At 43.7% G+C, this 57671-nt stretch carries 33 protein-coding genes and 4 pseudogenes (1 of these 37 cut by a window edge); 18 read left to right on the top strand and 19 right to left on the bottom strand.

Annotated features, from left to right (window positions below):
- On the top strand, positions 1-6745 hold the 3' portion of the coding sequence (locus ITG10_RS26275) for a type I secretion C-terminal target domain-containing protein (RefSeq protein WP_282575744.1). Its footprint begins 3497 nt before the window's first position; the window shows 6745 of its 10242 coding nt (coding positions 3498-10242); its start codon lies beyond the left edge, outside the window; its stop codon occupies positions 6743-6745.
- Between the two features lie 72 nt (positions 6746-6817).
- Here the strand turns inward: ITG10_RS26275 and ITG10_RS00725 are convergent, their stop codons facing one another.
- From ITG10_RS00725 to ITG10_RS00705, 5 genes are all read right to left on the bottom strand, one after another.
- Positions 6818-7582 carry a transporter substrate-binding domain-containing protein gene (locus ITG10_RS00725; protein ID WP_017632257.1) on the bottom strand — a complete coding sequence of 255 codons (765 nt, stop codon included), beginning with the start codon at positions 7580-7582 and terminating at the stop codon, positions 6818-6820.
- Between the two features lie 315 nt (positions 7583-7897).
- Positions 7898-9664 carry a sodium:solute symporter family protein gene (locus tag ITG10_RS00720; RefSeq protein WP_017632256.1) on the bottom strand — a complete coding sequence of 589 codons (1767 nt, stop codon included), beginning with the start codon at positions 9662-9664 and terminating at the stop codon, positions 7898-7900.
- Between the two features lie 1008 nt (positions 9665-10672).
- Positions 10673-11299, bottom strand: a complete 627-nt coding sequence (locus ITG10_RS00715; RefSeq protein ID WP_017069898.1) for a bifunctional 4-hydroxy-2-oxoglutarate aldolase/2-dehydro-3-deoxy-phosphogluconate aldolase — start codon at positions 11297-11299, stop codon at positions 10673-10675.
- A gap of 73 nt (positions 11300-11372) precedes the next feature.
- Positions 11373-12305: a sugar kinase gene (locus tag ITG10_RS00710; RefSeq protein WP_017632255.1), complete on the bottom strand. Its 933-nt coding sequence runs from the start codon at positions 12303-12305 to the stop codon at positions 11373-11375.
- A gap of 34 nt (positions 12306-12339) precedes the next feature.
- Entirely contained in the window at positions 12340-12675 is a 336-nt protein-coding gene (locus tag ITG10_RS00705; protein WP_009846518.1) for a cupin domain-containing protein, read from the bottom strand.
- A 333-nt stretch (positions 12676-13008) separates the two neighbouring features.
- On the opposite strand from ITG10_RS00705, the gene ITG10_RS00700 reads away from it, so the two are divergent.
- From ITG10_RS00700 to ITG10_RS00690, 3 genes are all read left to right on the top strand, one after another.
- Complete coding sequence (locus ITG10_RS00700) at positions 13009-15216, top strand: heparinase II/III family protein (protein WP_017632254.1); 2208 nt, start codon at positions 13009-13011, stop codon at positions 15214-15216.
- A gap of 2 nt (positions 15217-15218) precedes the next feature.
- A complete protein-coding gene (locus tag ITG10_RS00695) occupies positions 15219-17372 on the top strand; it encodes a heparinase II/III family protein (RefSeq protein ID WP_017632253.1) in 2154 nt (717 codons plus the stop codon).
- Positions 17373-17737: 365 nt separating this feature from the next.
- Positions 17738-18550, top strand: coding sequence for a fumarylacetoacetate hydrolase family protein (locus ITG10_RS00690; RefSeq protein WP_241430361.1), 813 nt, complete (start codon positions 17738-17740; stop codon positions 18548-18550).
- Between the two features lie 104 nt (positions 18551-18654).
- Here the strand turns inward: ITG10_RS00690 and phnE (ITG10_RS00685) are convergent, their stop codons facing one another.
- The 4 genes from phnE (ITG10_RS00685) to phnD all read right to left on the bottom strand — a co-directional run bounded on the left by phnE (ITG10_RS00685) (position 18655) and on the right by phnD (position 22211).
- The gene (phnE, locus tag ITG10_RS00685) at positions 18655-19485 is read right to left on the bottom strand and encodes a phosphonate ABC transporter, permease protein PhnE (RefSeq protein ID WP_017632251.1); all 831 of its coding nucleotides are present in this window, start codon (positions 19483-19485) and stop codon (positions 18655-18657) included.
- Between the two features lie 10 nt (positions 19486-19495).
- Positions 19496-20296 (bottom strand): phosphonate ABC transporter, permease protein PhnE, encoded by an 801-nt coding sequence (gene phnE, locus ITG10_RS00680; protein WP_017632250.1) that lies wholly within the window; start codon positions 20294-20296, stop codon positions 19496-19498.
- Positions 20293-21111, bottom strand: coding sequence for a phosphonate ABC transporter ATP-binding protein (gene phnC / locus ITG10_RS00675; RefSeq protein WP_017632249.1), 819 nt, complete (start codon positions 21109-21111; stop codon positions 20293-20295). The genes phnE (ITG10_RS00680) and phnC overlap by 4 nt, the downstream gene beginning before the upstream one ends.
- A gap of 143 nt (positions 21112-21254) precedes the next feature.
- Positions 21255-22211 (bottom strand): phosphate/phosphite/phosphonate ABC transporter substrate-binding protein, encoded by a 957-nt coding sequence (gene phnD / locus ITG10_RS00670; protein WP_248386628.1) that lies wholly within the window; start codon positions 22209-22211, stop codon positions 21255-21257.
- Between the two features lie 266 nt (positions 22212-22477).
- Between phnD and ITG10_RS00665 the strand changes: the two genes are divergently transcribed.
- Entirely contained in the window at positions 22478-23194 is a 717-nt protein-coding gene (locus ITG10_RS00665; protein ID WP_017632247.1) for a FadR/GntR family transcriptional regulator, read from the top strand.
- 262 nt (positions 23195-23456) lie between these two features.
- Here the strand turns inward: ITG10_RS00665 and ITG10_RS00660 are convergent, their stop codons facing one another.
- From ITG10_RS00660 to ITG10_RS00645, 4 genes are all read right to left on the bottom strand, one after another.
- The gene (locus ITG10_RS00660; RefSeq protein ID WP_017632246.1) at positions 23457-24956 is read right to left on the bottom strand and encodes a tripartite tricarboxylate transporter permease; all 1500 of its coding nucleotides are present in this window, start codon (positions 24954-24956) and stop codon (positions 23457-23459) included.
- Between the two features lie 8 nt (positions 24957-24964).
- Entirely contained in the window at positions 24965-25426 is a 462-nt protein-coding gene (locus tag ITG10_RS00655; protein WP_017632245.1) for a tripartite tricarboxylate transporter TctB family protein, read from the bottom strand.
- Positions 25427-25513: 87 nt separating this feature from the next.
- Positions 25514-26440, bottom strand: coding sequence for a tripartite tricarboxylate transporter substrate binding protein (locus ITG10_RS00650; RefSeq protein ID WP_017632244.1), 927 nt, complete (start codon positions 26438-26440; stop codon positions 25514-25516).
- Positions 26441-26465: 25 nt separating this feature from the next.
- Positions 26466-26936 (bottom strand): hypothetical protein, encoded by a 471-nt coding sequence (locus ITG10_RS00645; protein ID WP_017632243.1) that lies wholly within the window; start codon positions 26934-26936, stop codon positions 26466-26468.
- A 1084-nt stretch (positions 26937-28020) separates the two neighbouring features.
- Between ITG10_RS00645 and ITG10_RS00640 the strand changes: the two genes are divergently transcribed.
- From ITG10_RS00640 to ITG10_RS00615, 6 genes and pseudogenes are all read left to right on the top strand, one after another.
- Positions 28021-29799 carry a transporter gene (locus ITG10_RS00640; protein WP_017632242.1) on the top strand — a complete coding sequence of 593 codons (1779 nt, stop codon included), beginning with the start codon at positions 28021-28023 and terminating at the stop codon, positions 29797-29799.
- 218 nt (positions 29800-30017) lie between these two features.
- A complete protein-coding gene (locus ITG10_RS00635) occupies positions 30018-32096 on the top strand; it encodes a DUF4962 domain-containing protein (protein WP_017632241.1) in 2079 nt (692 codons plus the stop codon).
- A 661-nt stretch (positions 32097-32757) separates the two neighbouring features.
- Complete coding sequence (locus tag ITG10_RS00630) at positions 32758-33639, top strand: NAD(P)-dependent oxidoreductase (protein WP_004733521.1); 882 nt, start codon at positions 32758-32760, stop codon at positions 33637-33639.
- 1175 nt (positions 33640-34814) lie between these two features.
- The gene (locus ITG10_RS00625) at positions 34815-36686 is read left to right on the top strand and encodes a methyl-accepting chemotaxis protein (RefSeq protein WP_017632240.1); all 1872 of its coding nucleotides are present in this window, start codon (positions 34815-34817) and stop codon (positions 36684-36686) included.
- 222 nt (positions 36687-36908) lie between these two features.
- Positions 36909-38667, top strand: a pseudogene (locus ITG10_RS00620) (polysaccharide lyase family 7 protein).
- A 485-nt stretch (positions 38668-39152) separates the two neighbouring features.
- Positions 39153-40721: a polysaccharide lyase family 7 protein gene (locus ITG10_RS00615; RefSeq protein WP_017632237.1), complete on the top strand. Its 1569-nt coding sequence runs from the start codon at positions 39153-39155 to the stop codon at positions 40719-40721.
- 707 nt (positions 40722-41428) lie between these two features.
- Here the strand turns inward: ITG10_RS00615 and ITG10_RS00610 are convergent.
- Complete coding sequence (locus tag ITG10_RS00610; protein WP_248386627.1) at positions 41429-41746, bottom strand: hypothetical protein; 318 nt, start codon at positions 41744-41746, stop codon at positions 41429-41431.
- 12 nt (positions 41747-41758) lie between these two features.
- Here ITG10_RS00610 and ITG10_RS00605 point away from each other — a divergent pair.
- Positions 41759-42981: pseudogene (locus ITG10_RS00605) on the top strand (IS3 family transposase).
- A 61-nt stretch (positions 42982-43042) separates the two neighbouring features.
- Here ITG10_RS00605 and ITG10_RS00600 read toward each other — a convergent pair.
- Entirely contained in the window at positions 43043-43801 is a 759-nt protein-coding gene (locus ITG10_RS00600; protein WP_017632276.1) for an oligogalacturonate-specific porin KdgM family protein, read from the bottom strand.
- 474 nt (positions 43802-44275) lie between these two features.
- Here ITG10_RS00600 and ITG10_RS00595 point away from each other — a divergent pair, with 474 nt between their 5' ends.
- The 3 genes and pseudogenes from ITG10_RS00595 (at position 44276) to ltrA (ITG10_RS26425) (ending at position 49496) form a co-directional block, all read left to right on the top strand.
- Positions 44276-45313, top strand: coding sequence for a polysaccharide lyase family 7 protein (locus tag ITG10_RS00595; RefSeq protein ID WP_017632275.1), 1038 nt, complete (start codon positions 44276-44278; stop codon positions 45311-45313).
- Between the two features lie 841 nt (positions 45314-46154).
- Positions 46155-47407: pseudogene (gene ltrA, locus ITG10_RS26430) on the top strand (group II intron reverse transcriptase/maturase).
- 806 nt (positions 47408-48213) lie between these two features.
- A pseudogene (gene ltrA, locus ITG10_RS26425) lies at positions 48214-49496 on the top strand (group II intron reverse transcriptase/maturase).
- A 102-nt stretch (positions 49497-49598) separates the two neighbouring features.
- Here ltrA (ITG10_RS26425) and ITG10_RS00560 read toward each other — a convergent pair.
- From ITG10_RS00560 to ITG10_RS00545, 4 genes are all read right to left on the bottom strand, one after another.
- Positions 49599-50255 (bottom strand): nitroreductase family protein, encoded by a 657-nt coding sequence (locus ITG10_RS00560; RefSeq protein ID WP_017632467.1) that lies wholly within the window; start codon positions 50253-50255, stop codon positions 49599-49601.
- A 224-nt stretch (positions 50256-50479) separates the two neighbouring features.
- Complete coding sequence (locus tag ITG10_RS00555) at positions 50480-51847, bottom strand: MATE family efflux transporter (RefSeq protein ID WP_128644424.1); 1368 nt, start codon at positions 51845-51847, stop codon at positions 50480-50482.
- Positions 51848-51994: 147 nt separating this feature from the next.
- Positions 51995-52717, bottom strand: coding sequence for a FadR/GntR family transcriptional regulator (locus ITG10_RS00550; RefSeq protein WP_017632465.1), 723 nt, complete (start codon positions 52715-52717; stop codon positions 51995-51997).
- Positions 52718-52893: 176 nt separating this feature from the next.
- On the bottom strand, positions 52894-53670 hold the full coding sequence (locus ITG10_RS00545) for an SDR family oxidoreductase (protein WP_248386621.1): 777 nt from the start codon (positions 53668-53670) through the stop codon (positions 52894-52896).
- Positions 53671-54012: 342 nt separating this feature from the next.
- On the opposite strand from ITG10_RS00545, the gene ITG10_RS00540 reads away from it, so the two are divergent.
- From ITG10_RS00540 to ITG10_RS00530, 3 genes are all read left to right on the top strand, one after another.
- Positions 54013-54732, top strand: coding sequence for a FadR/GntR family transcriptional regulator (locus ITG10_RS00540; protein ID WP_017632463.1), 720 nt, complete (start codon positions 54013-54015; stop codon positions 54730-54732).
- Between the two features lie 247 nt (positions 54733-54979).
- Positions 54980-56842, top strand: a complete 1863-nt coding sequence (locus ITG10_RS00535) for a DUF294 nucleotidyltransferase-like domain-containing protein (RefSeq protein ID WP_017632462.1) — start codon at positions 54980-54982, stop codon at positions 56840-56842.
- The gene (locus tag ITG10_RS00530) at positions 56842-57558 is read left to right on the top strand and encodes a 3'-5' exonuclease (protein ID WP_008223443.1); all 717 of its coding nucleotides are present in this window, start codon (positions 56842-56844) and stop codon (positions 57556-57558) included. Before ITG10_RS00535 ends, ITG10_RS00530 begins: the two co-directional genes overlap by 1 nt.
- The last annotated feature ends 113 nt before the right edge of the window (positions 57559-57671 follow it).

Here is a 57671-nt window from a genome sequence, read left to right as displayed (position 1 = left end):
ACCAAGTACGGGTACACCTACTACAACGACATTTGATGTGATGCCCGCGCAAAGTGCTGATGGCGCCACCATAACCAAATTTACTTATGGTAGTCAGCCTGAAGAGTCTCTGGTGCAAACCAACACTAGTGAGCAAGAGTTTGTATTTACGGAAGGTTCGTTGTTTATCACGCTTGAAGGTGATGTGCGCTTTGAGCCAAATCGAAATCTGAATCATGCTGGTGGTGATATCGTTAAAACCATTACGGTGACATCGGAAGATAAAGACGGCGATATTGTCACTTCGACCGTGACACTGACGATTTCAGATGGTGCTCCACCGGTAATTGATACGGTACCAACGGTTGCATTGGAAGAAGCGAATCTCGTGGATGGCTCATCTCCGAGCTTACCTGTGAGCCAAACTGAAACCATTACTTTCACAGCGGGAAGTGATGATGTGAGTCATTTCCGTATTGATACCACTCAGTTCAACACGTCTGGTGATTTGAAATCGGATGGCCTAGTAGTTCAGCTTAAAGAAGATCCAGCCAACAGCGGAACCTATATTGGTTTCGTTGAAAGTGGAGGTGTTCAAACGGATATCTTTACCATCACGTTTAGCAGCGTGGTTTTAGGAGAATACACATTCACCTTGTTGGAAGAGTTAGATCATCTTCCAGTTCAGGGTAATAACGATCAAATCTTCACATTGCCAGTTATCGCTGTCGACAAAGACAACACTGACTCAGCGATGAAACCGCTAACGGTGACCATTACCGATGATGTTCCAAACATTACTCAAACAACTGGTGACAGTGACTTTAGCGTTGAGGAATTTGGTTTATATGAGTTATTCCCTTACGATATAGTTGAAGGAGCCTTTATTACGACTGAAGGGGCTGATCAAGTCGAAACTTACGAGTTGCGTAATATCTCAACACTGGAAGCAACGTTATCGTCTGGGAATGAAGGGGTTAAGATCATAGAGACCACCAACGCTGCCAATACGACCACTTACCAAGGCGTAACCGAGCTAAGTGGAACGCCAATTTTCACCTTAGTGCTGACTGGTGACGGTGCTTACACGTTTACTTTGCGTGGTCCTCTCAATCACGCTACTTCACCGAGTAATCTCGATAGATTAACAATACCGTTTGATGTTGTTGCTATTGATGGCGATGGCGATGAGTCTAAGCAATATCGATTGCCAATCGAGGTAATGGATCAATCGCCCACCTTCAGTTCGTATTCTTTGAGTGAAACCGTTGATGAAAATGACCTTTCTGTCGTTGGCTCTGAACAATCTGAAGATACCGTTATTAATGGGTTATTCGATGCCTCGTTGGAAGGTCCAGATGACATTGTGAAATATGAGCTTGTTAACGAAGACTCAATCATCGCAAGCTTAGTTTCTGACGGGGAAAGTTTAGAATGGTTACCAGTTTCACAAAGCGGTACAACCTTCACTTATCTTGCACAAACGGTCACCAGTAATCAACCTGTGTTTAAAATCATTTTTGATACCTTAAACAACGGTTATCAATTTGAGTTGTTTAAACCACTTAAGCACCCTGATGGCGCGGATGAAAACGCGATTGACCTTAACTTTTCTGTCGTGGCCGAAGATTTTGACCAAGATAAATCACACGAGATCGTTCTGAAAATCACGGTGACTGATGATGTTCAAATAATGAAAGATGGAGCTCTAAATATTGTCGAGCCAACTGTCGCTGATTTAGCCGCTGGCACGCCAATAATCACGACCGTTAATGTGCTTGATCAAGAAGGTGCCGACGGTACCACCATCACTCAAATCAATTATGACAACGGCACAGTATTTACGCTTGACCAAAATAACCCTGGTGAGCAGAAGTTTGTGGTTGCTGAAGGCTCACTTTACATCACCCTGCAAGGCGATGTGCGCTTTGAACCGAACCGCAATCTTAACCAGTCAAGCGGGGATATCGTTAAGACTATTACCCTAACGTCAGAAGATAAAGACGGTGATATTGTCACTTCGACAGTGACACTGACGATTTCAGATGGCGCGCCACCGGTAATTGATAGGGTACCAACGGTTGCATTGGAAGAAGCGAATCTCGTGGATGGCTCATCTCCGAGCTTACCAGTGAGCCAAACTGAAACGATTACTTTCACAGCGGGAAGTGATGATGTGAGTCATTTCCGTATTGATACCACTCAGTTCAACAAGTCTGGCGATCTCAAAGCGGACGGCTTAGTTGTTCAACTCAAAGAAGATCCTGCCAACAGCGGAAACTATATTGGTTTCGTTGAAAGTGGGGGTGTTCAAACGGATATCTTTACCACCACTTTTAATAGTGTGGTACTAGGCGAATACACATTCACTTTGTTAAAAGAGCTTGATCATCTGCCTGTACAAGGCAACAACGATCAAGTATTCACTCTGCCAGTTATTGTTGTCGACAAAGACAACACTGACTCAGCAATGAAGCCTCTTATGGTGACCATTACCGATGATGTTCCAATCATTACTCAAACACAAACAACTGGTTTCAGTAACTTTAGCGTTGGGGAATTTGGTTTATATAAGGTATTCCCATTTAATATAGCTGAAGGAGCCTTTATTACGACTGAAGGGGCAGATCAAGTCGAAACTTACGAGTTGCGTAATATCTCAACACTGGAAGCAACGTTATCGTCTGGGAATGAAGGGATTAAGATCATAGAGACCACCAACGCTTCCAATACGACCACCTACCAAGCCGTAACTGAGCTAAGTGGAACGCCAATTTTCACCTTAGTGCTGACTGGTGATGGTGCTTACACCTTTACCTTGCTTGGCCCTCTCAATCACGCTACGACACCGAGTAACCTCGATACATTAACAATACCATTTGATGTTGTTGCCGTTGACAGTGATGGCGATGATTCAAATCAGTATCAATTACTAATTGAAGTCATTGACGATATACCGGTAATGATAGCTCCGACTGGTGAAACGGTTGTCGATGAAGACGATCTGATTGGGATTGGTTCGGATCAATCCGAAGATACCATTATTAACGGGCTGTTTACCGTCGATGAAGGTCCAGATGGCATTGTGAAATATGAGCTTGTTAACGAAGATTCAATCATCGCAAGCTTAGTTTCTGACGGGGAAAGTTTAGAATGGTTACCTGTTTCACAAAGCGGTACAACCTTCATTTATGTAGCACAAACGGCCACCAGTAACCAGCCTGTGTTTAAAATCATTTTTGATACCTTAAACAACAGTTATCAATTTGAGTTGTTTAAACCACTTAAGCACCCTGATGGCTCGGATGAAAACGCGATTGACCTTAACTTTTCTGTCGTGGCCGAAGATTTCGATCAAGATAAATCAGACGAGATCGTTCTGAAAATCACGGTGACTGATGATGTTCAAATAATGCAAGATGGAGCTCTTAGCATCACAGAGCCAAGCTCGGGCACGACAACCAAAACGACGTTTGATGTGATGCCAGCGCAAAGTGCCGATGGCGCCACCATCACCAAATTTACTTATGGTAGTCAGCCTGAAAAATCTCTGGTGCAAACCAACACTGGTGAGCAAGAGTTCGTATTTACAGAAGGTTCGTTGTTTATCACGCTTGAAGGTGATGTGCGCTTTGAGCTAAATCGAAATCTGAATCATTCTGGTGGTGACATCGTTAAGACGATTACCGTGACATCAGAAGATAAAGACGGCGATATTGTCACTTCGACAGTGACACTGACGATTTCAGATGGCGTGCCACCGGTAATTGATACGGTACCAACGGTTACATTGGAAGAAGCGAATCTAATGGATGGCTCATCTCCGAGCTTACCTGTGAGCCAAACTGAAACCATTACTTTCACAGCGGGAAGTGATGATGTGAGTCGTTTCCGTATTGATACCACTCAGTTCAACAAGTCTGGCGATCTCAAAGCGGACGGCTTAGTTGTTCAACTCAAAGAAGATCCTGCCAACAGCGGAAACTATATTGGTTTCGTTGAAAGTGGGGGTGTTCAAACGGATATCTTTACCACCACTTTTAATAGTGTGGTACTAGGCGAATACACATTCACTTTGTTAAAAGAGCTTGATCATCTGCCTGTACAAGGCAACAACGATCAAGTATTCACTCTACCAGTTATTGTTGTCGACAAAGACAACACTGACTCAGCAATGAAGCCTCTTATGGTGACCATTACCGATGATGTTCCAATCATTACTCAAACACAAACAACTGGCTTCAGTAGCTTTAGCGTTGAGGAATTTGGTTTATATGATTTATTCGAATCCGATAGAGCTGAAGGAGTCTTTATTACAACTGAAGGGGCAGATCAAGTCGAAACTTACGAGTTGCGTAATATCTCAACACTGGAAGCAACGTTATCGTCTGGGAATGAAGGGATTAAGATCATAGAGACCACCAACGCTGCCAATACGACCACCTACCAAGCCGTAACTGAGCTAAATGGAACGCCAATTTTCACCTTAGTATTGACTGATGATGGTGCTTACACCTTTACCTTGCTTGGCCCTCTCAATCACGCTACGACACCGAGTAACCTCGATACATTAACAATACCATTTGATGTTGTGGCCGTTGACGGTGATGGCGATGAGTCTAAGCAATATCGATTGCCAATCGAGGTAATGGATCAATCGCCCATCAACAGATCCCATTCCCTGAGTGAAACCGTTGACGAAAATGACCTTTCTGTCGTTGGCTCTGAACGGTCTGAAGATACCGTTATTAATGGGCTATTCGATGTCTCGGAAGGTCCAGATGGCATTGTGAAATATGAGCTTGTTAACGAAGACTCAATCATCGCAAGCTTAGTTTCTGACGAGGAAAGTTTAGAATGGTTACCTGTTTCACAAAGCGGTACAACCTTTACTTATGTAGCACAAACGATCATCAGTAATCAGCCTGTGTTTAAAATCATTTTTGATACCTTAAACAACGGTTATCAATTTGAGTTGTTTAAACCACTTAAGCACCCTGATGGCGCGGATGAAAACGCGATTGACCTTAACTTTTCTGTCGTGGCCGAAGATTTCGATCAAGATAAATCACACGAGATCGTTCTGAAAATCACGGTGACTGATGATGTTCAAATAATGCAAGATGGAGCTTTAAATATTTTCGAGCCAACTGTCGCTGATTTAGCCGCTGGCACGCCAATAATCACGACCGTTAATGTGCTTGATCAAGAAGGTGCTGACGGTACCACCATCACTCAAATCAATTACGACAATGGTACAGTATTTACGCTTGACCAAAATGATCCTGGTGAGCAGAAGTTTGTGGTTGCTGAAGGCTCACTTTACGTCACCCTGCAAGGCTATGTGCGCTTTGAACCGAACCGCAATCTTAACCAGTCAAGCGGGGATATCGTTAAGACTATTACCCTGACGTCAGAAGATAAAGACGGTGATATTGTCACTTCGACAGTTACACTGACGATTTCAGATGGTGCTCCGAACGATACGCCTGTTGTTAATGGTGACAGTGTCACCACGCTCGTTGATGAGGATGCCGGTCAATTGTTGAGTGGTATTACTGTCAGTGACCCTGATTATGTCGATAGCTTTGCTAATGACTTGATGACAGTAACACTGACCGTTGATTACGGAACGCTTTCAGTATCACTACCTGCTGGTACTAGTGTGACCGTTAATGGTGACAATAGTGGTTCGGTGACGTTAGTAGGGACGCTGAGCGATCTGAATGCCTTGATTGACACACCGACCAGCCCGAATGGGGTTTACCTTGATGCAAGCTTGGCTCCAACCAACAATATCGGCCTAGAAGTCACTGCCAAAGACAGCGGCAACCCTTCAGGTATTGCGATAGAGACAGCACCTGTGGTTTACAACATCGCGGTGACGCCAGTAGCGAATGCACCAACCCTGTCTATCGATAGTGCGACTAACTACGTGAGAAACATTACTGCGAGTCAGTCAGTCAGTGCGAGTGGTATTCCTTTAGTTGGGATTATCGCGGCCTTAACGGACATTACAGAAGAGCTAACGCTGCATATTAGTGATGTGCCTGCTGGCGCTCAAATCACCAGTACTGCGGGTTCAGTGACGGATCTTGGCGGCGGTGTGTGGGTGGCAACGGCGGATGCAATCGACAGCTTGCAAGCGGTTGGGCTTTCTCAAACTCCAGGGAACTACACACTGAAAGTTGAGGCAGTTTCTGAAGAGACTGACAACAACGATACAGCGACCTCTGCATCGATTGACCTGAACTTGAACATTGTGTCGAATGCGGTTGATATCAACTTGGCTTCGGAAACCGATGATGTTCAGTTACTGGCTGGTGCTAATGCGACTGACTTAACGGGTGGTTCAGGTAATGACCGACTGGAAGGTGGTGCTGGTGACGATACGCTCATTGGCGGCGGCGGTTCAGATATTCTAACCGGTGGCGATGGTATGGATTCGTTCGTGTGGCTGAACATCGAAGATGGTGTTGAAGATACGATTACCGACTTTGATTTGTCTGAAGGGGACAGTATTGACTTGCGCGAAGTCTTGCCAGAGCTTAAGAATTCACCTCCAGACATGACTGCATTGCTACAACAGATAGATGCGAAAGTGGAAGGGGATGATATTGAGCTTACGATCAACCCTGATGGTATAGGAACCACAGAGCAAGTGATCGTGGTTGAAGACCTTGCGCCACAGCTAACTTTAAGTGGCACAATGCCGTCAGACATTCTGGATGCATTAGTACAGCAGAATGTGATCACCCACGGTTAACGCGAACCATGAAACCAAAACGAAATAGGCCAGCAATGCTGGCCTATTTTTTTTATCTAGAACGATAGAAGATTATTTCAGAGAGTTGTGGATCAGAAACTCTTCTTCAACGCCTTTCAATTTCATCTCATCCATAATGAAGTTCACTGTGTTCAAAAAGCGCTGCTCACCTTTAGGAATCAAGTAACCGAATTGGCTGTTAGTGAACGGCGTTTCACAGCGAGCTGCTTCAAGGCGCTCGTCCGTTACTTGATAGAACAGACCTTCCGGAGTTTCTGTCACCATCACATCAACTTTGCCTTCCGCAACGGCTTGCGGAACGTCTAGGTTGTTTTCGTAACGTGTGAAGCTTGCGTTCTGCAAGTTAGCATCTGCAAACATCTCGTTAGTGCCGCCAATATTCACGCCCACACGAACCGAAGACAGATTTACTTTCTCAATGCTGTCGTACTGCTCTGCTTTACCTTTCGCAACTAAGAAACATTTACCAAAGGTCATGTAACCCTGAGTTTGTTCTGCGTTTAACTGGCGTTGCATTTTGCGCGTAATACCACCCATCGCGATGTCGTATTTATCGCTGTCGAGGTCGGTCAGTAGATCTTTCCATGTGGTACGAACAATCTGTAATTCGACACCTAGCTGCTCTGCAATGTGCTGTGCGACATCGATGTCATAGCCAGAGTAGGTTTTACCGTCGAAGTAAGAGAAAGGCTTGTAGTCGCCTGTGGTTCCCACACGCAGGGTTCCTGATTTTTGAATGTCTTCTAGCTGGTCAGCTTGTGCGACACCAGAAAGTGCCAGAGCAATGGAAGCAAGTAATAGTGATGTTTTTTTCATTGTAATTATCTGTTGTGTTTGTCTAGTTGTTAAAAGTAACAGAAAGAAAAGCAGAAAGAGATCAAACCATTGGAAAGTTAAAAATAAAGTGGGGTTTCGATTAGTCAGGATAAAAAAAACTGCTTGAACGAGCCCTTTGACTGACGAAATTGAAGGGTTTGGGGAAGGGGATATCACTTATCAAAGTGTCACTTAGAGCAAGAGCGACAGTTAAGTAGAGATGCAAACAAAAAGCCCATGCTATCGAATAACATGGGCTTCATTATTGGTTTAACGTGTTAGATGCTTATTTAGCGTTTAGCGTTTAGCGTTTAGCTACTTAGCAACTGACTCGTTGTTCATCTTAGCTGGAGCCTTAGATGCGTTAACCAGTAGGATACCAACGGTGAGTACCATCGAACCACATAGTAGGAACAACAAGCGTCCTGTCGGTTCGTTTGGAATCAGAGCCATTGCTAGGATACCGAAACCTGCTGTGCTGATAAGCTTACCAAGCATTGAACGCTGTTTAGTATCTAGGTTTTGTTGCTCTTCACCTTCCGCTACTAGCGGCGTGTTCCAGTTAGTGAATAGTTGGTCAACTTCTTTCTCACGCTCTGGCGTTAGGCCTTTGTAGAAGCGAGAAGTCATGATGAAGTAACCACCAGTGAACACTACGTGAGCTGCTAAGCTTAGACCAACTTTCAAGTCGCTCCATTCACGGCCAGTAAGTGCTGTTTCTAGACCAAATAGGTTCTCGATGTCTTCTGCTTGAAGAGAGATACCGAAGATGTAAGAAACGAAACCACCAACCACTAGAGTAGACCAACCAGCCCAGTCAGGTGTCTTACGAATCCACATACCTAGTAGTACAGGGATAAGCATTGGGAAGCCAATCAACGCACCTACGTTCATCACGATATCGAACAAGCTTAAGTGACGTAGAGAGTTAATGAACAGACCAATCGCGATGATGATTACACCCATCATGATAGTCGTTAGCTTACTTACAATAACCAGCTCTTTCTGAGTCGCGTTTTGACGAAGAACTGGGCTGTAGAAGTTCATTACAAAGATACCAGCATTACGGTTCAAACCTGAATCCATAGAAGACATCGTTGCAGCGAACATTGCTGACATAAGAAGACCAACCATACCTGCTGGCATTACGTTCTGTACGAATGCTAGGTAAGCAGCATCACCGGCTTTGTCGCCCATTGATGTGTATTGCTCAGCAAACTCAGGCATGAATGCACTTACGTACCAAGGTGGTAGGAACCAAATTAGTGGACCAACAACCATAAGGATACATGCTAGGCCTGCCGCTTTACGTGCGTTTTCACTGTCTTTTGCACATAGGTAACGGTAAGCGTTGATGCTGTTGTTCATTACACCGAACTGCTTCACGAAGATGAATACAACCCAAAGGATGAAGATGCTCACGTAGTTTAGGTTGTTACCTAACATGAAGTCGCCGTCGAAGTTAGCAACGATGTTAGTTAAGCCGCCACCGTGGAAGTAAGCTGCTACCGCACAAGTGATTGTCACGGCCATGATTACAAGCATTTGCATAAAGTCAGAAGCAACAACCGCCCAAGAGCCGCCCGTTACTGCCATCAATACTAGAACCATACCCGTTACCACAATGGTTGCTTCCATTGGGATGTTGAATACCGCTGCTACAAAGATAGCTAGACCGTTTAGCCAGATACCTGCAGAGATAAGGCTGTCCGGCATACCTGCCCATGTGAAGAACTGTTCAGACGTTTTACCAAAGCGCTGACGAATAGCTTCGATCGCTGTTACCACACGAAGTTGGCGGAACTTTGGAGCGAAGTACATATAGTTCATGAAGTAGCCAAAAGCATTGGCTAAGAATAGGATTACAATAACGAAACCGTCATTGAACGCGCGTCCTGCGGCACCTGTAAACGTCCATGCTGAAAACTGTGTCATGAAGGCAGTTGCACCAACCATCCACCACAACATTTTGCCGCCCCCTCTGAAATAATCACTAGTTGACGTGGTGAACTTACGGAACATCCAACCAATAGCGATTAAAAAGAAGAAGTAGGCGAGAACAACAAAAGTATCAATAGTCATCTTTTCAGCCTTTTAAATATCATAATTAACTGGGCTTAGATTAACTCGCCTCAAGGTTTATTTGTACTACAATATGTCTTTAGTATGATCTAGGTCGCATTGATTTTTTACTGAATACTGAAAAATCTTTTAAGTTGTTGTTTTAATGGATATTAATTGTGCGTGGAATTTATTTTTGTTGTGAAATAAATTGAAGGTTAAATGTTCATATGTATTACAATATAAGAAAAATCGCTTACTTTCTCTTATCTATAAGATTTTAATTATAACCGTAACAAATATGCTACAAATTAGTGTATTGTGCGACTAGGTTCACGTTAATTTACAACGCTATACTTGAAGATTCCTAATTGGGAGTTCAAGAGTAGCCTATTGTTTTCACTTCGCTATTTTTTGTTTGTCTGCGGCTATGTAGCCTTTCTATGCTATTTACTACTTTTTCGAACTAGAGAGGCACATATTTGGAATTTTTGTCAGTGAGTGGGCGTTAAACTGTACAACGGGACACATTTTTCGGCTCACTTTGTCTATTGTTACCTTCTGTACATGCTATGCGAGATGTTTGGTGATGTATTGAAAAGGAACATTTTTGGATAAGGGGTGATAGACGTAGATACGCCAGTAACGCTCAGCCAGATGCGTGCTGACGTTGATTGAAAACTCACATCACTACGCTCTTGCTTGTCTTAGTCACGGACCTGTACGAAGCCATAGAGATAAAGGTGATAGAATGTGTGGGTAAACAGAAAGTCGATTGAGAGTGTCTTATACCAATCACAGTAAGTAAGTGATCAAAAATAGCGTAGGGAAAAGGCTTGAGAAAAAGGCAGAAATTTTCGATAAGTAGTTATTCTACAATCAAAAGTTCTAACGCAGTTATCGGGCGTTTTAGCAAGTTAGGGTGACCAGCTATTTACCACGATGGGTATTACTGCTAGTCGGTGCGATAAACGGCAGATAACAAAAAGCCCCACCGAAGTGAGGCTTCATCACTAAATCTAAAACAGATTAAGCGTTAACGTGATCAACAGCGTCACGAACAAGCTTACCTAGTTCGTCCCACTTACCTTCGTCGATAAGGTTAGTTGGAACCATCCAAGTACCGCCACACGCAAGAACAGAAGGGATCGATAGGTATTCATCTACATTCTTCAAGCTTACGCCGCCAGTAGGCATAAATTTAACAGGGTAAACCGCTGTCAGTGCTTTAAGCATACCAGTGCCGCCAGAAGGCTCAGCAGGGAAGAACTTCAGCGTGCGAAGGCCCATTTCCATTGCTTGCTCAACTAGGCTTGGGTTGTTTACACCCGGTACGATTGCAACACCTTTGTCGATACAGTATTGAACAGTACGAGGGTTAAAACCTGGGCTTACGATGAAATCAACACCAGCTTCGATAGATGCGTCAACTTGCTCGTTAGTCAGCACAGTACCTGAACCGATTAGCATGTCTGGGAACTCTTTACGCATGATGCGAATCGCTTCGATTGCACATTCTGTGCGTAGCGTGATTTCTGCACATGGCATGCCGTTTTCAACAAGAGCTTTACCTAAAGGGATAGCGTCTTCAGCACGGTTGATCGCGATTACAGGGATTACTTTTAGGTTTGCTAGTTGTTCATTTAATGTAGTCATGAATTCTTTCTCACGTTAAATGTGGGCTTGCTTTCAACTAAGCAAACCCTTGATTAATAGTTAAAGTGCGTAATTATAGAGACAGATCTGGCGTTGCTTCTAGAGGAATGATAGCACCTGGATGCTGAATCACAGTTCCTGCCACAATATGACCTGCCAATGCTGCATCACGTGCATTGCCACCGCTTAAACGCTTAGCTAAGAAGCCTGCGCTGAACGAGTCGCCAGCCGCTGTAGTATCAACAATGTTGTCTACTGGGTTTGGAGCAACGTACTGAGCGCTTTGGCTTTCAACCACTAGGCAGTCTTTCGCGCCGCGCTTAATGATGATCTCTTTCACACCAGACTCAGACGTACGTGCAATACACTGTTCAATGCTTTCGTCGCCGTACAGCTCTTGCTCGTCATCGAACGTCAGTAACGCTGTGTCGGTGTACTTAAGCATTTTCAAGTACCAAGAAATCGCTTCTTGTTGGCTTTCCCAAAGTTTAGGACGGTAATTATTGTCGAAGAATACTTGGCCGCCTTGAGCTTTGAATTTGTCTAAGAAGTTGAATAGCTGCGTGCGTCCGTTCTCTGTCAAGATAGCAAGCGTAATACCACTTAGGTAAACCGCGTCAAAAGAGAATAGCTTATCAAGTAGAGCAGGCGTGTCTTGTTGATCAAACATGAATTTCGCAGCAGCGTCACTACGCCAGTAGTGGAAGCTACGCTCACCAGTTTCATCGGTCTCGATGTAGTAAAGCCCTGGTTGTTTGTGATCAAGCTGAGCAATTAAGCTCGTGTCGATACCTTCTGCTTGCCACTTTTCCAACATGTCGGTACTGAATGGGTCAGTACCTAACGCTGTTACATAGCTTGTTTGGATATCTTGCTCTTTTGTTAAGCGTGACAGGTAAAGTGCTGTATTCAGTGTATCGCCACCAAAACTCTGCTTAAGCCCGTCTTGTTTCTTTTGTAGCTCAACCATGCACTCGCCAATGACCGCGATGTTTAATGATTTCATATGCTTACCTTAGCAACTGAGGTTGCGCTATTAATTATTTTAGGAAATCTTCACGCGCAGGGTTGAAGATATCAAGAAGGATGCTGTCTTGCTCTAGAGCAACGGCACCGTGCATCATGTGTTTACGAGCGAAGTAAGCATCGCCTTCTTTAAGTACTTTCTTTTCACCTTCAATCTCAGCTTCGAAGCTGCCACGAACCACGTAACCGATTTGATCGTGAATTTCGTGAGTATGAGGGTGACCAATCGCGCCCTTGTCAAAACATAGGTGTACAGCCATTAGATCGTCAGTGTAAGCAACGATTTTACGCTTAATACCGCCACCAAGTTCTTCCCAAGGGTTTTCATCTAAGATAAAGAAAGAGTTCATTGTGTATCTCCTAATCTGTTTAAATCTTTTAAGTGTTACTTAACTTACATTCATCATAAAGGAATGAGGCCAATTGTAATACAATATATCTAAATTTGTGTGATATTGATCAAGTGATACTTTATATAGCGTAAATAAATCAACAACTTAACAAATGACTGATATTTTCCATTAGTCAACCACATCAATGACTTACGGCTAATTATGTGACTCTACTCATCATTTGGCCACGAATAGGTATGATTAAAGCTCATATTGTATTACTTTATATGGAGTTTGAAAATTTAATCAAAGTTTAAGCAGATAAACTCTTTATTGAGGGTGACAAAGAATATGACGACTAAACCAGTATTGTTGACTGAAGCAGAAATCGAGCAGCTTCATCTTGAAGTAGGCCGTTCTAGCTTAATGGGCAAAACCATTGCAGCGAACGCGAAAGACCTAGAAGCATTCATGCGTCTACCTATTGATGTCCCAGGTCATGGTGAAGCTGGGGGTTACGAACACAACCGCCATAAGCAAAATTACACATATATGAACCTAGCTGGTCGCATGTTCTTGATCACTAAAGAGCAAAAATACGCTGACTTTGTTACAGAATTACTAGAAGAGTACGCTGACAAATATCTAACGTTTGATTACCACGTACAGAAAAACACAAACCCTACAGGTCGTTTGTTCCACCAAATCCTGAACGAACACTGTTGGTTAATGTTCTCAAGCTTAGCTTACTCTTGTGTTGCTTCAACCCTAACACAAGAACAACGTGACAATATTGAGTCTCGCATTTTTGAACCAATGTTAGAAATGTTTACGGTTAAATACGCACACGACTTCGACCGAATTCACAACCACGGCATTTGGGCAGTAGCTGCTGTCGGTATTTGTGGTCTTGCTTTAGGCAAGCGTGAGTACCTTGAAATGTCAGTGTACGGCATTGACCGTAACGACACTGGTGGCTTCCTAGCGCAAGTTTCTCAGCTGTTTGCACCTTCCGGCTACTACATGGAAGGTCCTTACTACCACCGTTACGCAATTCGCCCGACTTGTGTGTTCGCTGAAGTGATCCACAGACACATGCCTGAAGTTGATATCTACAACTACAAAGGCGGCGTGATTGGTAACACAGTACAAGCCATGCTTGCGACGGCTTACCCGAACGGTGAGTTCCCGGCTCTGAATGATGCTTCTCGTACTATGGGTATCACAGACATGGGTGTTCAGGTTGCGGTAAGTGTTTACAGCAAGCACTACTCTTCTGAAAACGGCGTAGACCAAAATATTCTGGGTATGGCTAAGATTCAAGACGCAGTATGGATGCATCCATGTGGTCTTGAGCTGTCTAAAGCTTACGAAGCCGCTTCTGCAGAGAAAGAAATTGGCATGCCTTTCTGGCCAAGTGTTGAATTGAGCGAAGGTCCTCAAGGTCATAACGGCGCGCAAGGATTTATCCGTATGCAGGACAAGAAAGGAGACGTTTCTCAACTTGTTATGAACTACGGCCAACACGGCATGGGTCACGGTAACTTTGATACGCTAGGTATTTCTTTCTTCAACCGCGGTCAAGAAGTGTTGCGTGAATACGGCTTCTGCCGTTGGGTCAACGTTGAGCCTAAATTTGGCGGCCGCTACCTAGATGAAAACAAATCTTACGCTCGTCAAACTATTGCTCACAACGCAGTAACGATTGATGAAAAATGCCAGAACAACTTTGATGTTGAACGTGCAGACGCAGTACACGGCTTACCACACTTCTTCAAAGTAGAAGACGAGCAAATCAACGGCATGAGTGCGTTTGCTAACGACCACTACCAAGGTTTTGACATGCAACGCAGCGTGTTCATGCTAAATCTTGAAGAGTTGGAATCTCCGCTACTATTGGATCTTTACCGCTTAGATTCTGATAAAGGTGGCGAAGGCGAACACCAATACGACTACTCACACCAATATGCCGGCCAGATTGTTCGTACTAACTTTGAATACCAAGCGAACAAAGAGTTGAACACGCTGGGTAGTGACTTCGGTTACCAACACCTATGGAACGTAGCAAGCGGTGATGTGAATGGCACGGCACTTGTGAGCTGGCTACAAAACAACACCTACTACACATGGTTAAGTGCAACGTCTAACGACAATGCTGAAGTTATCTTTACTCGCACTGGCGCGAACGACCCAAGCTTCAACCTACGTTCAGAGCCTGCTTTCATTCTACGTAGCAAGGGCGAAACAACACTGTTCGCTTCTGTTCTAGAAACGCACGGTTACTTCAACGAAGAGTTCGAGCAATCAGTCAATGCTCGCGGCGTTGTGAAAAACATTAAGGTTGTAGCGCATACAAATGTAGGTTCAGTCGTCGAAATCAGCACAGAGAAATCAAATGTGACAGTGATGATCAGCAACCAACTTGGTGCGACTGACAGCACTGAACATAAGGTAGAACTGAACGGCAAAGTATACAGCTGGACAGGCTTCTACTCAGTAGAGACAACTCTACAAGAAACAAATTCAGAAGAACTTAGCACTGCAGAGCAGGGGAAATAATAATGAGCTATCAACCACTTTTACTTAACTTTGATGAAGCAACAGAGCTTCGTAAAGAACTTGGCAAGGATAGCCTTTTAGGTAACGCATTAACTCGTGACATTAAACAAACTGACGCTTACATGGCTGAAGTTGGCATTGAAGTACCAGGTCACGGTGAAGGCGGCGGTTACGAGCACAACCGTCACAAGCAAAACTACATCCATATGGATCTAGCGGGTCGTTTGTTCCTTATCACTGAGGAAACAAAGTACCGTGATTACATCGTTGATATGCTAACTGCGTACGCGACGGTATACCCAACATTGGAAAGCAACGTAAGCCGTGACACTAACCCTCCGGGTAAGCTGTTCCACCAAACGTTGAACGAGAACATGTGGATGCTTTACGCTTCTTGTGCGTACAGCTGCATTTACCACACTATCTCTGAAGAGCAGAAGCGCCTTATCGAAGACGATCTTCTTAAGCAAATGATCGAAATGTTCGTTGTTACTTACGCACACGACTTCGATATCGTACACAACCACGGCCTATGGGCAGTGGCTGCAGTAGGTATCTGTGGTTACGCGATCAACGATCAAGAATCTGTAGATAAAGCACTTTACGGCCTGAAATTGGACAAAGTAAGCGGCGGTTTCCTAGCGCAACTTGACCAACTATTCTCGCCAGACGGCTACTACATGGAAGGTCCTTACTACCACCGTTTCTCTCTACGTCCAATCTACCTGTTCGCAGAAGCGATTGAACGTCGTCAGCCAGAAATTGGTATTTACGAATTTAACGATTCAGTAATCAAGACAACGTCTTACTCTGTATTCAAAACTGTATTCCCAGACGGTACATTGCCTGCTCTGAACGATTCATCGAAGACGATCTCTATCAACGATGAAGGCGTTATCATGGCTACGTCTGTGTGTTACCACCGTTACGAGCAGACTGAAACTCTGCTTGGTATGGCTGATCACCAGAAAAATGTTTGGGTTCATGCTTCTGGTAAAACACTGTCTGATGCGGTTGATGCAGCAGACGACATCAAAGCATTCAACTGGGGTAGCCTGTTTGTAACGGACGGCCCTGAAGGCGAAAAAGGCGGCGTAAGCATCCTTCGTCACCGTGACGAGAAAGACGACGACACAATGGCGTTGATCTGGTTTGGTCAACACGGCAGCGATCACCAGTACCACTCTGCGCTAGACCACGGTCACTACGATGGACTGCACCTAAGTGTATTCAACCGTGGCCACGAAGTGCTGCACGATTACGGCTTCGGTCGCTGGGTAAACGTTGAGCCTAAGTTTGGTGGTCGTTACATTCCAGAGAACAAGTCTTACTGTAAGCAGACGGTTGCTCACAACACAGTAACGGTTGATCAGAAAACGCAGAATAACTTCAACACAGCATTGGCTGAGTCTAAGTTTGGTCAGAAGCACTTCTTCGTAGCAGACGACCAGTCTTTGCAAGGCATGAGCGGCACAATTTCTGAGTACTATACAGGCGTAGACATGCAACGCAGCGTGATTCTTGCTGAACTTCCTGAGTTCGAGAAGCCGCTAGTGATTGATGTTTACCGCATCGAAGCTGACGCTGAGCACCAGTACGACTTACCAGTTCACCACTCTGGTCAAATCATTCGTACTGACTTCGATTACAACATGGAAACAACGCTTAAGCCGTTAGGTGAAGACAACGGTTACCAACATTTATGGAACGTTGCTTCAGGCAAAGTGAACGAAGAAGGTTCTCTAGTAAGCTGGCTACATGACAGCAGCTACTACAGCCTAGTAACCAGCGCTAATGCGGGCAGCGAAGTTATCTTTGCTCGCACTGGTGCTAACGATCCAGACTTCAACCTTAAGAGTGAGCCTGCGTTCATCTTACGTCAGTCTGGTCAAAACCATGTGTTTGCTTCTGTATTGGAAACACACGGTTACTTTAACGAGTCTATCGAAGCCTCTGTAGGCGCTCGTGGTCTGGTTAAATCAGTGTCTGTTGTTGGCCATAACAGTGTCGGGACTGTTGTGCGCATTCAAACGACATCTGGCAACACTTACCACTACGGTATTTCAAATCAAGCTGAAGATAAGCAGCAAGCAACTCACACGGTTGAGTTTGCTGGTGAGACATACTCGTGGGAAGGATCATTTGCTCAACTGTAAATGATCAACACACATACCTTTTAACGATGGTGTGTGCTGACATGGTGCTTTGCGGGAACGAAGCGCCATGTCATGTTCGGTTGTAAGGGTGTTCGCATCTAAGTAACTGAACGAAACTAAAGTCGATGACAAAGAATATCGGAAATAAGTCAAACCGAGTAACTCGTTGCGAGTTGCTCGGTTTTTTTATGTCTGCGATTTGAGATCCAATCTTTCACACGTACTGGAATTGACCGTGGGTAATTAGAGTTGCTCGAAGATAACAAGAGTGAGCCGAAGAGAACTAGAATAAGTCGAAGATAACCATAGTGGACTAGAGTTAGATTGGAGATTAATCGATAAGGGAATCAAGCATGAAGGGATTAATGGCGATATTGATGATTTCAAGCGCTGCTTATGTCAATGCAGAAACCGCAATTAAGGACAGCAGCGAGAAATTCGTGCGTTATCAATATCAAGACAAAATCAGTTATGGGAAGTTAGATAAAGACTCTGTGTTGCCAATCAGCGGGGATATTTTCGGTGACTATTCAGTCGCGAAAACCTCGATTCCTCTTGAGTCAGTCGAAGTATTATTGCCTACCAAGCCTGAAAAGGTGTTTGCGGTCGGCATGAACTTCGCCAGCCACCTAGCATCGCCTGCCGGTGCGCCACCCCCTATGTTTCTTAAGCTTCCTTCTTCTTTAACCCTCACAGGCGAAGTGATTCAAGTGCCACCGAAAGCGAACAACGTTCATTTTGAAGGAGAGTTGGTGGTTGTGATTGGTAAAGAGTTGAGCCGAGCCAGTGAACAAGAAGCGGAACAAGCGATCTTTGGTGTCACTGTGGGTAACGATATTACAGAAAGAAGCTGGCAAGGTACGGATTTACAATGGCTTCGAGCGAAAGCATCCGACGGCTTTGGCCCAGTTGGTAATACGATTGTTCGTGGTGTCGATTATAACAAGGTGCAACTGACCACACGCGTTAACGGCGAGGTTGTGCAGCAAGAAAATACCTCGTTCATGATTCACAAGCCTCGAAAAGTCGTCAGCTACTTGAGTCACTATTTTACTCTCAAGCCGGGCGACCTAATTTTTATGGGCACACCGGGCAGAACGTTTGCTTTATCCGATAAAGACCAAGTAAGTGTGACCATTGAAGGGGTAGGGACTGTCGTTAATGAAGTACGGTTCTAAGCGCGAATTTGTCTGTAAAGTCTTAACAAACGAAAAGCCTACTCACTGAGTAGGCTTTGATCTTATTGACTAGCTAACCAACTAGTTAACGTTGCTTTTATTATTTAGATTAGGGCTTTTCGTGCTTTGGCAGCCAACCATTCAGAGAAGATAACTGTCACGAGAATCGCGCAGAAGATCACAGTCACTTGAGGCCATGCCAACATCGCCATCGACTCTTGTAGTTTCAAACCGATACCGCCTGCGCCGACCAAGCCTAATACTGTAGATTCACGAATATTGATGTCCCAACGGAACAGACTCGTGCCGATGAAACTTGGCATCACTTGAGGAAGAATACCGTAGTTCAACACTTGCAGCGGAGATGCGCCCGTCGATTGAATCGCCGACATTTGTGTTGCGTTCACTTCTTCAATTGCTTCGTACATCAACTTAGCCACGAAACCGATCGAGCGTAGGGCAATTGCGACAATACCCGCCAACAAACCTGGGCCGATGATCGCCACTAATAGCAGAGCCCAAATTAACGAATTAATTGAACGACTTGCTGCGATGATAAACAGCGCAATAGGTCTGATAAACGTCATGCTTGGTGTCGTGTTACGTGCAGCTAAGAACGCAACCGGAAACGCCAGTACGATCCCTAACAATGTGCCAAGTGTCGCGATGTTAATCGTGTCCCACAACGGGCTCCAAAGTGACTCCAAGTAGCTCCATCTTGGTGGCCACATACGTGACGAGATGTCAGCAAGTTGGTTGGGTGAATCAGTCACAAAGTACCAAATCGTGTCTTTGTTCATGATTTGCCATGCAAAAACCGTTAGGGCAACAAAGCAAAGCCAACCAAGCCAGAGCATTAGGCTCTGTTTACTGTCGTAACGCTGCCATTGGGTACGATTCATAGAGCTTGTAGAGGTGTCATTTAGCGTACTCATTCGTCGTTCCTTACTGTACATGTTTGCGGATGATGGTTGATAGGTATTCACACATCATCACGATCACGATAATAATCAATAGAATAGCGGCTGTTGCGCTGTATTCGTAACGGTCCATAGCTGTATTCAATGTTGCGCCGATACCACCTGCGCCAACAATGCCAATCACAGCAGACTCACGAAAGTTGATGTCGAGTCGGTACATCGAAAGCCCGATAAAGCGTGGCATCACCTGTGCTTGAATTGCGTAGTTCACCTGTTGTAACCAGCTTGCGCCCGTTGCACGCATTGCGGTGAGTGGTGCTGGGTCAATGGCTTCAATCTCATCGGCAAACAGTTTTGCGAGAAAGCCGATGGTCGCGAAGGTGAGCGTGACAAAACCAGCAAACGTACCAAAGCCAAACAAAGCCACACACAGAATCGCTACGATGATCTCTTGTAAACTACGCGCGATAGAAATAAACGCACGACAGAATAGGTAAACGGGAGTTGGGGCTAGGTTTTTGGCCGCGCCTAACCCAAATGGGATTGAAAGAATGACACCTGCCACGGTTGATGTGAGCGTCATGGTTAAGCTCTCAATCAAACCTTGTGAGATGTTGTTCCAACGGCCACCAAAATCAGGGTTCATGAAAGCCAAAATGAACTGCCAGCCGCGTTCGCTGCCTTCGTAAATTCGAGTCCAGTTTATATGTACCGACTGGGTTGCAAGGTATAAGTACACCGCAACAATGATGATCAAACTCCAACGCAGCCATGGGTTGGAAATCAGTGGCGGCTTGGTCCATTGTTTTGGATATGACTGAATCATACTGTTGCCTCTGACAAGCGAGGATTCGTGATGTTCAGGTCATCTTCCTCTTCTTCTACCTGTTGACTCCAATCTTCTTCACCGTAGATCTGTGTCAATACATCTTCAGTGAGCAGAGTTGGTTTGTCATCAAATACAACACAGCCTGCATTTAGGCCGATAACGCGGTCAACAAACTGTTTTGCTAACTGAACGTCGTGAATATTGATGATGGCTGGGAGCTGTTGCTCTGAACAAATCTCGCTGATCAATCGCATGATCTGGCGAGCAGTACGTGGGTCGAGTGCGGCCGTTGGCTCATCAATCAACAGCAATTTCGGCTTTTGAGCGAGTGCGCGAGCTATACCTACACGTTGGCGCTGACCGCCCGACAGAGCATCGGCTCTTTTATTGGCGTGTTCCAATAATCCAACGCGGTCTAGTAGGCCATAAGCGGCTTGGATATCTGATTCTGGGAAACGACGAGTAAAGCTTTGCCAGAAATTCACGTACCCTAAACGACCTGAAAGTACGTTTTCCATAACCGTCAAACGTTCAATCAGTGCGTACTCTTGGAAGATCATCCCAATCTCACGGCGTGATTGCCTAAGTTGTCTCTTAGAAAGCGTTTCGAGGTTGGTATTGGAAAAGATAACTTCGCCGCTAGTGGGCTCAGTAAGTCGGTTAATACAACGAATAAGCGTTGATTTACCCGCACCAGATGGGCCAATTAATCCAACAACTTCGCCAGCATTTACTGATAAGCTGACGTTAGTTAGGGCTTTGTCAGAACTTGAATAGTGCTTGGTAAGCCCTTTAAGGGTAAGAGTCGACATAAAATTCCTATAAGGACGGTGTACTAAGAGTTCGCCAGAGGCAGACGAGGAGAGCAAACCGGAAAGAGTGGTGAATAACTGCAGGCACGTATTCCTGCAGTTAGTTTAATCAGTGTGTGATTGGCTTTTTAGTTCGTTTGAACTTAGCTACACGTGTAAGACACTTTGTTTGCTGTATCGATAGTACGAATTACTTCCCAGTGCTCTTGGTAAGTGATTGGAACAAATTTCGCTTCGCCGTTACGCTCGAATTCTTCTTGAAGCTTTGTGCCTTCCCAGTCGAAAGTGAAGAAGGCTTTTTGAATCTTCTCTTGCAACTCTGGCGTCAGGTTGTGTGCAGTACCGTAAGCTGTTGTTGGGAAGGTTTGAGATTTGTAGATGCTCTTGATTTGACCTTCTTTCACAACTTCGCGTGAAAGCATACGGTTCAATACTGAGTTAGCGACGGCTGCTGCGTCGTAATCTTTGTGCGCCACACCTAAAATAGAGTTATCGTGTGCGCCAGAGAATGCAGGTTTAAAATCTCGGTCAGGTTGAAGTTGGTATTCAGCATCCAGAATTGCAGAAGGTGCTTTGAAGCCAGAGTTAGACGTTTGTGATGTGAACGCTAGGTTTTTATCTTTTAAGTCTTCTACTTTCTCAATACCAGAACCAGGGTAAGTGATGATTTCCATTTCGTAACCGAAAGAACCATCTTCTGCAGCCATCATTGTGAATGGGGCAAAGCCTGCACAGTTAACCGCTAGTGGTGTCGAACCTGTGTTGAAACCTGCAATATGTAGACGACCTGAACGCATTGCTTCAATTTGAGCAGCGTTATTTTGAACAGGAAAGAAACGAACCGTCTTTTCTGTGGTTTTTTCAAGGTGGCTCAAAAACTCGCTCCACACATCAGCGTATACTGCAGGATCTTCAACTGGCGTATAAGCGAAAATTAGCGTGTTTGGGTCAACCCATTGTGATTGATCTTGAGGAACATCGGCGACTAAGTTACCAGAGCGATCTTCGTATCGTGTATCCATTGCTAATGCAGAACCAGAAAAAATCAGCGCAGCAGTAATAGCGCTCTTAAGCGTGAGATTTGTTTTTGTCGGTTTCATTATTTCAGTCCAATTGAGTTATCTGTTGGGAAGGGAGTATAGGAATCGACGATGACAGAACCGCTGCTTTTTGATGACGGATTTATGAATGATGTAACATAATATTTCTGGTTGGATGGGCGTGTGTATTTTCTAAGTGTTTGATTAATTTGTTAAATTAACAGGCTGTTCTTCGCTTTTATTTTACTCAATTGGCTGTAGGTTGAAATACTGTTATAGTCATCATTAAATAATACATAAACATAACATATAAAATAAGTGAACTTATGGTTAGCACTTTTAATTCAATTTCGGGCTCGAAGCGTAGCCTACACGTGCAAGTCGCACGTGAAATCGCTCGTGGAATCTTGTCTGGTGAACTGCCACAAGGTTCTATTATTCCTGGTGAAATGGCGTTGTGTGAACAGTTTGGTATCAGCCGAACGGCACTACGTGAAGCAGTCAAACTACTGACTTCTAAAGGTCTGTTAGAGTCCCGCCCGAAAATCGGCACTCGTGTAGTAGACCGCGCATACTGGAACTTTCTTGATCCTCAACTGATTGAATGGATGGATGGTCTAACCGACATAGATCAATTCTGTTCTCAGTTTTTAGGCCTTCGTCGTGCTATTGAGCCAGAAGCGTGTGCATTAGCCGCAAAATTTGCGACTGCTGAGCAACGTATTGAGCTTTCAGAGATCTTCCAGAAGATGGTTGAGGTGGACGATGCAGAAGTGTTTGACCAAGAACGTTGGACAGACATCGATACTCGTTTCCACAGCTTGATCTTTAATGCGACAGGTAACGATTTCTACCTGCCATTTGGCAATATTCTGACTACCATGTTTGTTAACTTTATTGTGCACTCTTCTGAAGAGGGCAGTACATGTATCAATGAACACCGAAGGATTTATGAAGCGATTATGGCTGGTGACAGTGAAAAAGCACGTACAATGTCGGCTGCTCATTTGCAAGACGCCAACCACCGTCTGGTGACCGCGTAATAGGAATGAATAGAGCGTGTATGAGTAATTTCATATTGAGATGAACAGTATCACGCTCGGATAAACGACTTAAAAGGGTATGCCAAGTGCATGCCCTTTTTATTGTCTGTTTTTACAGGAATTGATTGTTTATTGTGTACTAAAAAGCCAGAGACATAGGTCTCTGGCTTTGGTGTTTTCATGTTATTGGTTATTGGTTATTGGTTATAAGTCACAAGCTAAATGCGATGTGTTAACCGTTACCCATTGAACAAACAGTCAACTATGGATATTGCTCAGTTTCCTTTTGTTTCTGCTTTTTCTTCATTTTCAACGTTGAATAAACAGAAAATACAGCTAGCAAGATAAACGCGAGTGCAATAGGGCGCTCATAAAGGAAAGACCAACTGCCATCGTACATCAACAGCGATTTCCTCAGGTTTGTTTCTGCCATTGGCCCTAAGATGATCGCAAGCAGAATTGGCGAAGACGGAATATCCAGTTTAGTTAAGATAAAGCCAAGTAGACCGAAACCGATTGCAATACCCACATCAAACATTGAGTTATTAATTGCGTAAGCGCCAACAATTGAAAGGAAGACAATGATTGGAATCATGATGATCTTCGGTACTTCAATGATGCGGCAGAAGAAACGAATTCCCAGTAAACCAATCACTAGCATCACAAGGTTAGCAACCAACATCGAACTGAATACGCCATAAACCACTTCCGGGTTTTGGGCAAACAGCAGAGGCCCTGGTGTTAAACCTTGAACAATGAGTGCGCCTAGAAGAACCGCTGCTACAGCATCCCCAGGAACGCCTAGTGTTAACAATGGAACTAATGAACCACCCGTTACACCGTTGTTTCCTGATTCGGCTGCTGCTAGACCTCGAACTGATCCTTTACCAAATTCTTCTGGTTTTTTCGATGAACGTTTTGCTTCGTTGTAACAAACGAATGCCGAAATATCAGCACCAGCACCCGGTACAGAACCGATGGTGGTTCCCATCAAACCACTTTTTACAGCCGTTGGTAGCATTTCTTTGAGGTCACTTTTACTTAATAGTTTGTGGTCAAATTTCGGTGCAACGACTTTTTTCTCAGAGAACAGCTTCTCTAGTTGGTTTAATGCCTCAGACAGAGCGAATAAACCAATCAAGACAGGGATGACATTGATTCCGCTGTAAAGATCCATGATGTCAAAAGTAAATCTTGGCACACTGCTGATTGGGTCGAGTCCTACAGTTGAAACCAATAATCCAATGGTTCCCGCAAGTAATCCTTTAAAAATGTTGTTTGAAGAAACACTCGCAATAATCGTTAAACCAAACAGAGCGAGTGCAAAATATTCTGGCGCATTAAAACGCAGTGCAAAGGTCGCTAATTTAGGCGCAATCGCGATGAGGACGATAGTACTTAATAGCCCGCCAATAAATGATGCAACAGCAGAAATACTTAATGCTCTTGCTGCTTGTCCTCTAACAGCCATCGTGTGACCGTCGAGTACACTTGCTGCAGAAGCTGGTGTTCCCGGGGTTTTAAGCAAAATTGCGGCAATTGAGCCACCGTAAATCCCACCAATGTATACACCAATTAACATCACAAGAGCTGAAGTCGGTTCCATACCAAAGGTAAATGGAAGGAGAATCGCCACGCCCATTGTCGCTGTAAGGCCGGGTAGTGCGCCTAAAATAACGCCTCCCAGTACGCCAAAAACAAGGACAGGAAGCACTGCAAAGCTAACTGCAGTTGCGAGACCATCGATTAGATATTCAAACATATTACCTCCTATGACCACGTTGCTTCAGGAAGCGCGATGTAGAACACCTCGCCAAATAGATAGTAAACCGCGAAAACAAAGACAACGGCGACAACGTAATAGATTGGCTTCTTCACTTTGAAGTAAACGAGGTAAAACATAAATGCAATCAAACTCGCGTAAAGGTAGCCAACCACACTGATGAGTAATGCGTAGCCAATAAGAAAAGCAACGCCGAAAATCGACATCTTGCTTATCATCGCTTCTTGTTGTTCTGAGGCACCTTTTAACTTGTGTTGAATGATGAGAACTATACAGATAGCAATTTGGGCAATCACAATCATCATCGGGAAGAATTTTGCATCGACACTTGCATCTTGGTACATCGGACGATCAAATTGAGTGATCAGCGCGAGAGCGATTGCGCTAAGGATAATGATGATAGAAGGGAAAACGACGTTTCGGTTTAAGTTAGAGTGAGCGTTAGACATGGAGTTTACCCCTAAAAAGTAAAGCAAGGGAAAGGTACAAACTAATAGCAGAGGCACAACGGATAAAGCTGTGCCTCTGAACAAAGGTTATTGAATTAATTGAGTCAGTGATTTTGTATCTTCTGCGACAAATTCAGTGAAGGCTTTGTCATCAAGGTTGTGAATCGTCATAGCACCTTTCTCCATGAAAGATTTGAACTCTTCACTTGCCATTGCTTCATCAAATGCAGCACCCAGCTTCTCGATTACTGCATCAGGTGTATCTTTTGGAGCACCAATACCGCGCCATGTACCTGTTACTACATCAATGCCTTGCTCTTTCAAAGTCGGAACATCTGGAATGTATTGAATACGCTCTTCAGACATGACACCTAATGCTTTTAGTTGGCCTGAACGAAGCTGAGCGATAGCTTCACCGGGAGTAACCATAGTGACGTCTGTGTGATGGCCTAATACAGCAGGAATTGCTTCTGATGCACCGTTGTAAGGGATAGCGTTTAGTTTGATGCCTTGATCTTTTTCAAGAGACATTAGGTAGAAGTTTGGCGCAGCGGTTGAAGCGAATTTTACGCTGCCTGGTTTTTCTTTGGCTTCCTTAATCAGGTCGTTAATCGTGTTGTATGGGCTATCAGCTGCAACCAATACGACCGCAGGATCTAAGTTAACTAGACGAATGAGTCTAAAGTCATCAGCGGTATGACGCATTAAACCCATTTGAGGAAGTGAAGCAATTTCACGTGTTACCACTGTTAACGTGTAACCATCAGCACGCTGCTGAGCACCAAAGCTCATACCAACGGCGCCAGCACCACCCGTACGGTTCATGATTGAAATGTTTTGTCCTAAAATGTCTTTCGCACTATTTGCAAGGGTACGGCCAACAGCATCGGTACCGCCGCCCGCGCCAAATGGGACAACTAAGCGAATATTCTTGCTCGGGTAGTCAGCTGCAATCGACGTTGCAGAAACAAGTATACCGGCTGCCAGCATGATGGATTTCAATAATTTACTCATAGTAAGTTCCTTCTGTTTCTAATTATTAGCGATATGTTTTTGTAGGGTTTTCTGCTTTTTCTGTTTGGTACTCGTGCATTGCTAGCTGTTCAATAGCTACTGCTATCCAGCCACTTATCAGCATGTCATACCATTGTTGTACGCCACTGCAGGCAACAACCACATTTCCGTAAACAAACGAACCATAAAACAGTAAGTCTTCGTCACGTAGTGAAGATGGGTGTTGGGAATGCAGTGTTAGATTGCTTGTCGATTCTCGCCACGCTTGTTGTGCTTTCTTACGGGCAAGGTGATCAAATTTGATTGTCCAGTTATCAGGATCTCCTAACGATTCCTCGTATAGAATGGCGTCTTCAAAAGAGGATTCCCAAGGCTTAAGGTGTGGATTCATAACGACAATATGCAGTTCTTTTCGATTTGTTCTTTCAAACAGCTTGTCGATAGCGGGTTTTACGATGTCGATCGCGTCTTGAGTGATATCTTTCATTGAGCGCATGCCGCATGTCCTTACGTTTGGTAGATGAATATAGAATATTGTATGACAATAATTCTTCAATTAACGAAAGCTTGGAAGTGGGGAGCGGTCACAAGTGAAAGTCTTCTAACAAGACTTCGATCTTGTTTTAACCATATTATGTCGGAAATAGTGTGATTCTGGTCTTTTTATGAACTGGGTATGAATGGATACAGATCCGGATCCAGTTTTATTTTAGCTTGATAATAGAACGCCCTAAAAAATACGGGATAAATACGCACATGTCAGCGGCTCTCCTACAAGACGCTAACGACCGTTTAGCAACTGCAAGCTAAACGCGGTTTTGAACTTTCATGTGAACTAAGTAAACGTCCCGATGAACTATTTATAGGTTCATCAAAACCAGTTAAACAGGTATGCCAAGTGCGTGATTTTTTGTTTTTGGGAAGCGTGTTGCACCATGTATAGCACTGTTTTGGTTCATTCCCGATTAACTCTTTCTTAAGTCAATTCTTCCTTGTATACGTCTAGCGGTAGTTCTTTAGCATCGCAATTAAAAGAATATTGCGCCCGAGATACGTGTCTTAGACACTTGAGCTCCCTAAAAAATAATGATGCATCATTTATGATTTTTCATTTTTTGTATTTTGAATTCATCACTATCTCAACAAGATATGCCGCTTCTATATTGATTAATTTACGTAGAATTCTAATGAAATTATTCGCTCTCAATTGATAGGAAATACTGGTTTATTGTGTGATAAATGAGGGTAATTCAGTTCTAATTTGGCTTTTATTATTTTTGAGAATTTTATATTTATATGTGTTTGGTTGTATTTGTTAATAAGTGTGCAAAGTCTCACTTTTTCGTAAGTGATTGATTTTTATGGGGTGGGTGCTCTTGTGGTTTGATTTCTCATGTTTTTACCTCAAACCCCAGTAATTGCCTTAATGTATTGGCTATATTCCATCCTATGTCATATATATAATTAACTTAATCAATCAAAATAAGATCACCATCACTTATTTGGATTATTGTACTACAAATAAGGTTTGAGATTTCCTATAGTTCTCGTAACAAATTACAACGGACAAAGGATACACGATGGAACTCAACACGATTATTGTCGGCATTTATTTCCTATTCTTGATTGCGATAGGTTGGATGTTTAGGACATTTACTAGTACCACCAGTGATTACTTCCGCGGGGGCGGTAATATGCTGTGGTGGATGGTTGGTGCAACCGCCTTTATGACCCAGTTTAGTGCATGGACATTCACCGGTGCGGCAGGTAAAGCGTATAACGATGGTTTTGCCGTAGCGGTTATCTTTATCGCCAATGCTTTTGGTTACTTCATGAACTTCGCATACTTCGCACCTAAGTTCCGTCAACTACGTGTAGTGACGGTAATTGAAGCAATCCGTATGCGTTTTGGTGCGACTAACGAACAAGTGTTCACTTGGTCTTCAATGCCAAATAGTGTGGTTTCTGCAGGTGTATGGTTAAACGCATTAGCAATCATCGCTTCTGGTATCTTCGGCTTCGACATGACAGCGACTATCTGGATTACTGGTCTAGTAGTATTAGCTATGTCAGTAACGGGCGGTTCATGGGCAGTTATCGCATCTGATTTTATGCAGATGGTTATCATCATGGCAGTTACGGTTACATGTGCTGTTGTTGCGGTTGTACAAGGCGGCGGTATTGGCGAAATCGTTAATAACTTCCCTGTAGCAGAAGGCGGTTCATTCCTTTCTGGTAACAACATCAACTACCTAAGCATCTTCAGCATCTGGGCATTCTTCATCTTCGTGAAGCAATTCTCTATTACGAACAACATGCTTAACTCTTACCGTTACCTAGCGGCTAAAGACTCAAAGAATGCTAAGAAAGCAGCACTGCTTGCATGTGTGCTAATGCTTTGTGGTGTATTCATTTGGTTCATGCCTTCTTGGTACATCGCTGGTCAAGGTGTCGACCTAGCAGCTGCTTACCCAGAAGCTGGTAAGAAAGCAGGTGACTTTGCATACCTATACTTCGTACAAGAGTACATGCCAGCAGGTATGGTAGGCCTTCTAGTTGCGGCGATGTTTGCAGCGACAATGTCTTCTATGGACTCAGGTCTAAACCGTAACTCAGGTATCTTTGTTAAGAACTTCTACGAAACTATTGTTCGTAAAGGCAACGCAAGTGAGAAAGAGCTAGTAACGGTTTCTAAGATTACTTCTGCAGTCTTCGGTATCGCTATCATCCTTATCGCTCAGTTCATTAACTCGCTTAAAGGTTTGAGCCTGTTCGATACAATGATGTACGTTGGTGCTCTAATCGGCTTCCCAATGACAATCCCTGCATTCTTAGGCTTCTTCATTAAGAAGACTCCAGACTGGGCAGGTTGGGGTACGCTAGTAGTGGGTGGCCTTGTATCTTACTACGTAGGTTTCGTTGTAAACGCTGAAATGGTGTCATCTGTATTCGGTCTTGAAGAGTTAACGAGCCGTGAATGGTCTGATGTTAAAGTTGCGATTGGTCTAATTGGCCACATTACACTAACAGGTGGCTTCTTCATCCTATCGACATTGTTCTACAAACCACTGTCTGAGAAGCGTCAAGCAGACGTTGATAAGTTCTTCGGTAACCTATCTACTCCGTTAGTCGCTGAGTCTGCAGAGCAGAAAGTACTGGATAACAAGCAGCGTGAAATGCTTGGTAAACTGATTGCAGTAGCAGGTGTGGGTATTATGCTAATGGCTCTACTAACTAACCCAATGTGGGGACGTCTAGTCTTCATCTTATGTGGTGTGATTGTTGGTGGTGTTGGTGTGCTACTTGTTAAAGCGGTCGATGACGGCGGCAAGCAAGCGAAAACGGTAACCGAAAGCTAATACATAGAAAACGTTTATAATAGAATGCGACGACTCGAAAGGGCGTCGCATTTTTTTGTTCTGCAAAACGGGAAAACCGTCAGGTGAAAGATATCTGACCTAAATCACGAAAACTGTAAAAAAGTGTTCAATCGAATCGAAACAGATTTAATTGTCCTACAATAAGACGTATATTATTACTAATTCCTTTCAGTCAACTTGAATATAAGTGAGTTAGAATGAGCGACCAAAAATCTCTTGATGCAATCAGGAAGATGAAGCTGGAGAATGACACTTCAGCAGGTAATCTTGTAGACCTACTCCCTATCGAAGTACAAAAACGTGACTTCGACCTATCATTCCTAGACAACTTGAGCGAAGCACGTCCACGTCTTCTTGTTCAAGCAGATCAGCTACAAGAATTTAAAGCAAAAGTGAAAGCTGATGAAGCTCACTGCATGTTTGATGATTTCTACAACAACTCTACCGTTAAGTTCCTTGAGACAGCACCTTTCGAAGAGCCTCAAGCGTACCCTGCGGAAACAGTAGGCAAAGCTTCTTTATGGCGTCCTTACTGGCGTCAAATGTACGTTGATTGCCAAATGGCACTGAACGCGACACGTAACCTAGCGATTGCTGGTGTGGTAAAAGAAGACGAAGCGCTAATTGCGAATGCAAAAGCTTGGACTCTAAAACTGTCTACGTACGATCCTGAAGGTGTGACTTCTCGTGGCTATAACGATGAAGCGGCTTTCCGTGTTATCGCGGCTATGGCTTGGGGTTACGACTGGCTACACGGCTACTTCACAGATGAAGAACGTCAGCAAGTTCAAGATGCGTTGATTGAGCGTCTAGACGAAATCATGCATCACCTGAAAGTGACGGTTGATCTATTGAACAACCCACTAAACAGTCACGGTGTTCGTTCTATCTCTTCTGCTATCATCCCAACGTGTATCGCGCTTTACCACGATCACCCGAAAGCAGGCGAGTACATTGCTTACGCTCTAGAATACTACGCAGTACACTACCCACCATGGGGCGGTGTAGACGGCGGTTGGGCTGAAGGTCCTGATTACTGGAACACGCAAACTGCATTCCTAGGCGAAGCATTCGACCTATTGAAAGCGTACTGCGGCGTAGACATGTTCAATAAAACATTCTACGAAAACACCGGTGACTTCCCGCTTTACTGCATGCCTGTTCACTCTAAGCGCGCAAGCTTCTGTGACCAGTCTTCAATCGGTGATTTCCCTGGTCTAAAACTGGCTTACAACATCAAGCACTACGCAGGTGTTAACCAGAAGCCGGAGTACGTTTGGTACTACAACCAGCTTAAAGGCCGTGATACTGAAGCGCACACGAAGTTCTACAACTTCGGCTGGTGGGACTTCGGTTACGACGATCTTCGCTTCAACATCCTTTGGGATGCACCAGAAGAGAAAGCGCCATCAAACGATCCATTGTTGAAAGTGTTCCCAATCACGGGTTGGGCTGCATTCCACAACAAGATGACTGAGCGTGATAACCATATTCACATGGTATTTAAGTGTTCTCCGTTTGGCTCAATCAGTCACTCTCACGGTGACCAGAACGCATTCACGTTGCATGCATTCGGTGAAACGCTAGCGTCAATCACTGGCTACTACGGTGGTTTCGGTGTTGATATGCACACCAAATGGCGTCGTCACACGTTCTCGAAAAACCTGCCACTATTCGGCGGAAAAGGCCAGTACGGCGAGAACAAGAACACAGGTTACGAGAACCACCAAGACCGTTTCTGTATTGAAGCGGGCGGTACAATCTCTGACTTCGACACAGAATCTGATGTGAAGATGGTTGAAGGTGATGCAACGGCATCTTACAAATACTTCGTTCCTGAAATCGAATCTTACAAGCGTAAGATCTGGTTTGTTCAAGGTAAAGTATTCGTAATGCAAGACAAGGCGACACTTTCTGAAGAGAAAGACATGACTTGGCTAATGCACACAACTTTCGCAAACGAAGTGGCTGATAAATCTTTCACTATCCGTGGTGAAGTAGCGCACCTTGACGTGAACCTCATCAACGAGTCTGCTGATAACATCACTTCAGTTAAGAACGTTGAAGGCTTCGGCGAAGTTGACCCATACGAGTTTGAAGATCTTGAAATTCACCGTCACGTTGAAGTGGAATTCAAGCCTTCTAAAGAGCACAACATCCTAACGCTTCTTGTTCCTAATAAGAACGAAGGCGAGCAAGTTGAAGTGTCTCACAAGCTTGAAGGCAACACGCTACTGCTTAATGTTGACGGCGAAACGGTTTCAATTGAACTGTAATCTGCTGAAATAACAGAAGCGATCTATTAAAAACTCCGAGTGAAAGCTTGGAGTTTTTTTGTTTGTAGGGTGAAAAGGGGAACACTGTTAGTTTGGGCGAAACTGGCGATGCTTCATCGCAGTTAAAAGGCATCACAGTTTAAACTTTTGCGTCACAAGCCTCTATTAAAGTGTATCCACACACACTCAAACAGCGCGACAACTGCATTTGCTAGGCATCTCGATGCCAAACCAATCGATACAGGAGCAATAGCTGGTAAGGGGTTGTTGAATTACGCAGATTAAGGGAGAGGGATGTTCCAGACACGTTTGAGTGCTTGTTTACAGTGAATGCTCTTAGTCATTGACGGCTTTTACTTTAGTACTGACTGTTTTAGAGCTAACTGAGAAAAGGACCAGTGAGTTAACAATAGTTAGAGGCGTGGCTTATTCTTAATAATCGTATGACATTTAACGTATGTTATTTCATCAATGGACGAATTTTTGAGTGAGATATCGTTCCTCAAAGTGCAAAGCGTGACCATATTCTCTCGTAAAGTGAATCCCCGTCACAACTTGCGTCTAAGCATCGAAGGATTACCCTAAAACTATTGCGTAACGGAAAAGACGTCGTTATTATAATGACCATATAATCATACAATACTATATTTGGAGTTTAAACATGACTAAACCTGTAATCGGTTTCATTGGCCTAGGTCTTATGGGCGGCAACATGGTTGAAAACCTACAAAAGCGCGGTTACCACGTAAACGTAATGGATCTAAGCGCTGAAGCTGTTGCTCGCGTTACAGATCGCGGCAATGCGACTGCATTCACTTCTGCTAAAGAACTAGCTGCTGCAAGTGACATCGTTCAGTTTTGTCTTACAACTTCAGCTGTTGTTGAAAAAATCGTTTACGGCGAAGACGGCGTTCTAGCGGGCATCAAAGAAGGCGCAGTACTAGTAGACTTCGGTACTTCTATCCCTGCTTCTACTAAGAAAATCGGCGCAGCTCTAGCTGAAAAGGGCGCGGGCATGATCGACGCACCTCTAGGTCGTACTCCAGCACACGCTAAAGATGGTCTTCTGAACATCATGGCTGCTGGCGACATGGAAACTTTCAACAAAGTTAAACCTGTTCTTGAAGAGCAAGGCGAAAACGTATTCCACCTAGGTGCTCTAGGTTCAGGTCACGTAACTAAGCTTGTAAACAACTTCATGGGCATGACGACTGTTGCAACTATGTCTCAAGCTTTCGCTGTTGCTCAACGCGCTGGTGTTGATGGCCAACAACTGTTTGACATCATGTCTGCAGGTCCATCTAACTCTCCGTTCATGCAATTCTGTAAGTTCTACGCAGTAGACGGCGAAGAGAAGCTAGGTTTCTCTGTTGCTAACGCTAACAAAGACCTTGGTTACTTCCTTGCTCTTTGTGAAGAGCTAGGTACTGAGTCTCTAATCGCTCAAGGTACTGCAACAAGCCTACAAGCTGCTGTTGACGCAGGCATGGGTAACAACGATGTACCAGTAATCTTCGACTACTTCGCTAAACTAGAGAAGTAATCGACGTACGACCTCGCTAGGGTATTGCCTGTCTGTTAGGCGGCGATACCTCAGCGAGGTTCGTTTTTATCTGCACAAGCCTGATCTATGAGCCTGTTTTATCTCAAATCCCGCTTTATCCTCGATACCTGTTTTATCCTTAATACCAGTTTGCTCCCACGGTTTCACTCTCCCTCGTAAAACCCGCAGCCATCAGTATTAATTTTCTTGTTCTACTCTTTTTGCTTCTTGTTGTTCTATCTAATCAAAACTCTACCTGTTTCGACTTTCATTTAATCTCGATTTTCAATGCTGCTTGTTAACACTTAACGCCTCCAGAAACTCTTTGTTCTAGACGTGCTTTGTTATGTATCAGCTGACTCTCTATTTTCACATGATTAAATATCTAATACCGTCATTAATGGGCGATAGTTCGTAGCGTAGAGCGATAACCAAAACCCGAAGCGATAATCACAAAACAAAAAAAAGCCCACACAGCTGGTGACTATGTGGGCGTATTCGGACGAGCCGTCTGAAAAAACGAATGAACAATCTAAGTGAAGTACCGCTTAACGAGATCCCCCGACAGTTTCTACGTTAAACGTGTTCAATGACCTTAAAGCGAGACGCTTCAATTTCCACTTTGAATTGCACAAAAGCATTCAGAAAGAACTTAAGTTATGATTCAAATACACAATAACTTAAGGCTTATTGTATTACAAATAAATTTTAAGGTTGAATGCCTTTAGTGAATGGTTGGTTAGTGAAAATGTGACTTAAGGCTCACTTTCCTAGTCAGATGACCGAAAGTGATATGAATAATTTGAGTAAAGGCATTATCGGCGAAGTTGTGAGGTAATTATCTGAAAGTTGATCAGTTTTGATTGGTTAATCATTCCTTTCTAATCACGTTAAAAGTTTCAAACTCATAAATGATACCTATGTCACAGGGTAGTTTTAACCAGTTTTGATATATCAAGATCGCTCACAGAAAGTGCAGTTAATTAAACATACAATATTAATTAAATTGATGGTTGTGACGATGGAACGGCATGAACAGGTTTCACTTCCCGTATCTTCGAAAATGCAAAAAATAACCATTTCATTCGGATGAAAATAATAGACATAGGTTGATATGGGTGATGAGTTTTATGAATTCAAAATTGTCTCTAGGGTTTAAAGGAAAATTGATTTTAATGGTAGCGATCGTTAGTTCTAGTGCTTTAGCATTTACGAACTGGTTTACGCTTAACTTGGCCACTGAACAGGTAAACCAAACGATTTATAACGAGATTGATCACTCGCTTACGATAGAAATCAATCAAATAGAAAGTACCGTTCAGCGCACCATAGATACGGTCAACTCCGTTGCACAAGAATTCATGAAATCCCCATACCAAGTGCCGAATGAAGCACTCATGCATTATGCTGCAAAGCTCGGTGGCATTGACAAAATTGTGGTGGGTTTTGACGACGGCCGTTCTTACACTTCTCGTCCTTCAGAGTCTTTCCCTAATGGTGTTGGAATCAAAGAAAAATACAACCCAACGACTCGCCCTTGGTATCAACAAGCGAAATTGAAATCAGGCTTATCTTTTAGTGATCTGTTTTTCACCAAGAGTACTCAAGTGCCTATGATTGGTGTGACTTACTCATACCAAGATCGCGTGATCATGGCGGACATTCGATTCGATGATTTGGAAACTCAACTCAAACAGCTAGATAGCATCTACGAAGCGACAGGTATCATCGTGGATGAGAGAGGGATGGTCGTCGCATCCACAATAGACAACGTGCTTCCACAGAGCAATATCTCTTCTGCTGACGCCTTAATGAAACTCAACAAAGCCATCGAACGACCGGATCAATTTATTGAAGGTGTGATTGATGGTAATCAGCGAATCTTGATGGCTAAGAAGGTCGATATTGGCAGCCAGAAAGAGTGGTACATGATTTCAAGTATTGACCCTGATCTCGCGCTCAATCAGCTGAATGGTGTGATGTCAGATGCTCGAATGCTGATTATTGCCTGTGTATTGGGGTCAGTCATATTAATGATTCTACTCCTGAATCGTTTCTACCGCCCAATCGTGTCACTGCGTAAAATTGTTCACGACCTTTCTCAAGGTAATGGCGACCTGACTCAAAGGCTTGCCGAGAAAGGCAATGACGACCTAGGACACATCGCCAAAGACATCAACTTGTTCATCATTGGCCTTCAAGAGATGGTTAAAGACGTGAAATTCAAGAACTCGGATCTTGATACCAAGGTATTAAGTATTCGAGAAGGCTGTAAAGAAACCAGCGATGTACTGAAAGTTCATACCGATGAAACGGTTCAAGTCGTCTCTGCGATTAATGGGTTGTCTGAAGCTTCAAGTGAAGTCGAGAAGAACTCACAGTCAGCGGCAGAAGCAGCGCGAGATACGGCCGTGTTTAGTGACGAGACTAAGCAAATCAACACAGTGACAGAAACGTACATCAGTGATCTTGAGAAACAGGTTTGCACAACGTCTGATGATATTCGTTCTATGGCTAATGAAACGCAGAGCATCCAGTCGATAGTGTCTGTGATTGGTGGTATTGCTGAACAAACCAACTTGCTTGCGTTAAACGCATCCATAGAGGCGGCGAGAGCAGGCGAGCATGGTCGAGGTTTTGCTGTGGTAGCTGACGAAGTCCGTGCGCTAGCAAACCGAACTCAAATCAGTACCTCTGAAATAGAAGAGGCGCTGTCTGGGTTGCAGTCTAAATCGGATGGTTTGGTTAAATCGATTGAGTTAACGAAGAGCAATTGCGAGATGACTCGTGCTCAAGTTGTTCAAGCGGTAAACATGCTAGCGAAGCTAACGGAACAGATGGAAACCGTGAGTCGTTTCAATAACGATATTTCAGGATCTTCTGTTGAGCAAAACGCCCTGATTCAGAGTATCGCTAAGAACATGCATAAGATTGAAAGCTTCGTTGAGGAGCTCAATAAGCTAAGCCAAGATCAACTGACAGAATCCGCTGAAATCAAAACATTGAATGGTAGCGTTAGCGAGCTAATGAGTAGCTTCAAAGTCTGACGTTTCTACTATAAGCACTAAAAATCAATGTGTTAATTTTGGTTTTTAGCCTGAGAGCCGCTCCAAACCTGTCGAGTTTAGAGTGGCCTTTCTGCGTTGTTTTTGTCTCTAAACCCTCGGCAAAAACGGTTCATATCGCCTCATTTGCCGCATCTCACATTCTGATAAATGGACAATTGACATAAAATAGTACAAATATACATTATCACTCTACTCTTATGGATAAGTGAGAATAAACCAATCTTCGTTGTGGTACTCGCTTCGCTCAAGTACGGCTGTGGTGGAAGTAGTTCAAGCGACTCAAGTGATAGTAGTGATCCTTCTGATGTCACAAACCCTGGAACGTCATATGGTGCAGTCCCTCCATATGACATTGCCAAGTACCAAAATATTCTTTCCAGTTCTGATCTTCAGGTGTCTGACGCTAGCGGAGAAGAGGGTAATAAAACCTCTGAACTAAAAGATGGAAACTTTGATGGTTATGTCAGCGACTATTTTTACGTTGATGGGGGAAACTGAGAATCTTATCTTCAAAATTGTCAATTACAAGATGCGCTCTGAAGTTCGCGAAGGAGAAAACTTCGATGTCAATGAAGCGGGCGTGAAGCGAAACCCATACGCAGAAATAAGCCTTCCCGATATTGAAAACTCAATGGCTAGCTCACCAGCCGATCATGACGAAGTGACATTACTACAGATACACAATAAAGGCACAGACGAAAGTGGCACAGGGTATATACCACATCCTTTATTACGCGTGGTTTGGGAGCAAGAACGAGATGGGCTCACAGGCCATTATTGGGCTGTCATGAAGAACAATGCCATTGATTGCAGCAGTGCTGTCGACCCTTCAAATTGTTACACTACTTCATATAGTCGTTACAACTTGGGCGAGACGGAACTCGATAGTTTCACCAAGTTTGATCTTTCTGTTTATGAGAACACCCTTTCGATCAAAGTGAACGATGAAGTTAAAGTCGATGGAGATATCACCTACTGGCAGCATCTACTGAGTTACTTTAAAGTGGGAATCTATAATCAATTCGAAAACGGTGAAGCGACCGCCTATTATCAGGTATTGCTATACACAACGACTCAAATCGATGGTTCAAACGATTGGGATATTAGCGATTGGAAGCTGACCATTCCGGCAAGTAAAGATACTTGGTATGGAAGCGGTGGTGATAGTGCTGCTGAGTTAGAACCGGAACGCTGTGAATCGAGCAAAGATCTGCTTTCAAATGATAGCGATGTGTACCACAGCGATATTAATCTTTCTTACTTCAATGCCGATGAAGGAAGAATGCACTTTAGAGCGGATATGGGATATGGCACCTCTACGCAAAACTCTAGCTATATTCGCTCTGAGCTCAGAGAGCTATACCAAAGTAATGCTCAACCAGATTGCAGCACCAGCGATGAAGATACGAGTTGGTATTTGGACGACACTAGAACCAACGCAACCAGTCATGAGTTAACCGCAACCCTGAGAATCGAGGACTATCCGAACATTAATAACCAAGACCCGAAAGTAGTGCTTGGGCAAATACACGGCTGGAAGATTAATCAAGCCCTAGTGAAGTTGCTCTGGGAAGGTGAGGGTAAACCAGTACGCGTGATTCTAAACTCCGACTTTGAACGAAACAACCAAGACTGCGGTCATTGCGAACCGTTCAGTGTTGAATTAGGTACTTATTCGGCCAGTGAAGAGTGGCGATATACGATACGTGCTAACCAAGACGGTGTGTACTTAGCAACCCATGACTTAGATGGAACCAACACTGTTTCTCATTCAATCCCATGGGGACAAGATTACACCGACAAAGATGGGGAGACGGTGTCGTTAACATCAGATTGGACATCGACAGATATTGCTTTCTATTTCAAAGCGGGCATCTATCCACAATTTAAGCCTGATAGCGACTATGCCGGTGAAGTGTTCGATGTGAGCTTTAGTTCTCTTAGAGCGGCGCACTATTGAGTTTCCTGGGAGTTGAATGCGATCACTGATGCTTGAATAGTACCACTGGTCATTAAATAGTCGCACTAATCCTGAATAGCTAGAACGGTAACTCAAAAGGCCACATTGGTTTACAACGATGTGGTCTTTTTGCGTTCTGAGAGGAGGGAGGCAATCGTTGGATCTTATCGTTGAAAAGAGCGGATTCACTGGATTCAAAACTTGTTATTTCAACTAGGTTGCTTTGGTATTGCTAGCCTATTTCGCATTCAATTTTTTTATATATTGTTTTTATCAATAGGAAGTGTGATCCAGTTAAAGTATGGAAAAATCGGAAAGTGTTCCCAGTCTCATTTATTCAATGAAATGTTTTATTTGTATTATAAGATTACGTAATATTTTCATGTTATCGCAAATACTGAGAGGGGAATCGCCTTATAGCTCGTGTTTGCTGATTTAGCTTTCACTTACGAACGCTGTCTTTGTATTATAATAATGGATTAAATATGAAACAAATTACTCTAAAAACCTTACTCGCTTCTTCTATTCTACTTGCGGTTGGTTGTGCGAGCACCAGCACGACGACTGCTGATTTTCCAAATAACAAAGAAACGGGTGAAGCGCTTCTAACGCCAGTTTCAGTTGCCGCTAGTAGCCATGATGGTAACGGCCCAGATCGTCTTATTGACCAAGATCTAACAACACGTTGGTCTTCAGCGGGTGACGGTGAGTGGGCAATGCTAGATTATGGTTCAGTGCAAGAATTTGACGCTGTTCAAGCATCATTCAGTAAAGGTAATGAGCGCCAATCTAAGTTTGATATTCAAGTGAGTGTCGATGGTGAAACCTGGACGACGGTACTTGAGAACCAACTGAGTTCTGGTAAAGCTATCGGCCTAGAGCGTTTCCAATTTGAGCCTGCAGTGAAAGCACGTTACGTAAGATATGTTGGTCACGGTAACACCAAAAACGGTTGGAACAGTGTGACTGGATTAGCGGCAGTTAACTGTAGCATCAACGCATGTCCTGCTAGCCATATCATCACTTCAGATGTAGTAGCTGCAGAAGCAGTAATTATCGCTGAAATGAAAGCGGCAGAAAAAGCACGTAAAGCTGCACGTAAAGATCTACGCTCTGGTAACTTCGGCGTAGCAGCGGTTTACCCTTGTGAGACTTCTGTTAAATGTGATACGCGCAGCGCACTACCTGTTCCGACTGGCTTACCAGCAACACCCGTTGCAGGTAATGCACCGAGCGAAAACTTCGACATGACTCATTGGTACCTGTCTCAACCATTCGACCATGACAAAAACGGCAAGCCTGATGACGTGTCTGAGTGGAACCTTGCAAACGGTTACCAACACCCAGAGATCTTCTACACAGCTGACGACGGTGGTTTAGTCTTCAAGTCTTACGTGAAAGGTGTACGTACCTCTAAAAACACTAAGTACGCACGTACTGAGCTTCGTGAGATGATGCGTCGTGGTGACCAGTCTATTAGCACAAAAGGTGTTAACAAGAACAACTGGGTATTCTCAAGCGCACCTGAATCTGATTTAGAAGCTGCGGCAGGTATTGATGGCGTTCTAGAAGCGACATTGAAAATCGACCATGCAACAACAACGGGTAATGCGAATGAAGTAGGTCGCTTTATCATTGGCCAGATTCACGATCAAAACGATGAGCCGATTCGTTTGTACTACCGTAAATTGCCAAACCAACCAACGGGTGCAGTTTACTTTGCACACGAAAGCCAAGACGCAACAAAAGAGGATTTCTACCCTCTAGTGGGCGATATGACGGCTGAAGTGGGTGAAGATGGTATCGCGCTTGGCGAAGTGTTCAGCTACCGTATTGACGTTAAAGGCAACACGATGACAGTAACGCTAATGCGTGAAGGCAAAGACGACGTTGTACAAGTGGTTGATATGAGCAACAGCGGTTACGACGTAGGCGGCAAGTACATGTACTTCAAAGCCGGTGTTTACAACCAAAACATCAGCGGCGACCTAGACGATTACTCACAAGCGACTTTCTACCAACTAGACGTATCGCACGATCAATACAAAAAGTAATCTGATCGAATAACACTTAATATTTCAGTTATCGTAATAGCCTCCAGTCTCAGGGTTTGGAGGCTTTTTTTTGCTTGTTATTTGAGCTGGGGAAATAGTAGGCCGTTCAATAGATCAAGTAGAGGGGCTGGTGGTTAACCATATTTCTACGTTCCAAATTTAGCCTCTCACCTCTTATTCAATCGTCAACACAGCTTCCCATTCGCCTCACGTGCCTATCTTAGTAAATAGCGGTTACATGCAATGTTACTGGGAACGATAAGCTTAGGTCGCTCGTACGAGCTTGTATTTACATATTAAGTATTCTCGACCATTCATGGGTCGGTGTTTAAGGTTGGTTTGTAAATCGAGATTAAGCCCTAAACCCTAAATTCTATGCAAACAGGTTATTTATAGTGGTATCTAGGTAGGGAAGAGTTTGTAATTACAACATGATTTATGTTGAGACATTTCTAGCCTAAGTTAATAGTGATTCGCAGCAGAAAAACATGTCGATTAGTTAAATAATCGACGACGCGTGGAAGTTTAAAGGGATTGGTGAGCTTTCGAGGTTTGAATTTGGCATTGAATGACAAGTCTCTTAATGGCGAGAGTAAGTGGGCTATTTGCGAGTTAGCTTTTTTCAAATGAACGATTTAGTTAAGTCGAATAGAAATAAAAGTGTCTTCACTAGGATGGCATTTTTGACAGAGTTTTAGGTTAACTTACTACTCATCAGCGTTCAGAGGATCTTCAGCAACAACCGCAAAGAATGTACTTGAGTTGTATGGTGAAGCACTCAAATTTGCACCAATGCTGTAGTTCTCGTAGTTCTCGTAGTTCTTGTAGTCATCGGAGAAGATTTCAGTTGTGCCTGCTGTATCGGAGTAAACTCTGCAGTCGTCGACATATAAAGTTGTATCTGCAGTCCCACTGTTTGAAGAGAACTTAATGGCTGTCGCAGTTACTTCCACACCTGGCGTAGTATTTTGTGACGTATAAGGCCCGTACTCAGTACTGTCCCGTCCTGAAATGTGTTTACACATTGAGGACGAATTATGATTACTTCAAATAATACCTACATTAAGCGCACTCAGCGTGATTACACACTAGGCTTTAAATCGAAGATTGTCGCCGCTGTAGAAAGAGGCGATATGACATATAAACAAGCCCAATCCATTTATTGTATCCAAGGCCGCTCAACCGTTTTAACCTGGCTTTGAAAGCACGGTAAGGTGAATAGGGCGCAAAATCCAAGGATCAATGCCAGGCATCAATCACCGAAGCCTAAAGAATCATCTGCACAGAAAATAAAACGTCTTGAGAAAGAGTTGGAAGACGAAAAAATTTTAAATAGAGTGGTTGATATTCTTGATGCTGAGCACGGAACCTGTCTCAGAAAAAAGTATCTAGCCAAGGATCAAGAAGCCTTCAAGACAAGAAGGAATAAGTTTAGTCCGAATATGTAAGCTATGCGGGATAACGAGACAGAGTGCTTATCAACGAGAAAAGCGAGCTAATCATCGTCAGTTAGAGCTTAAACCGATTAAAGAAATGGTGTTGAATATTAGGCATTATATACCTCGGGTTGGTACTAGGAAGTTATATTTTTTGATTAAACCCAAACTACAAGAGCAAGGTATCAAGTTGGGTCGAGATGCGCTTTTCAATTACTTAAGAGATGAACGATTATTGGTAAGACCTAAACGTAGTTTTACAAAAACGACCAACAGTAGACATTGGATGAAGAAGCAACCGAATTTATTAAAGGATTACCAACCATGTAGTCCAGAGATTGTGTTTGTGAGCGATATAACCTATGTTAAATCTGACGAAGGAGTTCACTACCTATCATTGGTTACAGATGCGTTTAGTCGAAAAATAATGGGTTATGAGCTGAGCAATGAAATGAAAGCGACGGATGTCGTGAAAGCGCTAGATATGGCTATCAAAGGGCGACAATACCATCGTTCTTGTATCCATCATTCAGATCGTGGTCTGCAGTCTTACTCAGGTGGTTATCAAGATAAATTGAAAATTAGCGGCATAATGCCTTCGATGACAGATGGTTATGACTGCTACCAAAATGCATTAGCAGAGAGTAAATGGAATACTGAAACAAGAGTTCTTACTTGATAGATGTAAAAATCTCGGAGAGCTTAAACGATTTGTAAAAGAGTCTATAAATATCTATAACAATATGAGGCCGCACCTTAGTCTCAATATGAAAACTCCAAATGAGGTGCATGAAAAAAGCCAACAGCTGGCGCTGTTGGCTTAGTAGAAATACTGTCAACGTATTTTAGGACGAGACACACTCTATAGGTGGCTAATGAAGACGATTAAAATGAGTATGTAATACCAACTCGTGTTTTTAACTGACGTTCATTTTCTTGCGCTGAGCCATAATCTGACGTCCAAAATTCGACATAAGGTCTTAAGTTGTCGAATTTATAGCCGATCTTTACACCTAAATCCCATTCCCAATCTTCGCCATTTGCTTTTACTTGGTCTTCATAGCTTTTTACGTAGTTCGCTTCATAACTTAGTTGAAGATTTTTTAAGTCTTCATTTTGGAATTTATAAGCACCAGTCAATGTGAATTTACCTTGTTGAACAGTTTCGCCAGCTAGTGCTATTTTGTCGCCATTAACTTTTGTGAGCGAACTGCTTGAACTGTCTGTGTAGTTTTGGAATTCATGACGGTAACGAAGAGCGGTTGTTAAGCCGAAGTCAGCTTTATATCCAACACGAAATTGTGGTTTAAATGTTGTTTTTTCATCACCGAACGTAATAGGCATACCTGGCTGTAAATACCACTTGTCATTTAACGCATAACGAACGCCCCAATCAAATTCGGAATCGCCACGTTCTAATTGGTTATATATATCGCCCTCTGCATTTGGAGCAAATTTTTGCTCAACGCTAAAATATAGTTTTGTCTCGTCCGCTATTTTCGTACTACCACCAATCTTAATACGGTGCGCGTATTTGTCGTCTTCATGTTTATGTTCAGCACGGTAATCAAGAGTTGCGCCCGTCGCCGTACCCGCAAGAAGAGTTGTAACAACAATTGCAGCAATTTTTGTAACAGAGTTCATACCTTTGTCTCACTATTATTTTTATGGTGGATACATCCAATGTACCCCTGGATTACAAGTCAATACCTTAAATGGTATTAAATTAATGTATGACAAATATGGTATTTATTACCGCTCCCAATTTCTGTGATATCTATCAAGAAGTTTCGAATAATCGATTAAATATATAGTTAAATGTTATGAACATCCCAGTTATCGCACAATTAATCAATCCGAGCATGACTTGTGTCTCATGTTTATAACGCTGGAAAATAAGTATTTTTTGACGTGTTAAAATAAGACAAATAGATCATATTGAATTCGGTTAGTCATAACTAGGACTGCCAATTATGGCAGTGTAATCCAACAAGCCTTTTCGACAAGAGATAATGGGATTGGATATTTGTTAGTTAATGGTTATTACAAATTCGTGTTTAAAGTAATTCCAGTGCTGAGAGCGTGCTCAGTATGTGTTAACAATTAAGGATAATTTAAATGTTTAAGAAAAATATGCTTGCTGTAGCTTTGCTATCAGCAGTACCTATTGTGTCGTTTGCTAATAATGGTGTGTCTTATCCGGTACCTGCGGATAAGTTTGATATGCATAATTGGAAAATAACCATTCCTTCGGATATTAATAAAGATGGTCGCGTTGATGAAATCGAAGGGGTAGCGATGATGAGCTACTCGCACAGTGATTTCTTCCATCTTGATAAAGATGGCAACCTTGTATTTGAAGTGCAAAACCAAGCGATCACCACTAAGAACTCTAAGAATGCTCGCTCAGAGTTACGCCAGATGCCGCGTGGTGCCGATTTCTCTATCGATACGGCTGATAAAGGAAACCAGTGGGCACTATCGAGTCACCCAACAGCCAGTGAATACAGTGCGATTGGTGGAACGTTGGAAGCGACGCTAAAAGTGAATCACGTTGCAATTAACGCTAAGTATCCAGAAAAGTACCCAGCTCACTCTGTTGTGGTTGGTCAAATTCACGCGAAAAAGCACAATGAGTTAATCAAAGCTGGAACCGGTTATGGTCATGGTAATGAACCACTGAAAATCTTCTATAAGAAGTTTCCTGGTCAAGAAATGGGTTCGGTCTTTTGGAACTATGAACGTAACCTAGAGAAGAAAGATCCAAACCGTGCCGACATCGCTTACCCTGTTTGGGGCAACACTTGGGAAAACCCTGCGGAACCAGGTGAAGCAGGTATTGCTCTGGGTGAAGAGTTTAGTTACAAAGTGGAAGTGAAAGGTACCATGATGTACCTAACGTTCGAAACAGAGCGTCACGATACGGTTAAGTATGAAATCGACCTGAGCAAGGGCATTGATGAGCTGGACTCTCCAACGGGTTATGCTGAAGATGATTTCTATTATAAAGCGGGCGCTTATGGCCAATGTAGTGTGAGTGATTCACACCCTGTATGGGGACCGGGTTGTGGCGGTACTGGCGATTTTGCTATCGATAAAAAGAACGGCGATTACAACAGTGTTACTTTCACAGCGCTGAAATTGAACGGTAAATAGCGAGTAGTGATGATAAGTCACTAAATTTAATCAGTATTTCTCAAGCCACTCAACGTAATGTTAAGTGGCTTTTTTGTTTGCCCAGCGAAGCTGGCAAACCCGTTAGGTTGAAAGAAACCTGAATCACCCCGACTGAGGGGAAGATAATCCGAATCGCAAGGGCGTTGCTGGCTAACGGCAGGGTCTGAAGGAAGCGATAGGAAGTTAACAGTACACAACGCAAGTAAACCTGCTTCGGCAGTATAGGTGGGTAAGCGTCCGAAATAGCGCGAAGCCCTATACTCAGTCAGACCTATGCTGTGCTTGAGGGTGGCATTGTTAACAGGGAGCCAGTGCAGTAACTGGGGGAAGCCTGACACCACATCCAAAAGTCTGGAAGCACAAACTCGAAGCGAAAGCTAAGAGCTGTGTTGGTGCGAGGTGGCAGATGAACTGTAGTAGTGAGTAAGGCTAAGCCCGAGAAGCCCAGTAATGGTGTGGAGGAGAAAACTTAGCTGACCATCAGCATCAAGTCTGATGGAGCACTGAAATGCCAAAAGCACTCAGTGCTGCGAAGGGAGGAAGTACACTTTAAGTCTGTGATGAACAGATGTTTTTTTTTCAGTGATACCCAAACCGAATCGCTATCGGGGTATTCCTAGTTTGGTTGATTGTGGAAGCAAGATACTGAGCTAAGAAACCGTATAGGGGAGTAACTCTGACACACTTCAGTAAATTGCCATTGAGCTAGAAGGCTGAATAGCAGAGAGAAATAACACCCACACTGGACATGAAACACTTGTCCCCACACAGCACACAACCCAAGGAGAGAAAGTGAGTTTATTACAGTTTATATGGTCATCTGCTCAACAAAGAGAGGCTGTATAAAGGGTTTAAAAAGGTAAAGAAAGCGAAAGGCGGGCTGGAATAGATGAGCAGAGCCTGAGCGACTACGCCGAAAATCTGAGTGATAACCTCGATCAACTCCTCTCTGAACTCAAAACCAAGCAATACAAAACCTCAGCCAGTCAAACGAGTAGAGATACCCAAAGAAGACGGAGGGGTACGATTGCTTGGGATCCCAACCGTTAGGGACAGAGTTGTCCAACAAGCACTCAATGATATCCTCACCCCCATCTTCGAAGAGCAATTTCACCCATCAAGTTTTGGGTATAGACCGAATCGAAGTTGTCACGATGCAATCAACAAATCCACGATGTTTATCCGCCGATACGGATTACAGCACGTCGTAGATATGGACTTGTCGAAGTGCTTTGACAAACTCGACCATGAGTTGATCCTCAAGAGCATCAGAAGGCGAGTCACAGATAGCAGCGTGTTAGAGCTGATAAAACAGTTTCTGAAAAGTGGCGTGATGATAGACGGTAGTTGGCAGGAGACAGAGCTAGGAAGTCCACAAGGTGGTGTTATCAGTCCTTTGATTGCCAATATCTACCTTGATGCGTTCGATCAGGAAATGCGAAAGCGTGACCATAGGCTCGTTCGTTATGCGGATGACATACTCATCTTTGTCGTAGCAAGGCAGGAGCAGAGAATGCCCTTGCACAAGCGACGAAGATCCTAGAAGGAGAGCTTAAACTCACAGTGAATCAGACGAAATCACATATAGCGCACAGCCGTGATGGCGTGAAGTTCTTAGGTGTAGAAATCGGGAGTCAATTTACCCGCATTCAAACTAAGAAACTGAAAGGGTTCAAAAAGTAAGTTAAAGCGACTGACAAAGCGAGGTGCGGTAAGCCACTTGAGCAAGTCATAAAAGCTTTAAACCCAGTGTTAAGAGGGTTCAGTCAATACTTCAGGATCACCAATAGCAGCAGAGAGTTCTCAAGGTTAGCAGGGTGGCTACGAAGAAGACTTCGTAGTATCCAGTTGAAACTTTGGAAGAAGCCTCAACGGTTACACCGAAGGTTAAAACAGTTAGGGTATAAGCCGCCGTTCCAACATATCTCAATGACAAGTTGGGTCAGTGCAGCGAGTCCCCTATCAAGCTATGCGATGCCAAATCAATGGTTTAATGACCAAGGGTTGGTAAATCTTGGAACAATAAGGACAGGGCATGTGTTCAGCCAATATGCTGAATGGAAGTGTGCATGAGCCGTATACGAGGTCCGTACGTACGGTTCTGTGAGAGGGATGAGGCGGTAACGCCTCACCCTACTCGATGTTTGCCCAGCGAAGCTGGCAAACCCGTTAGGTTGAAAGAAACCTGAATCACCCCGACTGAGGGGAAGATAATCCGAATCGCAAGGGCGTTGCTGGCTAACGGCAGGGTCTGAAGGAAGCGATAGGAAGTTAACAGTACACAACGCAAGTAAACCTGCTTCGGCAGTATAGGTGGGTAAGCGTCCGAAATAGCGCGAAGCCCTATACTCAGTCAGACCTATGCTGTGCTTGAGGGTGGCATTGTTAACAGGGAGCCAGTGCAGTAACTGGGAAGCCTGACACCACATCCAAAGTCTGGAAGCACAAACTCGAAGCGAAAGCTAAGAGCTGTGTTGGTGCGAGGTGGCAGATGAATCCGTAGTAGTGAGTAAGGCTAAGCCCGAGAAGCCCAGTAATGGTGTGGAGGAGAAAACTTAGCTGACCATCAGCATCAAGTCTGATGGAGCACTGAAATGCCAAAAGCACTCAGTGCTGCGAAGGGAGGAAGTACACTTTAAGTCTGTGATGAACAGATGTTTTTTTTTTCAGTGATACCCAAACCGAATCGCTATCGGGGTATTCCTAGTTTGGTTGATTGTGGAAGCAAGATACTGAGCTAAGAAACCGTATAGGGGAGTAACTCTGACACACTTCAGTAAATTGCCATTGAGCTAGAAGGCTGAATAGCAGAGAGAAATAACACCCACACTGGACATGAAACACTTGTCCCCACACAGCACACAACCCAAGGAGAGAAAGTGCGAGTTTATTACAGTTTATATGGTCATCTGCTCAACAAAGAGAGGCTGTATAAAGGGTTTAAAAAGGTAAAGAAAGCGAAAGGCGCGGCTGGAATAGATGAGCAGAGCCTGAGCGACTACGCCGAAAAATCTGAGTGATAACCTCGATCAACTCCTCTCTGAACTCAAAACCAAGCAATACAAACCTCAGCCAGTCAAACGAGTAGAGATACCCAAAGAAGACGGAGGGGTACGATTGCTTGGGATCCCAACCGTTAGGGACAGAGTTGTCCAACAAGCACTCAATGATATCCTCACCCCCATCTTCGAAGAGCAATTTCACCCATCAAGTTTTGGGTATAGACCGAATCGAAGTTGTCACGATGCAATCAACAAATCCACGATGTTTATCCGCCGATACGGATTACAGCACGTCGTAGATATGGACTTGTCGAAGTGCTTTGACAAACTCGACCATGAGTTGATCCTCAAGAGCATCAGAAGGCGAGTCACAGATAGCAGCGTGTTAGAGCTGATAAAACAGTTTCTGAAAAGTGGCGTGATGATAGACGGTAGTTGGCAGGAGACAGAGCTAGGAAGTCCACAAGGTGGTGTTATCAGTCCTTTGATTGCCAATATCTACCTTGATGCGTTCGATCAGGAAATGCGAAAGCGTGACCATAGGCTCGTTCGTTATGCGGATGACATACTCATCTTTGTCGTAGCAAGGCAGGAGCAGAGAATGCCCTTGCACAAGCGACGAAGATCCTAGAAGGAGAGCTTAAACTCACAGTGAATCAGACGAAATCACATATAGCGCACAGCCGTGATGGCGTGAAGTTCTTAGGTGTAGAAATCGGGAGTCAATTTACCCGCATTCAAACTAAGAAACTGAAAGGGTTCAAAAGTAAGTTAAAGCGACTGACAAAGCGAGGTGCGGTAAGCCACTTGAGCAAGTCATAAAAGCTTTAAACCCAGTGTTAAGAGGGTTCAGTCAATACTTCAGGATCACCAATAGCAGCAGAGAGTTCTCAAGGTTAGCAGGGTGGCTACGAAGAAGACTTCGTAGTATCCAGTTGAAACTTTGGAAGAAGCCTCAACGGTTACACCGAAGGTTAAAACAGTTAGGTATAAGCCGCCGTTCCAACATATCTCAATGACAAGTTGGGTCAGTGCAGCGAGTCCCCCTATCAAGCTATGCGATGCCAAATCAATGGTTTAATGACCAAGGGTTGGTAAATCTTGGAACAATAAGGACAGGGCATGTGTTCAGCCAATATGCTGAATGGAAGTGTGCATGAGCCGTATACGAGGTCCGTACGTACGGTTCTGTGAGAGGGATGAGGCGGTAACGCCTCACCCTACTCGATGTGCTTTCAAAGCATGATTATTTAAGGTGCTTGTTAAATCACTTTAAAGATTTCGTCGAGAGGGAGTCGTGCTTTTGGTAGCCCGTGGTTGTAGTCTTCACCCTCTAAGAAATAGCCCATCGCGAGAGCCACCTCACACACGTGGCCGTCCAGTTCGTCACTAAACTCCTGTCCGATCAAGTCCATATCAACACCTTCCATTGGTGTTGAACCTATATCTAGCCTTGCAAGAACGTGGAGTGCATTTCCGAGCGCAAGGTAAAGTTGTGCTTTGGTCCAGTTGCCATTAAAACCGGTCTCATCAGTATTGAGATCGGCAAAAGCGTAGCCACCATTTAACATGTTGTCGTACATCTCTGCTGGTAGGTGACCAGACTTTACTTCAACATCCACGCGGTGAGCGTATTTATCTTTGGTATAGTTTGGATCGTAGGCAAAAAGAATGATGTGTGACGACTCAATCGCGTGATGTTGATTAAACTGGAACTTAATAGCGAAAGTGTCGTGGAAGCGTTGCTTAGCTTCTTCGCTTTCTATCAGAATGAATTTCCACGGCTGTGAATTAATAGACGAAGCAGAAAGGCGGATAGCTTCTTTGATTATCTCTATCTTTTCAGAGGAAATGCGCTTGCTAGGATCATATTTTTTGACAGTGTAGCGCTTGTGAAGATCTTGAATAATGTCATGCATAGTGTGTTTACCCAATTCTCTTAATGATTAATCGACGTTGGATTGATGAGTCTTTTGCTAGTCGAAAGGCTTTAGCAACAGACCCTATAAATTCCTACCTTTCAAACTAGTACAACCTTGTCAAAGGACAAGGTTGTATGTTTGAGATTTTATGTGAACTCTCGATATTTCTGACACTTAGTCACCAACGCCGATATTTAGGTTAGTCGATAGTGAGTTGGGAGTTAGTCATACATCAATTCTTTGGCTTTGTCGGCATCAAACTCTTTAAGAGATTTGCGTGCCAAATGACGGAATGGGAAGGCTTTGACTATTTCTTCGAATGGCTGGATAGCGAAGGCCCAAAAGATAGAGCCGTCTAATCCAAAGATGATCAATGCGCACAATGGAATTGAAATGACCCATTGACCTGTAAAGTTGATTTTGAAGACAGCGGTCGTTTTTCCTAGTGCTCTTAATACATTCCCATGAACCGTGTTGTAGCCACGAACAATTGGCAAGAATATGTAGAGTGGGGCGATAACAGCCAATGCTTGATAGGTAGACTCATCCAAGTTCGGGTAAATGTCACCAATGACCAGACTTAATCCTGCGAACAAAAGTGCACAAACAAAAGAAATGACGACTGCAATATCGATACTGGTATCGACGTTTTTGACTAGGTCATCCATCTTTTTGGACCCAATCGCTTGGCTGATAGTAATTGCCGAAGAGTGAGCCCAAGCGGTAATAAACTGAGAGACAGCCCTTACCCAAGGCATCACCAAAGTAACCGCTACGTAAGCGTTGATGTTAAGTTGCGAATACAACAATTGGTATATCGTTGCGCCAATCAAAAGCATGGTCACGTTCGCTGCTACGGGGAATATCTCGATAAAGTGACGGCGAACGTTTGTAAAGAACTCAGATCGCTGAGCATCTAATTTGAGTGAAATCGCAGAGCTTAAATGCACGCACAAAACCAAATACAGCAAGCGGATCGTTATTGCAATGATGCTGCCTAATGCGGCGCCTTGTACACCAATGCCTTCAAAATTGGAGAAGCCATGAATCAGCACATACGAGAGTACAGCATTGATAGGCAGTTCAATTAAGTAACCTTTAAATGGGACTTTGGTTCTGCCTAGCGCATTAAATAAAGCAATGATCACTTGCGTCAATGCTGTGAAAATAACGATGTATTTCGAGATATCTAGATAGCGGCTGATTTCTGAATGAAGAGAAGCGTCATCTGTTAATGCTTGAATCAAGGGTTGTTTGAAAAAAGTAAGTAGAAGCCAAAACAGTGTTGCCACGCCAAGGTTGATAAATAACCCTGCCCAAAATGCTTTAGATAATGACGCGGCGATGCCAGAGCCCACTGCACGGCTTAATACTAACTGAGTGCCGTTTGCCAGCGCCATTTGAATTCCCAGTACAAATGCAACGATAGTCGTCGCAATCCCCATTGCAGCTAAAGGGATTTCACCAAGAGGAGAGACAAGCAGTGTGTCGATCATCAACATCGACTGCATCAAGATACCGTTTAAGGCTAGGGGCCAGGCGAGAGAGAAGTTTTTCCTTACGTACGATTGCGAAGACACAAACAACACCTTATGTGTATAACCGTAAGCTTTCTCTGAGACGACCTGACTTCAAGGCTTAAAGATGAAACACTACGGTATGGATGGTAAAAAATTGGATGCTAAAATGTGACTGACTCGTGTATTGAGATACACGAGTCAGTGGGTAAATCTTGGTTATGCGATGGCGAGTTCAACCCGAGACAGCTTTTGGTTTTCATCGTCTAGTAACACTTGTGAGGCTATTCGAGCCTGCTGAGCGTTACCCGACATAATCGCGTCGTATATCGCTTTATGTTCTTCTAAACAGAAGCGACCGCCTTCGGCTGAATGGTCGATGAACTGCTTGAAGATTGTCGACAGAATGTTCGCGAATGGGATGTAGAACTGATTACCTGTCGATAAGAAAATCGTTTGGTGAAACAGGTGATCGTTGGTTGTCCACTCTTCATAATCAAAGCTGTTTGCCGCAATAGTCATCTTCTGGAACAGAATCGAAAGCTCTTTGCGTTGCTCTACCGTTGCGTTGGTTGCTGCTAGCGCACACGCTTCTGGGTCAATCGCTTTTCTTAAGCCTAAGAACTGAGACAAGAAGGGTTTGGTGTCTTCTAAGTCTTGAATCCAGTACAGCAATTGTGGATCTAAGAAGTGCCATTGCGTTCTTGGTTTGATACGAGTGCCGACTTTCGGTTTTGACTCAATCAACCCCTTTGCAGAAAGCAGCTTGGTTGATTCTCGGAGGGCAGTTCTGCTTACTCCAAAGATATCGCACAGCTCCATTTCGCTAGGTAACTTTTGATTTTCTTGTAACTCGCCAGATAAGATCTTGCGAGCAATTTGTCGCGCCACTTGAACATGAATTCGGCGGCTTGAATCTTCCACCAATGTAAATATTGACATTTAAACCACCTGAAATTGAAACTTTAAAAACAAAAAAAGCCAGACGAATCTGGCGTTTTTATGTCAGTGTATACGTCTAATATAGCGTGAGGTTTTGCCTCATCTATTAAGGTCTTGTGACCTAATGTAATGTGTAACTTAAAGCGCAGCCTTAAAGCTGATCTACAGCCGTTAAGCTAAGGCGCTATCTGTCCGCCGTTGACATCCAAGATTTGTCCTGTGATGTAACCGCTGCAAGCATGGGATGCAAAGAAAGCAAAAGTCGGTGCAACTTCTTCGATATCGCCAAAGCGCCCCATTGGGATGTTGCTAGCAATGTTCGATTTTAGCTCGTCGCTTTTACCATCGTGAAATGCAGTATCGATAGTGCCCGGAGAAACAATGTTGAAACGGATATTGTCTTTCGCAAACTCTTTCACCCAGTTACGGTGAATGTCGTGCAACCACGCTTTTGAAGCTGCATAGATGCCAGCACCCACACCGCCACCTTCACGAGCGGCAATCGAACCCGTGCTGATAACACACGATGTTTGCCCCGACTCAGCAGCAGAAGCACGTAAGTGGGGGATAGAGAACCTGGTTGTCATTAATGCAGAGCGAACGTTGAGATCCATGACTCGTTCATAAAACACGTCATCGATACTTTCTAGATTTGCACGACCGCCTAAGCCACCTGCGTTATTGATCAAGACATCCATGCCACCAAAATGCTCGGTGAACTCTTTTACTAATCTTTCGCACTCTGATGTGTCCATCAGATTTTCTGGGAAAAACGCAACATCGCCACCCAGTGCAGTGAGTTCTGTTAGAACGTCATCCACTTTTGGGCTGAATGCACGACTATTGATGCCAATCTTTGCACCATACTTTGCAAAAATACGTGCGGTAGCTAAGCCCATACCAGCAGTAGAGCCAGTAATTAGAATGCGTTTGCCTTTTAAATCGTTAAACATCAGAGTCGCCTATATTGTAGATTATTTGCGTTAATAAATCATACAATAACACTTGCCATATTCAAGGGTGTTCATCTCAAAACCGATCATTAACGACATAAATAGTGAGAGTAAGAGTGGTTTTGTGAGTTCGCGCATACTCAAAAAATGTAAATAAGAACTATTTGTATGAATAAATGAGTTGAAGAGGTCTAATGTGTTGAATAGGTATAAGGTGAGTGAAATATTGCTCTAGACTATATCAGGAGTGACCTCACGTTATTCTTATACTGAGTTGGTGCAGATATAAATCAGTGCTATAGTCCGGGTTAAATAATACATATCTAATAAGTAAGTAGACACATGGCTGGCTCTTTCAATTCGATTTCAGGCTCTAAGCGAAGCCTTCATGTGCAAGTTGCACGTGAAATCGCTCGTGGTATTTTGTCGGGCAATTTGCCTCAAGGTTCTATTATCCCTGGTGAAATGGCTCTGTGTGAGCAATTTGGTATCAGTAGAACAGCATTAAGAGAAGCGGTGAAACTACTGACTTCAAAAGGTCTACTAGAATCTCGTCCTAAGATTGGTACTCGTGTGGTTGACCGCGCATTCTGGAACTTCCTCGATCCACAATTGATCGAGTGGATGGATGGCCTAGCAGACACAGACCAATTTTGTCATCAGTTCTTGGGTTTACGCCGTGCGATTGAACCAGAAGCGTGTGCGTTGGCTGCTCAATTTGCGAGCGCTGAGCAACGTATTGAACTCTCGGGTATTTTCCAACAGATGGTAGAAATCTCGAGTGCCGAAGAATTCGACCAAGAGAGTTGGTTAGATATCGACATGAAGTTCCATAGCCTGATTTTTAATGCAACGGGCAACGACTTCTACCTACCGTTCGGTAATATCTTGACGACGATGTTTGTTAACTTTATTTCTCACTCTTCTGAAGAGGGAAGTACCTGTATTAACGAACACCGCCAAATTTATGAAGCAATCATGGCGGGTAACAGTGACAAAGCACGCCAAGCGTCTGCAAGTCACCTGTTAGAAACTAATCACAGATTACCAGTGGCTAGCTGATTGTTTTAAAAAGCTTTAGTTTTAAAAAGACTTTGGTTTATAAAAAGATTAGAGATTTAAAAATCTTAGTTAAAACAAACTGACACCTAAAAAGCACGTTCGATACGTGCTTTTTTTGTATTCAAATTTGATGAAAACCTGACCAGTGTCCAATATTTAATCTATTATTTACCGTTTTATTAAAATCACTAGTAACCAGTATTTTAAGTTATATAATAATACTAATTAAATTATTGTGAGTGTGATTATGCCCCAGTCTCTGCTGCCAAATATTCTTCAATTCATCGGTCAGATAGACCCTTTCGATAAGATCCCTAAAGAAGCACTTCGTGAGCTTGCCTCTAATGTTCAGATCACTTACCTCGGTAAAGGAGATGTGGTTGATCTGTGTGAGTCGGGTAAAGAGAAGTCGCTCTATATCATTCGAACGGGTTCGATGGAGCAAAGAAAATCAGACGGCGTACTTCGTGCGCGCTTAGGCAGTGAAGATTTGTTCGGTTTTACGTTCTTAGATTCTGAAGTTAACGACGAGAAAGGCTATCGAGCTGTCGCCATCGAAAACACCTTACTTTATGTTATTCCACACTCGGCACTTCAAACGCTGTTCAAAGCATTTCCAAGCTGTGCTGAACACTTTGCATCGCAGGCTCAAGTTCGCTTGAAGTCGGCGCTTGATGTGGTGTGGTCAAATAAAGAGAAGGGCTTGTTCATTCGTAAGGTTGAAGAGGTGGCAAGCGGGCAGGTGGCCATCGTTAAGTCTGAACAAACCATCCAATCGGTCGCAGTTGAAATGCTGCATCAACGTTCTCCTTGTGCAGTGATCTATGAAGGTGAAACCATTGTTGGCTTGATCACCGACCGTGATATGACCAAACGCGTGATTGCGCACGGTGTTAGCACTGAAAATTTAATCTCTGAGGTAATGACGCATTCTCCACTCACAGTAAAACCGGACGATCTTGTGTTGCATGCTGCGTCTATCATGATGCAATTCAACATTCGTAACCTTCCTGTAGTGAAAGAGAACAAAGTTGTTGGCCTTCTGACCACATCTCACTTGGTTCAAAACCACCGTGTTCAAGCGATCTTCTTAATCGAGAAGATCAAATATGCGGGCAGCGTGAAAACCATGTCTTCCTTCACTTCAGAGCGACAAGCAATCTTTGAAGCGCTGGTGGAAGGTAAGGTTGCACCGGAAACGGTCGGCAAGGTAATGACCATGATTATGGATGCCTACACACGCCGATTGATTCAGATCGCGATTGATAAGTTGGGCCCACCGCCGTGTGATTTCTCATGGATTGTTGCAGGTTCGCATGCTCGTAACGAAGTTCACATGTTGTCTGATCAAGACAGTGCGATCGTACTGGCTGACGATGCAACTGACAGTGACCGTATTTACTTCAAACACTTAGCCATGATGGTGACCAACGGCTTAGCGAGCTGCGACTACCCACTCTGTCCGGGTAAATTCATGGCAGCGACGCCAAAATGGTGTCAGCCGCTCAGCGTATGGAAGCATTACTATAAGAAGTGGGTGGCAAATCCTGAGTACGAACGCTTACTTAACATCAGTGTGTTCCTAGAGATTCGTACAATTTACGGCAACAGTGAGTTTGAAGGCATTCTCCGTGATGAACTGCATAACAATATTCGCAGTAACCGTGAGTTCTTAAGCACGCTAGTGAAAGATGCGGTCAATACAAATCCACCACTGGGTATCTTCAATAGTTTGGTACTTGAGAAGTCAGGTGAGAACAAGAAAACACTCAACGTGAAGAAGTACGCCATTAATTTGATCATCGATTTAGCGCGTATTTACGGTCTGGCGGTTGAGTGTGATTTGTCGGCAACGGACGAACGTTTCGCTGCTGCTAATGAAAAAGGCATGTTGAGTGACGATGCATTCAAGAACATCCTTGGCGCGTATCAGTTCATTCTGTCTTTCCGTTTCGGACACCAATTAGAAGCCTTGAAGAACGGGGAAGTGCCAGACAACAATATTAACCCAGACAGCTTTGGTAGCTTTGAACGCAAGCACTTGAAAGATGCCTTTAGAATCATTGCCGACCTTCAAGAAGCGGCGAAAATTCGTTTCGGAGCGCGTTAATGAAAGCCTTGTTGAACTACTTTCACCCGCTTGAGCGAATAAAACGCAAGCGTAAGCAATATCTGGGTACGGTTAAGCTCCCAGAAGCGTTACATGATCTGGTAGAACAGCCTTGTCCTGAAATGACGGATTTGGCAAAAGACAGCGACTATATCGTGTTGGATCTCGAAACCACAGGCTTAGACAGCGAACAAGATCTGATCTTATCTATGGGATGGGTCGATGTGGTGAAAGGACGAATCGATTTGGCTTCGGCCAAGCATATCTACCTGAACAATGATTCTCAGATCAACGCTGAAACTGCGGTGATTAACCATATCACGCCACAGATGTTGGAAGAGGGTGCATCCATTCATGATGCGATGCTCACTTTCTTCGAAGCAGCGAAAGGTAAGATCATCGTCGCGCACGCGTGTGTGGTCGAAGAGAAGTTCATTAGCCAATATCTGCTGAGATGTTATGGCTTAAGGCAACTGCCTTTACTTTGGTTGGATACACTGTGTATTGAGAAGAGCATGGAAAAAGCTATCAGCAACCATGAAGAGGTGGACTTAACTCTGGCGGGCACACGTGAAAGGTATGGTCTGCCTGAGTACAACAGCCACAACGCGTTAGCAGATGCCGTCTCTACAGCTGAGCTACTATTGGCACAGCAGAAGCGAGTAGTGCCTAACGATGAAGTGACACTTTCATTTCTATATCGAATCAGTCACTAGGGCAGTAGCTTTAAATACTCGATACTTATTGGATGAACGGATTTCCTCGGAAATCCGCGATGAACAAAAAAAGCCAGCGAATTAAGCTGGCTTTTGTTTAGGTCTTAGAAAAT

It is taken from the genome of Vibrio sp. ED004 (assembly GCF_023206395.1).
Classification (GTDB): domain Bacteria; phylum Pseudomonadota; class Gammaproteobacteria; order Enterobacterales; family Vibrionaceae; genus Vibrio.
Note: the sequence above shows the minus strand (reverse complement) of the source record. Positions and strands in the feature narration are given on the sequence as shown.

What these genes read in the sequence shown, in the direction of transcription:
- ITG10_RS00545 (WP_248386621.1), bottom strand. Translation starts at nt 53,670, where the DNA reads ATGTTTAACGATTTAAAAGGCAAACGCATTCTAATTACTGGCTCTACT.
- ITG10_RS00535 (WP_017632462.1), top strand. Translation starts at nt 54,980, where the DNA reads ATGCCCCAGTCTCTGCTGCCAAATATTCTTCAATTCATCGGTCAGATA.
- ITG10_RS00660 (WP_017632246.1), bottom strand. Translation starts at nt 24,956, where the DNA reads ATGTTTGAATATCTAATCGATGGTCTCGCAACTGCAGTTAGCTTTGCA.
- ITG10_RS00610 (WP_248386627.1), bottom strand. Translation starts at nt 41,746, where the DNA reads ATGTGTAAACACATTTCAGGACGGGACAGTACTGAGTACGGGCCTTAT.
- phnE (WP_017632250.1), bottom strand. Translation starts at nt 20,296, where the DNA reads ATGATTCAGTCATATCCAAAACAATGGACCAAGCCGCCACTGATTTCC.
- ITG10_RS00645 (WP_017632243.1), bottom strand. Translation starts at nt 26,936, where the DNA reads ATGCGCTCAATGAAAGATATCACTCAAGACGCGATCGACATCGTAAAA.
- ITG10_RS00700 (WP_017632254.1), top strand. Translation starts at nt 13,009, where the DNA reads ATGACGACTAAACCAGTATTGTTGACTGAAGCAGAAATCGAGCAGCTT.
- ITG10_RS00600 (WP_017632276.1), bottom strand. Translation starts at nt 43,801, where the DNA reads ATGAACTCTGTTACAAAAATTGCTGCAATTGTTGTTACAACTCTTCTT.
- ITG10_RS00625 (WP_017632240.1), top strand. Translation starts at nt 34,815, where the DNA reads ATGGTAGCGATCGTTAGTTCTAGTGCTTTAGCATTTACGAACTGGTTT.
- ITG10_RS00725 (WP_017632257.1), bottom strand. Translation starts at nt 7,582, where the DNA reads ATGAAAAAAACATCACTATTACTTGCTTCCATTGCTCTGGCACTTTCT.
- ITG10_RS00635 (WP_017632241.1), top strand. Translation starts at nt 30,018, where the DNA reads ATGAGCGACCAAAAATCTCTTGATGCAATCAGGAAGATGAAGCTGGAG.
- ITG10_RS00695 (WP_017632253.1), top strand. Translation starts at nt 15,219, where the DNA reads ATGAGCTATCAACCACTTTTACTTAACTTTGATGAAGCAACAGAGCTT.
- ITG10_RS00630 (WP_004733521.1), top strand. Translation starts at nt 32,758, where the DNA reads ATGACTAAACCTGTAATCGGTTTCATTGGCCTAGGTCTTATGGGCGGC.
- phnE (WP_017632251.1), bottom strand. Translation starts at nt 19,485, where the DNA reads ATGAGTACGCTAAATGACACCTCTACAAGCTCTATGAATCGTACCCAA.
- phnD (WP_248386628.1), bottom strand. Translation starts at nt 22,211, where the DNA reads ATGAAACCGACAAAAACAAATCTCACGCTTAAGAGCGCTATTACTGCT.
- ITG10_RS00595 (WP_017632275.1), top strand. Translation starts at nt 44,276, where the DNA reads ATGTTTAAGAAAAATATGCTTGCTGTAGCTTTGCTATCAGCAGTACCT.
- ITG10_RS00655 (WP_017632245.1), bottom strand. Translation starts at nt 25,426, where the DNA reads ATGTCTAACGCTCACTCTAACTTAAACCGAAACGTCGTTTTCCCTTCT.
- ITG10_RS00720 (WP_017632256.1), bottom strand. Translation starts at nt 9,664, where the DNA reads ATGACTATTGATACTTTTGTTGTTCTCGCCTACTTCTTCTTTTTAATC.
- ITG10_RS00650 (WP_017632244.1), bottom strand. Translation starts at nt 26,440, where the DNA reads ATGAGTAAATTATTGAAATCCATCATGCTGGCAGCCGGTATACTTGTT.
- ITG10_RS00540 (WP_017632463.1), top strand. Translation starts at nt 54,013, where the DNA reads ATGGCTGGCTCTTTCAATTCGATTTCAGGCTCTAAGCGAAGCCTTCAT.
- ITG10_RS00550 (WP_017632465.1), bottom strand. Translation starts at nt 52,717, where the DNA reads ATGTCAATATTTACATTGGTGGAAGATTCAAGCCGCCGAATTCATGTT.
- ITG10_RS00560 (WP_017632467.1), bottom strand. Translation starts at nt 50,255, where the DNA reads ATGCATGACATTATTCAAGATCTTCACAAGCGCTACACTGTCAAAAAA.
- ITG10_RS00705 (WP_009846518.1), bottom strand. Translation starts at nt 12,675, where the DNA reads ATGAACTCTTTCTTTATCTTAGATGAAAACCCTTGGGAAGAACTTGGT.
- phnC (WP_017632249.1), bottom strand. Translation starts at nt 21,111, where the DNA reads ATGTCGACTCTTACCCTTAAAGGGCTTACCAAGCACTATTCAAGTTCT.
- ITG10_RS00640 (WP_017632242.1), top strand. Translation starts at nt 28,021, where the DNA reads ATGGAACTCAACACGATTATTGTCGGCATTTATTTCCTATTCTTGATT.
- ITG10_RS00710 (WP_017632255.1), bottom strand. Translation starts at nt 12,305, where the DNA reads ATGAAATCATTAAACATCGCGGTCATTGGCGAGTGCATGGTTGAGCTA.
- ITG10_RS00715 (WP_017069898.1), bottom strand. Translation starts at nt 11,299, where the DNA reads ATGACTACATTAAATGAACAACTAGCAAACCTAAAAGTAATCCCTGTA.
- ITG10_RS00690 (WP_241430361.1), top strand. Translation starts at nt 17,738, where the DNA reads ATGGCGATATTGATGATTTCAAGCGCTGCTTATGTCAATGCAGAAACC.
- ITG10_RS00615 (WP_017632237.1), top strand. Translation starts at nt 39,153, where the DNA reads ATGAAACAAATTACTCTAAAAACCTTACTCGCTTCTTCTATTCTACTT.
- ITG10_RS00530 (WP_008223443.1), top strand. Translation starts at nt 56,842, where the DNA reads ATGAAAGCCTTGTTGAACTACTTTCACCCGCTTGAGCGAATAAAACGC.
- ITG10_RS00665 (WP_017632247.1), top strand. Translation starts at nt 22,478, where the DNA reads ATGGTTAGCACTTTTAATTCAATTTCGGGCTCGAAGCGTAGCCTACAC.